This is a genomic window from Streptomyces glaucus (genome assembly GCF_039533365.1).
GTDB classification, from domain to species: Bacteria; Actinomycetota; Actinomycetes; order Streptomycetales; family Streptomycetaceae; genus Streptomyces; species Streptomyces glaucus.
In genome coordinates this window covers 55,342-111,031 of sequence record NZ_BAAATK010000023.1, presented here as the reverse complement: position 1 = coordinate 111,031, position 55,690 = coordinate 55,342, and the positions used below count along the sequence as shown (strand labels likewise).

The window sequence follows — 55,690 nt, the reverse complement described above, 5'->3', positions numbered from 1 at the left end:
CATCCGCTGGGAGATCCGCGACGACATCCACGAGGCGTTCCTCAAGCTCGCCTGCCCACTGATCTGCTGGCGCCGTCTGCGAGCCACATTCTGTTAGGAGTTCCTAGGCTGGAAGAAGCGGACTCAACGTCCCCTCAGGGGCTTGGCGACTGAGTCCTGATTCCCTCGGTCAGGGCCCGTCGGCCCTGACCGGTGCGCCGGGTGGGTGTGGTTGCCAGGACTGTCGCGGGGTCGGGCCTGCCGCCGTCACCAGGGGAGTGCGCCGGCGCGGTCGGTCACCGTGCCGGTGGGCGTGTCGGGCCCCAGGGTGGCGATACGCACCGCCGCCTCCGCGCCCTCCTCGACGCTGTGCCCGATGTGGCCGGTGAACTCGGTCGCGGTCTGGCCGGGGTCCACCGCGTTGAAGCGGACGTCGGGGATCGTCCTGGCGTACTGCATGGTCAGCATGGTGACCGCGCTCTTCGACGAGCCGTAGGCGGCGAGCGGATACTGCGACTCGACCCGCTCCGGGTCGTGGGTCAGCGTGAACGACCCCAGGCCGCTGGTGACGTTGACGACGGACGGGGCGGCCGCCTTCCGCAGCAGGGGCAGGAACGCGTGCGTGACGCGCACCAGGCCGAAGACGTTGGTTTCGTAGACGTGGCGGATCTGGTCGGCCGTCATGTCCTCGGGTGCGGTCACTTCGCCGAGGATCCCGGCGTTGTTGACGAGAACGTCCAGGTGGCCCGCCCGAGCGCGCAGCGTCTCGACCGCCGCGCCGACCGACGCGTCGTCGGTCACGTCCAGCTGGACGAAGCCGGCGCCGAGCCGGTCGGCGGCCTTGCGTCCGTTCCCGGCGTCCCGGGCGCCGACCCAGACCGTCTGGCCCGCCTGTACGAGTCGGCGCGCGATCTCGTGGCCGAGGCCCCTGTTGCCGCCGGTGATCAATGTGGTGGTCACGTCGTGTCTCTCCTGTGCGTGTCGTCGGAGCGGGTGCTCCCGGAAAGCGGTCACCGGGAGCACCCAAGGGATTGGTTCCGCGGCGGTGTGCTCCGTCGGCGTCGACCCCGATGTCGGCGGGCGTCCTGCTCTAGTGGGCGGGGCGGAACGGACGCAGCAGGCGGATGCCGTCCTCGATGGATCCGTCGATCAGTTCGAGCATCTGCGGGACAAGTTCCCGCATCCGGGGCGCGGCGAGGTGTGCGTCGAGGTGGGCGCGTGTCTCCCAGCGTTCGTAGATGACGAACTCGCCGGGCCGGCCCTCGACTTCGTGGGCCTCGTAGTCGATGTTGCCGGGGTCGTTGCGCGAGGGGGTGACGGCGGCGGTGATGAACGCCTTGAGGTCGGCCTCCCTGCCCGCCTTCGCCTTCGCGTCCCAGACGACGGTCACGTAGCCGGTGGGTGTTGCGGTCATGGTGATTCCTTCTCTGTTCCGTGTTGTGTTCCGTGCTGACGGGCTGTGTGTCGGTACCGAGCCGGGTCAGCTCTTGATGAAGTCGAGGAGGTCGGCGTTGACGGTGTCGGCGTTGACGGTGCACATGCCGTGCGACAGGCCCGGGTAGACCTTCAGGGTCACGTGCTCGACCAACGTGACCGCCGACCGGGCGGAGTTGGCGATCGGGACGATCTGGTCGTCGTCGCCGTGCAGGAGGAGCGTGGGCACGTCGATCGCCCGGAGGTCGTCGGTGAAGTCCGTCTCCGAGAACGCTCTGATCCCCTCGTGGTGCGCCTGCGCGCTGCCGGCCATCCCCTGGCGCCACCAGTTCTGGATGATGCCCTGGGAGACGTCCGCACCCGGACGGTTGAACCCGTAGAACGGCCCGGAGGCGATGTCGAGGTAGAACTGGGAGCGGTCGGTGGCCACGCCCTCGCGGAAGCCGTCGAAGACCTCCGCCGGCAGCCCTGCGGGGTTGGATTTCGTCTGGACCATGAGCGGCGGGACCGCTGCGATGAGGACGGCCTTGGCGACCCGGCCGGCACCGTGCCTGGCGACGTACCGGGCGACCTCTCCGCCACCGGCGCAGTGGCCGACGTGGACGACGTCGCGCAGGCCGAGGTGCGCCACCACGGCGGCGGCGTCCGCCGCGTAGCGGTCCATGTCGTGCCCGTGGCCGACCTGGGCGGAGCGCCCGTGCCCGCGGCGGTCGTGGGCGACGACGCGGTAGCCCCGCCGGACGAGGAACAGCAACTGGGCGTCCCAGTCGTCCGAGCTCAGCGGCCAGCCGTGGTGGAACATGACCGGCCGGCCCGAGCCCCAGTCCTTGTAGAAGATCTCGACTCCGTCGCCGGTGGTGACGAACGGCATGGTCCGCTCCTCGTGGTCTCGCCCGGGTACCGGGCGGATTCGATGTCTCCACGAGAATGGCTCGGCCACCGTGCCGACAGCCTCCGTCAGCTGACTGACATCCGGCCGCCGGCTCGCTTACGTCAGTACCGGGGCAGTGCCGGGACCCGGCCGGCAGCTCTCACAGCCGGGTGGCCGGAGGCTCGGGAGGCAGCGCCTCCAGAGCGTCGCGGAGCCCGGCCCGCGACGTGATCCCCAGCTTCGGGAACACACGGTAGAGATGCGACGACACGGTCCGCGGCGAAAGGAACAGACGCGACGCGATCTGCGGGTTCGACAGCCCCGTCGCCGCCAGCCTGGCGACCTCCAGCTCCTGCGGGGTGAGGGCCTCGCCGGCCTTGCCCCGGCCGGTCCGCGTCATCCCGGTGGCGCGGAGTTCCGTCGCGGCCCGGGCCTCCCACGAACGGGCCCCGAGCTCCTCGAAGCGGCCGCGGGCGGCGGCCAGCTGCACCCGGGCCTCGCGGTTGAGCCCCTGACGGCGCAGCCTCTCGCCGTACGCCAGATGAGCACGGCCGACCTCGAAGGGCCACTGCTCGACGCCCGGCAGCCCGAGTGCCTCCTCGAAGCACCGGACCATGTCCTCGGCAGCCGATGTCATCGCCGTGACCGTGGCCGCGCTCAGCGCGAACCGCGACGAGAGGTGACCGACACCGGCGTCGCGCAGCGCGTCCGCGTGCCGTCGCGCCTCCGCGTGCCGCCCGGAGCGCACGGCGGCCTCGACGAGGTCCGGCGCGGACCACACGGCCTCGGGGTTGAACGCCGGCAGCACACCCGGGGCGCAGATCGCCGTGGCGTGCCGGAACGCCGTCTCGAAGTCGGCGGCGCCGAGGGCCGCCCGGGCCGCCGCCTGGTGGGCGCAGTTCTCCAGCCGCCGCAGGCCCCTGGGACCCGACCATCCCCAGATGTCCTCGCAGTGCTCCCGGCACGCGTCGAGGGCGCCGCGCTGGGCCGCGGCCATTGCAGCGACGTAATGCCCCACCTGGGCGAACAGGTGGTACCCCGTCTCCTCGGACAGTGCGATGAGCTCGTCCGCGGCGCCGGCCGACGCCTGCCACCGGCCGGCGTACAGGTCGTCCAGGGCGACGAACATCAGGGCCGGCATGCTCGATCCCACCGCGCCGCCGTCGCGTATGACCCGGGACACGGCCTCGCGACAGCCCGGAAGCCGGTCGAGGTACGAGGCGGTCAGGGCGGTGCGGATGACCACGTCGGCGTCGCTCTGGTCCCTCAGCCGCGCGATCTCCTCGTCCAGGCGGCGCAGCATGCCGTCGGTGACGGAGCCGAGGTCGTGGTGGACGCGCCCCAGCGACGCCGCGGCGGCGGGCGCCGCCTCGGGGACCCGGGCGAGCACGTCGACCAGAGGTTGCCAGTGCTCGGGCCGGCCCGAGTACTGGCTGGCGAGGGTGAGGGTGAACAGCGCGGTCTCCAGCTCCTCGTGCGGCGGTCCGGGCATCACCGGGGCCTGCTCGACCGCCTCCATCAGGAGTGCATGGGCCGTATCGGCGTCGCCTTCCGTGACGAGCACCAGGAAGCCGGCCGTCGCGGCCGCCGAGAGCGACCGGGCCGCCGGATTGCCCTCGACCTCACGCATGATCTCGTGGCTGACCTCCAGATGGCCGGTGACCCAGGCGGCGGCATAGGCGGCCTGCGACAGGCGGCGCCTGCGGTCCGCTCGGTCGGTGCTCAGCTCGGCCGCGCGCCGCAATCTCGCGATCGCGCCGTCGGCGTCACCGCGCCGCAGGCTGCTCCGGGCCGCCGACTCCACCACGGCGGCGACCGCCTCGTCGGGCGCCGTCGTGGCTCTCGCGAGGTGATCACCGCGCCGCTCGGGCTGGCCGGCCAGCGCGTCGGCCAGCCGGCGGTGGGCGCCGCGCCGCTGTTCACCGGTGGAACCGTCGACCACCGCGGACCTGACCAGCGGATGCCTGAAGCGCACCGCGCGGCCGTTCTCCGTGACCATGACCAGGTGGTCACGCTCCGCGGGAGCGAGTTCCTCGAGGCTGCCCGGCCCGCCGGCCGCCTCGAGGACGCCGATGTCGCCGGAGCCCTCAAGAGCCGCGAGCAGCAATACCTCACGCGTTCCCCGCGGCAGTCGTCCGACGCGGGCGCCGTACAGAGCGCGGACATCCCGCCCCGGGCCGCTCGCCCGCCCCGTCCCTTGGCCGTGCCGGTCGCCGGACACCCCGGTGGACCCGGCGAACTCGAGCAGCGCCAGGGGATTTCCCTGCGCCTCGTGGGCCACGGTCGAAAGAACCCGGCGGGGAAGGTGAGCGAAGCGCCGGGACAGCAGCCGCAGGGCGTCCGCGTCACCCAGCGGTGCGACCTCGAGCTCCGGCAGACCGGGGGACCGGAAGGATTCGCCGGACTCCGCCCGCTGCGCTCCGAGCAGCCCGATGCGGCGGCCCCCCAGTCTTCTGGCGACGAAACCCACCGCGGCCCGGCTCGCCTGGTCGACGACATGAAGGTCATCGACCACGAGGAGCAACGGCCGCTCCTTCGCGGCCTCGTCGAACAGGGACAGTGCCGCGTTCAGGACGGCGATCCGGCTCGGCGCGGGACCGGCGCCGAGACCGAGGGCGACCTCGAGGGCCTCCCGCATGGAACGCGGCAGACGGCCGAGCTCGTCCGGCAGCGAGCCGACGAGCTGATGGAGCCCCGCGTAGCTGATGTCCGTCTCGTACTCGACACCGCTCCCGCGGACGACCCGCACTCCCCTCGCCACCGCCAGCTCGGCGGTCGCGTCCAGGAGTGCCGTCTTCCCCACGCCCGGATCACCGGTGAGCAGCAGAACAGCTCCGTCCGTCCCGGCCATGTCCAGGAACGCCGCAAGCTCGGCGAGCTCGCCCTCCCGGCCGACCAGCCCGGTCGGGCCGACGCCCGTGCCTGTCCCTGACTTCGCCCACATCCGCCGCGTCCCTCGTCCTGCCTCGCGAAGCAGTCGAAACACTAGCCACGCACCTGACCAGGAAGTATTGCACCCACCGGTAAACGGAGCCTGAAGCCATCTGCTTCGCCGACACCCGCAGCTCCCGGACGAAGATCATGCAGAACACCCGTCGGGCGCCGCAGCCCCACCGCAACGACAGCACCAAAAGCGCGCGGATCACCGTGCCGGTCCTCCTCCCGCCCGGCAAAGGCCGGCCGACACGGTCGCCTCCGCCGGCTACCGCCCCCTCGTCGCCGTCCTCAAGGTTCGGGATACGGACGCCGAGTCAGTCGAGCTACCGGTCTGTGGCCAGCTGCGTCCCCGACCGCGACGCGGACGGGGACGGGATCGACGTCTCGTTCGCCACGCAGAACTGGCGGAGGGCCATCCGTGTCGGCGAGGGCGTTCCGCCATCCCCCCGTCGAGGTGTCGCGCGATCGTCCGGCACGAGCAATGCGTGAACCGGAGTGCGCGCGCCGCGCCCGGTGCCTGGGCTCCGCTTCTCGCGTCCGCCATTCCCCGGCTCAGACACCACTTGCAGCCATGGACCCGATCCCCAGCTTGATGGCCTTGGCCCGAAGGCCCGGAGAAGCGTCGGAGATGCCGCCGCGCCCTTCCCTGGCCCACTACTGGGAGCTCGCGCAGACAGCCGGCGTGGAAAGCCTCGGCATCGAGGTGGGTACAAGGCCCCGGTGAATCAGAAGCTGCGACGCTCTGTGATCGCCGGCGAGACCTGTGCGCATCCTTCGTCTCGGGTTGTTTGCCTGGCTAGCCTGCGCAGGGCCCGCATGGCAGGTGATCCGGGGTCGGCCGTCATCAGGACGACCTCCTGGTCGTCCTCGGGCACGAGCAGGACGTCGCAGTTCAACCGCAGCGCGCCGACCTCCGGATGGTGCAGGGTCTTGGTGCGGTGCCCGGGAGCGTGGACCGGATGTGTCTGCCAGATCTGCCGGAACTCCTCACTGCCGTCGTGCAGTTCGGCCAGCAGGGCGGCCAGCTGCGGGTCGTGCGGGTAGCGGGCGGCGGCCCTGCGCAGCCGCGCCACCGCGATGTGTCCGAACTCCTCGGCGCTGGAGCTCTCGTACGTCCGCCCCCGGCCCAGGAAGTGGCGGCGGGCCAGGTTCGTCGTCCCGTCTCCGAGGTCGGCGCCGAGCAGTGCCTGGGCCAGGGGGTTCCAGGCGACGACGTGGTACGCCGCGTCAGTGACGATGGCACCGGTCTCCGGCAGCCGGTCCAGCATCCGGGCCACGTGCGGGCGCACCCGCCGCACGGCGCTGGTGCCGGGTGGCGCGCTCGAACCCGCCAGGCGGAACAGGTGGCTGCGCTCGGCCGGCGTGAGCCGCAGCGCGCGGGCCAATGCGTCCAGGATGCGGGCCGACGGCCGCGGTCCCCGGGCCTGCTCCAGCCGCGTGTAGTAGTCGACCGACATGTGGGCGAGCTCCGCCACCTCTTCGCGGCGCAGGCCCGGTGTGCGGCGGGCGGTGCCCGTCTCCGGCAGGCCGATCTCGTGCGGACGCAGGGCCGCCCGGCGGTCCCGCAGGTAGCGGGCCAGCTCCTGCCGTGCCATACCGCTTCCTGTCTCCTCCCACTGCCTGGTACAGACTGTCCCTGGCCGGGCGCCTGCGACCAGGGAAGCGTGGTTGCCATGAACGAACGCACAGCTCTGGTCACCGGTGCCAACAAGGGCATCGGCAAGCATATTGCCCGGCTGCTCGCCGCCGAGGGCGTCACCGTGTACGTGGGCTCCCGCGACCCCGGGCGCGGGCAGCGGGCCGTCGAGGAGATCGGTGCCGGGGCCCGCCTGCTGGTCCTCGACGTGAGTGATCCCGACGGCATCGCACAGGCCGCGGCTCAGGTGGACCGCTTGGACGTGCTGGTCAACAATGCCGGCATCTCGCTGTCGCTCGCCCCGCCGGCCGGCACCGGCGTCGAGGAGTTCCGGCGCACGTACGAGACCAATGTGTTCGGGGTGGTGGCGGTGACCAATGCCTTCCTGCCCGCCCTGCGCCGGTCGCCGCGCCCGCGCATCGTCAACATCTCCAGTGGCACCGCTTCGCTGACCTGGAGCACGAACCCCAACCCCCAGTTCACCCCGGGAAGCGGCGGCGCCGCTGCCTACCGCTCGTCCAAGGCCGCCCTCAACGCCCTCACCGTCTTGTACGCCCAGACGCTGGCCCACGACGGCTTCAAGGTCAACGCGCTCGCTCCTGGCCTGCGGGCCACCGATCTCACTCCCGGGGCCGCCGCTGCCGGCGGCGACCCGGCCGAGGCCGCCCAAGGCGCCCTCCGCCTGGCCCTGCTGCCGGACGACGGCCCCACCGGTGGCTTCTTCTCCTGGGACGGAACCCCCGTGCCCTGGTGACGAGTCAGGGGAGGCGTCGGGGACGGGTGCCCCGGCGGTGGGTGACCCGTGCCCGGCGAATCAGGCTGCGGAGGACCTGCTGCTCGGGTCCGAGCCGGCCGTAGGCGTACCGGAGAAAGTCGCCCTGGGCCTCGCCGTGCAGGCTGGTGCCCGGTTCGTCGAGCAGGCGTGGGCACCGGCTCGGCGGTGCCCACGGCGCGTACGGTCGCGTGGGTCACCGCGTCCGCGCCCCGCCGTGAGGACGTCGTCCAGGGCCGGCGGGTTCGCGGTGCCGAGCGGGTGCGTCCCCGTCGTCGGCGTGAACAACGTGCCGCCGTCGTTGAGCAGGTGCACCGGGCGCACGGCACGGGCGCCGTCGTACGCCGTGCCGGCCAGGTTCCCGCGGCGACGGGGGTTCCCTCACAGAATTGACACCGCGACGCCTTCCTCGCCCCTCCCGCGCTCCGGGCTCGCCCCGAGCGCCGTCAGCGTCACCCCGGCTGCCACCGCCAGCGCCGCCACCAGCCCCGCCGCGAGCACCGCCCAGTGCCCCAGGAACGTACAGACGACCACCAGCAGCGCCGTGGCCGGCAGCACCGACTGCTGGACGATCCCCACCTTGTAGAAGCGCGAGTGCAGCGCCCACACCGTGAGCAGGAACAGCGCTGTCGGCAGCGTCACCGCCGCCGACGCCGACAGCGCCGAAAGGTGCGTCTTGCCCACCGCCTGCTCCACCGCCGCCTCCAGGCCGGCCCCGATCGCGGCACCCGAGACGAAGATCAGGTAATGGCCGTAGCCCCAGAGGAAGGACTGCCGGTTGGACCGGAGGTGCCCGTGGATGGGGACCGCGAAGTAGACCCACCAGGCGGCGAAGATGATCAGCAGTCCGCCGGCGGCGATGGGCAGCAACTCACCCAGGGCCTCGTGCTCGTCGATCCCCGACTTCACGGCGACGGTGGCCGCCGCGATGGTCTCGCCGAGCACGATGAGCGTGAGCAGCCCGTACCGTTCGGCGATGTGGTGGGGGTGCCAGGGCGTGGGGTGGGCCCGCTCCGCATACAGCGGTGCGGCCATCTCCAGCAGCGCCATCACCAGGAAGACCCACGGGCGGCCGGCCTCCGGCAGGGCCAGTAGCCCCAGCCAGCCGATCTGACAGAGCCCGATGGCGTACCGCAGCGCCATCGTCCGCTCGGGGCCCTGGCTGGACCGCGCCACGCGCAGCCACTGCGCCGTCATGGCGAGCCGCATGATCACATAGCCCAGGACGACGACCAGGTACGCGTGTTCCTCGAACACCTGGGAGACGCCTGCCGTCAGGACGAGCACGCCGGCTATCTGGATCAGCGTGACGATCCGGTACAGCACGTCGTCGTTGTCGTAGGCCGAGGCGAACCACGTGAAGTTCATCCACGCCCACCAGATGGCGAAGAAGATCATCAAGTAGTCGAGGATCCCCTCGCCCGTGTGTCCCTCGACCATGGCGTGCACCAGCTGGGCGCCTGCCTGGGCTATGGCCACGATGAAGCACAGGTCGAAGAAGAGCTCCAGTGAGGAGACGCCGCGGCGGGTCTCGTCGCGGCCTCGCGCCGTGAGCCTGCGCAGTGGTCTGTGGTGTGCGGGCGCCGCGGAGCACACCGGCGGCGGAGCCGGGCTGCTTGTCATCTGGTGAGCCAAGCTCCGAAATGCCGCTGCAGTCGGGGATTGATCTGCCAGACCATCGCCGCTGCCGCCGCCGGGACGAGTACAGCGAGTCGCACCGGCAGGTACAGATCCTCCAGAACAGGATCCGTGGCCAGGCCCAGCAGGACGATGGTGGGGTAGATACCGCACACGGTGAGGAGCCACAGCTTCCAACGCCGGACGGCGGCCGGAGCGGTGGGGCCGGGCCGGGGTTCGGCGTTCGCGAACGCGTTCCGGCCCTGCGCCCGGAGCGTGTGCCGGATGTCTGTCGCTGCCGGTGGGCTCGGCAGTCCAGGATCGTCGGCACCGTAGGCATCAGGAACAGTTCTCTCGTTCATGGACCACTCCAAATCGAAAAGCTGCGTATCGTTTTGATTCCATCGGTTCCTGCGCGACCGAGGCGATGTCGGCGCTGCGTGATGGGCTGCCCGAGCGCAACAGCGGCAGCGGTTGCCGGGTGGGCAGCACAGGGCTCAGACGGCTCACCGCCGGCCGCTGCTGGTATCCGTCCGCTGACATGCCTTCGGATGGTGCCGTTCCAGGTGAAGCCCGCACCCGCGTTGTTGACCAGCACGTCGAGGCGACCGCGCCGTGCCGCCACTTCGGCCGCGGGTCGCTGGGTCCCGGCCGGAGCGGACAGGTCGGTGATGTATTGCCCGGCCCCGAAACGCTGCGCGATCGGCACCGGTCGCTGCGGGACACGACCGTGCAAGAGCAACTGGTGCACGGCTTCCGCAAGCTCCTCAGCCGGAGCGAGACCAGGACCGTTCGTCGCTCCGGTGATCAGAATCGACGCCTGGTGCAACTTTCCCGTGCAGGGGGACGGCCCGGCGCCCGGGTGGGCGCTGGGCCAGGTCATGGTCTGATCAGTGAGCGGACTGGGTGTGGTCCTGCTCCACGTACACCTTGAGGGCCTGGAACTCCTCGATCGCTCGCGGGCCGCACAGGTAGCCGTAACCGCTTCCCTTGACGCCGCCCTCCTCGAAGTCCTCGCTGATGGCTCCCCAGGTGTTGATCCATACCGTGCCGGTGCGGATGCGCCGGGCGATCCGGCGGGCCTTCATCGAGTCCGAGCTGAACACCGAGGCGGCCAGGCCGTAGATGGTGGCGTTCGCCTTGGCCACGGCGTCGTCCTCGTCGTCGAAGATCTCGAACGTCTGGACCGGACCGAAGACCTCCTCCTGCACGATCCGGACGTCGGTGCGGTCCACCTCGATCAGGCTCGGCCGGTAGAACGCGCCGGCGGCCAGCGGGCCGTCGGTGACCACACCGCCGCGCAGCAGCACCGTGCCGTACGAGGCGGCTTCCTCGACGATCGCGTCCACCCGCTGGGCGGACGCCCGGTCGATCACCGGGCCGAGCTGGGCCTTCTCGTCGTCGCCCGACCCGAGCCGCACCTGCGCGAGCGCGTCGGTGAGCCGAGTGCGCACCTGGTCGGCGATGTCCCGGTGAACCAGTACACGGGAGCCGGTGCAGCAGAACTGCCCGTTCATCAGCACCAGCGACTGCACAACAGTCGGGATCACCATGTCCAGATCGGCGTCGGGAAAGATCACCATGGGCGCCTTGCCGCCCAGTTCCAGACCGAGCCGCTTGAGCGTGGTGGAGGCCGCGGCCGCGATACGGCGCCCGACCGGCGTACTGCCGGTGTAGTTGATCACGGCGACCTTGTCCGAGGAGACCAGGAACGGGGCCCCGGTGTTGCCGGACTCGGTGAACACGCTGACCACACCCGCCGGGATCTCCGGGACCGAGGCCAGGACCTGCGCGAAAAGCTCATTGGTCAGCGCCGTCTGAGCCGGAAGCTTGACCACGACGGTGCAGCCGGCGGCCAGCGCCGGGCCCAGTGCCCGCACGGTCAGCATGATGGGAGAGTTCCAGGGAGAAATGATCCCGGCGACACCGAGCGGCTCGGGCACCGAGTGGGTGTACTGGCCGGGTGCCGTCTCGGCGGCGCGCCCGGCGGTCTGGGTGCGCGCCGAGGCCGCCGCGTACCGCAGCCACCCGACCGCACCGCTGACCTCCCACATGGTCTCACCCAGCAGCTTGCCGTTCTCCCGGGACAACATGGCCGCGACCTCGGGCACCCGGGCCTCGAGGGCGTCGGCCAGCCGGCTGAGCGCGGTCGCCCGGAGCGAGGGAGTGCGCGCCCATTCGGTGGTCTCGAACGCGGCGGCGGCGGCGTCCACGGCGGCCGAGGCCTCTGCCTCGCCACCGTCGTAGAACGAGCCGACCACGGTGCCGTCGGCCGGGTTGATCGATTCCAGGACCGAGCCGGAGCCGGTCCACTGTCCGTTGATCCAGTGCTGCGCGATGGTGCTCATGGTCCGCTCCTCGTGGTCTCACCCGGATACCGGGCGGTTTCGATGTCTCCACGAGAATGGCTCGGCAGCCGTGCCGACAGCCTCCGTCAGCTGACTGACATCCGGCCGACGGCTCGCTTACGTCAGTACCGGGGCAGTGCTGAGACCCGACCGGTGACTCTCGGTGGACGTCAAGTCCGCTTCTGGTAGCGGCCTCGTCCGGGTTGAGTGAGGAAGCCTTGGCGGGTGCGGTGTCCGAGGCGGCTGCGGGTGATGTCGACGGATGCCTCGTCGGTGGGCATGCCGAGGCGTTCGTGCAGTTCACGGGCTCGAAACTCTTGATCGGGATGCTGGTTGAAGGTGTTCACGATGGCCTGGTAGGCGGTGTTCGTCTCGGGCGGTGCGGGTTGGCCTGAAGCCGGTGCGAGTCCGGCGATGACCTTCCGGGTGGTGACCGGGTTCGCGAGTCGCGCTTCGGTCTTGGTCAGGGCGGCGGTCAAGTGCTGGATCCGATCACGCAGTTCGCCGGCACGGGCTGCGGTCCTGTCGTGCTGGGCCGGGAGGCCGGCCAGGAGCTCGATGACGTTCACGCGGCCAGTCCGAGGGTGTCGCGCCAGGCTGGACCCGGTGTGGTGAGGCGGCGGGTCATGTTCGCGATCGAGGCCCGGTGGACGCGCGAGGCGGACGTGTCGGACCGGTGTCCTCCGTGTTGAAATCGATGGCGTCGTCGATCTCAATCACGATCTGGTCTTCGGTGAGGCGGTGGCACGGAAACAGCGACACGGACTCCTCCGATGCATGCCTGGCTAGCGGGCCGCCGCTTCCTGACGCCGTATCCGTCGTACCCCTGTCCCGGCGGCTGACGCCAAAGATCGGCGTGGTCCTGCCCACCCGACCCCGCAGACTGGACGCGGGCACGGATTGCGGATCCGACGTACCCCTGCCCTGCCGGCCAGAATGTCTGCGGTGATGTCGGACAGCGTCCGACCCGACCCGAACGCTCCGGTGCGGAAAAGCGCCAGGGCATCCTCGGACACAGGTGCACTCCGCCGCGCCGACCCCTGGCTGAGATCACCGCGTGCGCCGACGTCCTCTCGCGCACGGACATGCAATGCCTCCTCGCGGCATAGCCGGCCCGCTGCGTGCCCCGGGGTTGCACCGAGCATTCCTTAAAAATCATCCGGCCACTGGGGACCGGCTCGCGTGCGGTCCGCGCGGATGCGACCGGGCGGAACTGGGGACCCGCAGGCTGCCGCCCTCCGAAGTCGGCCCCCGTCCGCCCGGTGCAGCGGCGGAGTGGACGGGGAGTATGTCAGCCCAGGGAATCAGTCAGGTCGTTGCACGCCTGTTCGCAGCGGCGGCAGGCCTCGGCGCACACGCGGCAGTGGTCGTGCTGGTCGGCGTGGCGCCCGCACTCGTCGGCACAGGCTTTGCAGACGGTGGCGCATGCCTGGAGGATCGCCCGGGTGATGTCGGCGCCGTAGCCGGTGTGGCGGGACAGTACCGCGGCGGTGGCGTTGCAGATGTCGGCACAGTCGGCGTTCGTGCGGATGCACTTGGTCAGTTCGGGCGCGGTCAGGTTTCGGAGCTGTGATCGGCTTCAGGCTTGGGGAAGGCGACGCTGATGCGTGTGCCGTGGTCCAGCCGGCTGTCGAGGTCGATGTGGGCGTGGTGGTGTTCGGCGATGGCGGCGGTGATGGCCAGGCCGAGGCCGGTGCCGCCGTGAGTGCGGCTGCGGCCTTTGTCGGCTCGGTAGAAGCGGTCGAAGACATGGTTGACGGCGTGGGCGGGGATGCCGGGTCCGTTGTCCCGGACGGTGAGGATGACCTGGCTGTCGCCGGTGCGCAGTTCGACGGTGCAGGGTGCGGCGGGTGGTGTGTGCATGCGGACGTTGCTCAGGAGGTTGGCGAGCAGGCTGCGTAGCTGCGCCTCGTCGCCGAGGACGGTGACGCTGTCTTGGATGTGCAGGGTGTAGGGGCGGGCGGGTTCGACGGCTGCGGCGTCGCGGACGGAGTCGGTGACGATGCGGCTGAGGTTGACGGGCTCCAGGGGCGCTTCGCTTTCCTCGTCGAGGCGGGCGAGCATCAGCAGGGCTTCGACGAGTTTGCCCATGCGCTGCACTTCCGCGTGCATGCGGTCGATGGCGTCGTCGACGGAGGCTTTGTCGGGCAGTGCTCCGTGCTGGTAGAGCTCGGTATAGCCGCGCAGGGACTGCAGCGGGGTGCGCAGTTCGTGGGAGGCGTCGGCGACGAAGCGGCGCATGCGTTCTTCGGATGCCTCGCGTGCGGCCATGGCGCTTTGGATCTGGTCGAGCATGGCGTTCAGCGCGTGGGCGAGGCGGCCGACCTCGGTGGTGGGGGCGGTGTCGGCCGCGGTGATCCGGCGGGTGAGATCACCGGAGGCGATGGTGTCCGCGGTATCGGCGGCGTGCTCCAAGGGCCGCAGTGCCCGACGGACCGCCAGGGTGCTGACCACGGCCACCATGCACAGGCCGGTCAGTTCGGTTGCCACGATCACGACCCCGTTGGCGGTGGCGAGCCAGGCCAAAGCGGTTGCGGCGAGAGCGAGTGCGCACAGGGCCGTGACGAGGGCGCCGATCCGGGTCCGCAGGGGCCGCTGTCGCAGAAGCCGCCTGCCTCGCCCCGCGGCCACAGTGGCACGCAGGCGCGCGATCAGCCTGTGAGGGGGAGTACGGGAGGGGCGGGCCGCAGGGGTCATCGGGGTTCCCGGATGCTGTAGCCGACTCCGCGCTGGGTGTGGATCAGGGCGGGGCCGAGACTGTCGATCTTGCGGCGCAGGTAGCTGATGTACGTGGCGACGACGGTGTCGTCGCCGTTGAAGTCGTAGGACCACACGTGGTCGAGGAGCTGGGCGCGGGGGACGACGCGCCCGCGGTGCAGCATGAGGTAGCGCAGCAGGCGGAACTCGGTCGGTGACAGGTCGATGGCGGTGCCGGCCCGGTGGACGGTGTAGGTGGCGGAGTCGAGTTCCAGGTCCGCGACGCGCAGGACCGGGTCGGTGCCGGACCGGGGGCGGGTGCGGCGCAGTACGGCTTGGATACGGGCGGCGACCTCGTCCAGGCCGAAGGGCTTGGTGATGTAGTCGTCGCCTCCTGATGTCAGGCCGCGGACCAGGTCCTTGCGTGTGTCGCGGGCGGTGAGGAAGACCACGGCCTGCGGCAGTCCGTCCTGGCGCAGACGGTGCATGACCTCGAAGCCGTCTCCGTCGGGCAGCATCACGTCCAGCAGGATCAGCTCGGGAAGGAAGTCACGCGCGGCGGCGAGGGCTTCGTGAGCGGTCGCGGCGGTGCGTACGTCGTAGCCGACGAAGCGCAGGAACCGGCTGAGCGTGTCGAGGATCGCCGGTTCGTCGTCGACCACGAGCAGCCTTCCTTCGACTGTCGGGCCGGGATTACGGCCGGTGTCGGTGTGTGCTGTGGCATCGCCTGGCATCGGGGGCTTCACTTCCTGCTGGTCATCGGTGTTCTGTTCGATCGTGGCCGATCTCCGGGCCGTCTTCCATGTGAGTTCCGTGGGAAGAGGGCCGCCCGGGCTCCGAACCAGCGCTGTCGCCCGAACCGCCGTTCTAGCGTGGATGACGCCTCGTAGCGGGCCTGGCCCGGCCGGTTCAGGGGATGAGCCGGCCGGGCCTCCCCGTCCTCCTCCTCGTCAGCACATCATCTGGGGGCTTTTGCGTGTCCACATTGCTCTACCGGCTCGGCCGTGGGTGCTTCCGGCATCGAAAGGCCGTCCTCGCCGCCTGGCTCGGTCTGCTCGCGGTGGTGGCGGTGACCGCGCTGAGCGTGATGAAGCCGTTCACCTCCGCTACCACCATCCCGGGCACCGAAGCCCAGCGCGCCCTCGACGTCATGGAGGAGGAGTTCCCCTCCACCGACGAGTCGCATGTCACCGGCAAGATCGTCATACAGGCGCCCGCCGGACAGAAGATCACCGCGAATGCCCCCGCGCAGGCGGTCGCCGACCTGTCCGAGAAGGCCGCTGACGCCCCCGGCGTGGTCTCGGTGACCGGCCCTGCCGCCCAGAGCGGCACCGTCTCACCTGACGGCCGCACCGGCATCATCGAGATCGTCTTCGACGCCGAAAAGGCCGACGGCATCCCCGGCGCGACCCTGCTCACCCTTCAGGAAGCAGCGCACCATGCTCGCAGTGCGGGACTTACCGTGGAGACGGGCGGGGACGCGTTCACGCCCCCGGTCGAGGTGATGGGCCCGGGAGAGATCATTGGCGTTCTGATCGCCCTGGCCGTGCTGATCCTCGTCTTCCGGTCCCTGCGCACCGCCGTCATCCCGATCGCGACCGCGCTGGTCGGCGTGGCCGTCGGCGTGCTGTCCCTCCTTGCGATGACCAGCGTGATCATCATGGACAGCACCTCCATCACCCTGTCGGTGATGCTGGGCCTGGCCGTGGGCATCGACTACGCCCTGTTCATCGTCTCCCGTCACCAGACCCAGGTCCGCGAGGGCATGGATCCGGAGGAGTCGGCCGCTCTCGCCACCGGCACCGCCGGCGGCGCGGTGGTCTTCGCCGGAGCCACCGTGGTCATCGCCCTGGCCGCCCTCGCCGTGGTGAACATCCCCTTCCTCACCGTCATGGGCCTGGGCGCCGCCGCCACCGTCGTCGTGTCCGTCCTGATCGCCACCACCCTGCTGCCCGCCCTCCTGGGTTTCATGGGCCTGCGTATCACCTCCAGCCGCATTCCGGCGCTGGCCCGCTCCGCCGCACGCGCCCAGCGGCGCCAGGCCGATCCCCGAAGGGCCCCCGCGGCCCGCCGCTGGGCCACCGCGACCACCCGTCGGTCCTGGCGGGTGCTGATCCTGTGCGTCCTGGGCCTGGGCATCCTCAGCGTCCCGGTCACCGACCTGCAACTCGGACTCGGCGGCGGCCCCGACCCGCGCAGCTCCGCCGGCCGCGCCCAGAAACTGATCGACGACAGCTTCGGGCCCGGCCACAGCGGCCCTCTGGTCGTCCTGGCCCAGGGGCCCGACAAGACCACCACGACCATCGCCGCACAGCAGGCAGCCGACCGGATCAAAACCCTTCCCGGCGTCGTCTCCGTCTCCCCGCCCATCGCATCCGACTCGGGCAACGCCGTCCTGCTCCAGGTCACCCCCTCCTCCGGCCCCGACACACAGGCCACCGCCACCGTCCTGTCCGAGATCCGCAGCGCACGCGACAGCATCGAGCAGCAAACGGGCACCCAGCTGAATGTCACCGGCAACACCGCAGTCAACATCGACGTCGCCGACAAGCTCTCCGCCGCCCTGCCCGTCTACTGCCTGCTGGTGATGGGCCTGGCCCTGCTGCTGCTCACCGTCGTCTTCCGGGCCATCGCCGTACCCCTGAAGGCCGCACTCGGCTTCCTGCTCTCCCTCGGGGCCTCCTTGGGCGTCCTCGTGGCGGTCTTCCAGTGGGGCTGGCTGGCCGGCCCCCTCGGCATCGCGGACACCGGGCCCGTCCTGAGCTTCCTGCCCATGCTGCTCGTGGGCATCCTGTTCGGCCTCGCCATGGACTACGAGGTCTTCCTCGTCTCCCGCATGCGCGAGGAATACACCCACGGCAAGCCCCCCACCGAAGCGGTCATCCGCGGCTTCGGCCACAGCTCCACGGTCGTCACCGCCGCAGCCCTCATCATGATCGCCGTCTTCGGCGGCTTCATCCTCGCCGAAATGCAGGTCATCAAGGGCATGGGCCTGGCCCTGGCCGTCGGCGTCCTCGTGGACGCCTTCATCGTCCGCATGACCCTCGTACCGGCCGTGATGGCCCTGCTCGGCCACAAAGCATGGTGGCTCCCGCGCTTCCTCCAACGCACCCTGCCCAACGTCGACGTGGAAGGCGAACAGCTCACGCGCCACGCCACCACCCCGCAGACCCTGCCCCACCACACCCCGCAGACCGTCTCCGCCCTGCCCGACAGGTACAACCAGTGAGGTAGCCCACGAGACCCGAGCACCGTGCCACGCTGACGTCGCATCCACACCCGAGCCACGTCAGCGCGGCCAGGTCCCCAAGCGAGCTGTCCCAGCGGGAGAAGAGTCAGGGCGTGCACGGTGCCAGCGCGTACGCATCGCCCCCGCTCACGCGACCCGTCTCCTGCACACCCTGTTCGTTCTGATGACCCCGAAGTCAACCACTGACAGATGATCTACTCCGCAGGCAACCGCTGACTGCCAGCGTGAGCACCCTGGAGGCCCGTCACACCAACCCTTTGATCTGGATCTTCAAGTTGGCGGAAGCTCACTGCAGTGGCCATGAAAGAACCCTCCATTCGATGAGGCGGATGACCACGCTGTCCTGACTGCCGTACAGCCCGACCCGGCCGCGGTACGTGCGCAGGGCGGGAGCGTCGTCGGTCCATTCGCCGGTGACGGCCGGGCCGCCCTCTTCGAACTGGAGGACCGCGAGGTACCGGGTGGGCTCCGGCTGGTCCGCCGTACGCGGGGCGGGAACGTCCCTGGCCTTCAGGGCGGCGAAGTCGGCGTGCGCGGCCTCGACGGCTTCGGGATACGCCTCGCGCTTGGCGTGTTCGGCGAGCGCCCGGTAAATGCTGGCCGCCGAGGGGTTCTGTCCCTCGCGCTTGCCGGTGGGGATGATCAGGTCGGGCTGGATCCGCTCGACGGACTCGCCGCCCGCGCGGCGGCGGAGCACGGTGTGGAGCATGTCGGCGGTGATGACCGGGGGCCGGCCGCCGTGCTTGCCCTTGCGGGCCGCGGCGTCGAGCCCCTCCAGCGTCGACTCCCGGATGTTCTCCCGTTCGGTCTCCGCCATCGCCGCGAAGAACGCGAACAGCAGCTTGCCGGGGCCGGCGGGGCCGTAGATGCCGGGCAGGGGCCCGGCGAGCATCTCCAGGACCAGGCCGTGGGCGGTGAGGTGGTCGGCGAGCGCGGTGAGTTCGGCGGCGTCGCGGCCGAGCCGCTTCATCTCGTGCACGGTAAAGATGACGCGGCTGTGCGGGGCTGGGCCTTGACCTCCCGCACCGTACGAGCGCCTCCTCGAACTGGGCCCTCCGCGGACGCGGGTGCTGATCTTCTCGCTGAAGGTCTTGTCCCTCGGGATGCCGTGGCCCGCAAGGCGTCGAGCTGGGAGTCGTCGTCCTGCCCGAGGGCGGAGCAAGGGGCGCGGGTGGTGCCGTCTCTTACGCCGGCCTCCGCGCCGGTTCTCGTGATCGTCACGGACTCATGGCAGGCCGAGCCCTCCACGGTCCGCGCACGCGTGGAACTCGTCCACGGTCAGCGTCGGATGCGCAGGGCTTGGCGGCATGGGGAAGGGCAGTCCGGCCCCGCGTACCTCGATGATCTTTGGGGTGGGGTCTCGTCGCAGCCGTGTGTCTCGTGGAGGCGGGCCCGGAGAACGTCACTCGATGAGTCGGCCTGCCGGGTCGTGTCGGCGGTTGGGTGCGAACAACAACTTTGTTCAAGAAGCAGCGCCGGGTATGCGGTCCGAAGAAGGGAGTGTCTTGTCGCATACTCGGCGCTGACCGGCAGAGTTACGCCGTCGTGGCTGCTGTCTCGGTGGCTTCGACTGCGGACTTGAAGTCAGGGTGGACCCCGATTTGTTCAAGCCACACGCTCATCGAGTTGTAGCAATTGAACCTTTCGACCTTTCCGTCACGGAGGTACCAGAGGTCCGCCGCCGGCACGTCGATCCGGTTCCCGGTCGGCGGGATCTCGCCGACCGGAGTCGGAAACCCTCCGAGATGCGTGCCCTGGATTCGCAACTCGACGGCGACGACATCACCGAACGCATGTACCTCGAGCAGCTCACGGTGTACATCGGGGAACGAGCGGGCGAGGCCCGCGATCACCTGAGGAATCTGCTCCCCGCGGAAACTCTGCGAGGTCGACATGTCGTTGAACGACCCGTCCTCGGTGAACAAGGCCAGGAAACCGTCACCGTCGAGAACGTTCCCTTCCGCGAGCCGGTAAGCCTCGCGAATGATCTTTTCGTTACTTTCCATTCCCGTTCTCCTTCAAGTTCACAACACGCTCACGATCCGCGCTTGTCTTTGATCGCCCCCGACTGTCGTAACTATAATCGTTACGACAGATTGTCGCAACCTTCACTGTTGCGACTGCGCTGTCGTAACATGGAGCGTTGCGACCGGAGGAGGGATCATGAGCGCCAACAGCAGGCTGACCATCGCCGCCCACGCGCTGGCCTGGATCGGCCTCTACCAGCGCCAGGGCCACGAGGTCGCCACCTCCGAGCAGATCGCGACCAGCGCGAACACCAACCCCGTGGTGATCAGGCGGCTGCTCGGCGAGCTGCGCAGGGCCGGGCTCGTGGAGTCCCGGCGGGGCGCGGGCGCGGGCTGGTCGCTGGCGCGCGAGCTGGAGTCGATGACCCTGCTCGACGTGTACGAGGCAGTGGAACCCGGCCCCCTGTTCGCGATGCACCGCACCACCCCGCACCAGGAGTGCGTGGTGGGTCACGGCATCCAGCCGGCATTGCAGAACATCTACGAGAACATCGAGGAGACCCTGCGACACGAACTGGCCCGCGTCACGCTCGAGAAGGTACTCGGGGACGTACTCGCGGCACCTCGCCGGCCCCTCTGATCAGCTGGGCGACCCCGTGCGAACCGTAGGGTTCGGCGTGGGTTCTGCCCACCGGGGCGGAGGGACATGAGCGTGGGGATGGAATCCCGCGCCGAACGCGTTGGATCCGTCGCCGGAAAAGACGGCGGGCGCAGGCCGAGCTCACCGCGGACCAGGCCGTGCTCGTCCAGCGGCTCTACGACGACGAGCGGGAGAAGACCGTCCAGCCACCGATGCAGGAGCGGATGCGGCAGCCTCTTCTGACGTACGTCACGAACCCGTCGTCGTCCGTGGGCGGTTCGTCATCGCGCAGCCCCGACACGATGACCAGATGGGTGCCGCCCTCGGCGTCGCCTTCTGCGGCGTCAGCCCGCCATTGCGCTCCTGCGACCACGCGGAGCCTCGGTCTGTCACCGGCCCTGTCACACGTCTGTCACCAACTACGCCGACGCCACCGGACCGCAAGACCCTGACCTACTACAACGCACACACCATGGACTGGCGTGGACGCCCCTGGACGGCCTCTGCAACCTGTGCCAGGTGGTGCCGAGGGACGGTCCCAGGATCAGGACAGGGGCGTCTTCCGGCCCGTCAAAGCGGTATTGCGGCGTTTCGATCCTGCCCTCGGTCGCGGGTTCACACCTTCGTCCGTCACGATCTGTCACACGCCCCCTGCGAGACCACACCCTGCCTCCGCCGCTGGAAGCAGGTCCGCCACGTCCGGCTTCACGTACCACTTCTTCGTCGTCGTCACGTTGGTGTGCCCGGCCCGCACGGCGAGCAGGTGATCCGGCACCCCGTTGTCGGCGAGGTACGTGAGGCAGGACGCCCGAGCATCGTACAGACGGACCCTGCGTGGGCCGTTTGCGTCCAGTGTTCTGCGGGCCCGCGTTCGGAGCTGCCGACCGTTCGGCGCGCCCCCGCGTTCGTCCACGAGCACGTACCCGCCGCCCTCGTGCCCCTCGCCCGCCGCCAGGCGTGGACAACCGCCTTCGCCCCGGTGCGGTTCCCGCGCGCCACCCGCTCGACACCGCGGAGGATCACCACGGACCCCATGTGCGCCGGCTCGCGGAACACGGGCTCCACCGATGTGCTGCGCCCCTCGGGAGTCGGCTGTAACCGTACTGACGGATCAGCTGCTCGACGCGGGCCCGGGTCTCGTCCGGGACCCGGGCCCGCCGTTGAGTGCCTTCGACACGGCCGGAACGGAGACGCCGCGGACTCGGCGATGTACGCGGCGGTCACCGGCCCGGGCCCGGCGCCGGGCTCACGGTGTTCGTCCGCCGGAGGTCTTCCCGGTCGGCCGGCCGGCACGGCCGCCTTCCCCGTCCCTCGGCTGCTGCGCCCGCCGTTCCGGCACCTTGCGTCAAGAGTGCGGTCGGAGCGCTCCGCCGACGGTCGCGGGCGGCTCGGCGACGCACTGCCTCACCGCGTCGGGAACCACGGTGACAGGCACGAGGTCCTGAGCCGGAACCGTGCCCGCCCGGAGATCTGCCGGGCGGGCACGGCGCTCAGCCGCAGGCGGTGCCGTGCAGGGTGCGGGTGCTCGACGGGAGGGTGGTGCCGGTGTGGGTGGCCGGCCTGGAAGCCGGTGTACCGACGCCCGGGGTCCCGCCGCGGCCGGAGCCGGGAGCGGCCGTGCCGGCGGATGCGGCAGCCGTGCGGGGGGCCGGGGCCGGGGTGTTGCCGCTCCGGCCATGACCCGGTGCCGTGTCGCTCACGCGCGGGTCCACTTCTGGTTGGCCTGGCCGTTGCAGGTCCACAGCACCAGCGGGGTCCCGTTGGCGGTGCCGGCCCCGTTGGCGTCGAGGCACAGTCCGGAGTGGACGTTGCGGATCGAGCCGTCGGAGCCGACGGTCCACTTCTGGTTGTTCTGGCCGTTGCAGGGCCAGGTGATGACACGGGTGCCGTTGGTGGTGCCCTGGTTGGAGGCGTCCAGGCACTTGTCGCCGTAGACGCGGATCTCGCCGCCCGCCCATGTGGTCCACAGCTGGTTGGCGGCCGTGTGGCAGTCCCACAGCAGAGTCGCGGCGCCGGCGGCCGTGGAGGCGTTGTCCACGTCCACGCAGCGGCCGGAGGCGTTGCCCCGCAGACGTGAGGTGGTGGCGGCCAGCGGGCTGCCGCCGCTCACCCGGTACGCGGCGACGCCGTGCGCGGGGACGCTCGCCGAGATCTGCCCGGACGTGCTCGACGTGGAGCCGGTCCACAGGTCGGTGAGGGTGAACGGTCCTCCGCTCAGGCCGATCTGGGCGGCCGTCGTGGTGACCGTCGCTGCGCTCTCGCCCCGGTTGAACAGCCCCACCGCGACCGAACCGTCCGCCAGGGGCTTGGCGAACACCTCGGTGTCGCCGTCATCGCGCACCCTGCGTCCGCCCGCGCCCTGGGAGTCCTGGTTCACCGCCAGCAGGCGCGGGTTGCGCAGGATCGCGCTGACGTCGGCGGACATCGTGCGGATGTCGTTGCCGGCCATCAGCGGGGCACTCATCAGCGCCCACAGGGCGAAGTGGGAGCGGGACTCGGTCAGCGACAGGCCGGGGCGGCCGACGACCAGCATGTCGGGGTCGTTCCAGTGCCCCGGGCCGGCCTGTGCGGCCAGCGGCGCATTGACGTCCAGGACGTTGCCGACGCCCATCGGGTAGCTGTTGGTGTTGCCGTTCTGCCAGATGTCGAGCAGGTCCTCGGTCGTCCGCCACAGGTCGGCGACCTCGCCCCAGTTGTACGTGGATCCCGTGATGGCGTGGAAGCTGTTGGGGTTGATGCTGTAGACGATCGGCCGACCGGTGGCGCGCAGGGCATCACGCATCAGCTTGAACCGCGCGACCTGCTCGTCACGCGTGCCGCTCGAGGAACACCAGTCGTACTTGAGGTAGTCGACCCCCCACGAGGCGAACGTGGCGGCGTCCTGGACCTCGTGGCCCCTGCTGCCCGTGGAGCCCGGGTAAGTGCCCACGGTCTGCGCGCAGGTGCGCTCGCCCGGCACCTGGTAGATGCCGAACTTCAGGCCCTTGCTGTGGATGTAGTCCCCGAGGGCCTTCATCCCGCTCGGGAACTTCGTCGGGTTGGCCCGCAGGTTGCCCTGCGCGTCACGCTGCGGGTCGAACCAGCAGTCGTCGACCACCACGTACCGGTAGCCGGCGTCCCGCATGCCCGAGGACACCATCGCGTCGGCGGCCTGGCGGACCTGGGCCTCGGTGATCCCGCACCCGAAGCTGTTCCAGCTGTTCCACCCCAGCGGTGGGGTGAGCGCCGGACTGCCCGGCGCGGCCGTGGCGGTGGACTGCGCTGAGGCCGTCACGGACGCGGCCACCGTCAGCGCGGCGGCCGTGAGGAGGCGGAACAGTCGCCCGCCTGATCGTCTGAGCACCGGGACTCCTTCGGCAGGGAGGAGAGAGGGAGGGGAGGGGAGGAGAGGAGAGGAGAGGGTTCGAAATTTCGATTGACGTTCGGAAACTTCAGACGCCCCACGGATACTAGAGAGGCGACCGGTCATGTCAACACCTCCTCAGGGAGCAGGATTTGGCGCGTGATCGGCAAAAGAACGAGGCCGAGGCGCACCGACTCCGCACCAGGCGCTTCGAACGTTTCGAAGCGACGCACGACTTGTGCGAGAAGGGTTGACGGGGTACGCCAACCTCCTATCCTCCAGAATGCTCGGCAAGTCGCACCACGTTCGATATTTCGAATGCGCCAGGGCCACTCCGACCGCTGAACTCGAGGTGAACACCTCCATGGATCTGTCATGGTCACATCAACCCCTCACTCGTCGCCGCACGCTCGCGGCCGCCACCGGCCTGGCCGCCGGCGCCCTCCTCCCCCCTGGGCCCGCCCTCGCGACCGCGGCGCAGTACACGAACCCGGTGATCTGGCAGGACTTCGCGGACCTCGACATCATCCGCGTCGGCGACACCTACTACGCCTCGGCCTCGACGATGCACTACTCGCCGGGCGCGCCCGTTCTGCGGTCGTACGACCTGGTGAACTGGGAGATCGCCGGCCATTCGGTACCCGTCCTCGACTTCGGCGCCAAGTACGACCTGAACGGCGCCCGCGGCTATGTCAGAGGAATCTGGGCATCGTCACTGGCCTACCGGCCCAGCAACAGGACCTTCTACTGGCTCGGCCAGATCGACTTCGCCCGGACGTACCTCTACACCGCCACCGCGGTGGAGGGGCCGTGGAACAGGCTGACGACGATCAGCACCCCCTACTACGACGCCGGCCTGCTCGTCGACACCGACGACACCCTCTACGTGGCGTACGGCAACACCACCATCAGCGTGGCCCAGCTCTCGCCCGACGGCCGCGACCAGGTCCGCACGCAGGAGGTGTTCAGGACGCCGTCCAGCGTCGGCACCCTGGAGGGCGCCCGGTTCTACAAGATCAACGGGCAGTACTACATCTTCCTGACCCGCCCCGCGAACGGCCAGTACATCCTCAAGTCCTCGAGCGGCCCCTTCGGCCCGTACACGATGCGGCAGGTCCTCCTCGACCTGCGCGGACCGATCCCCGGCGGCGGCGTCCCCCACCAGGGCGGGCTGGTGCGGACGCAGAGCGGCGCCTGGTACTACATGGCCTTCGTCGACGCCTACCCCGGCGGCCGCGTGCCCGCCCTGGCACCGGTCACCTGGACCGCGGACGGCTGGCCCGTCGTACAGCTCGTCAACGGCGCGTGGGGCACCACGTATCCCAGTCCGGCCGTACCCGCTCCGCCCCGCCAGGTCACCCCGATGACCGGCGTCGACACCTTCGACGGTACGACCCTGAAACCGGGATGGGAGTGGAACCACAACCCCGACAACACCAAGTGGTCGGTCGGCAACGGCCTGACGCTGCGGACCGCGACCGTCACCCACGACCTCTACTGGGCCCGCAACACCCTCACGCACCGCATCCAGGGCCCCACCTCCACCGCCACGGTCCAGCTCGACCACTCCGCGATGCGGGACGGCGACCGGGCCGGACTTGCGCTGCTGCGTGACTCCTCCGCCTGGATCGGCCTCAAGCGCGACGGCGGTACGACACGGGTGGTGATGGTCACCGGGCTGACCATGGACAGCAACTGGAACACCACCGGCACCGGCACCGAGATCGCGAGCGCGCCCGTCTCCGGCGGCCGCATCTGGCTGCGCGCGAACGCGGACATCCGCCCTGGCGCACCGCGCCCCGGGACCTTCTCCTACAGCACCGACGGCATCACGTTCACCCGTCTGGGACCCGCCTTCTCCATGGGCAACGACTGGCGGTTCTTCATGGGCTACCGGTTCGCCCTCTTCAACCACGCCACTCAGGCCCTCGGCGGCGCGGTCCGCGTCACGCGGTTCGAGGTGTCCACACCCTGAACCGGTCCATCGACCGCACCGCCCGGCCCCCGCCCCGACCAGGAGAACCATGAGCCCGCTGGAACAGCTCGGTCCTCGCCGGGCATCCGTCCCGAGCGTGCCGGCCGCGGCCGTCCCGATGAACCCGGCACCAGCAGAAGAAGAGGCAGGCTGCAACCAGTACCCGAGCCACCGGACCGGACGGCGGTCGCTGCTTCCGCTGCCGGACCTCGACCCTCCTGGCCGGCGCCCCGGACGCCCCGCGCCGCGTCCGGGAGCAGCCCGCTCGGACCGGGACCCGCCCCTCCCGGACGGTGAGGAGTCAGGCGCTGGCCCGGACGGCCAGGCGGGTGGGGAGGACCAGCGGGGTGGGGTCCTGCCCGTTGACGAGCGCGACGAGCATGCGCGCCATCTCCCGTCCGAGAGCCTCTACAGGCTGATGGACGGTGGTGAGCGGCGGATCGGCGATCTGGGCGACCGTCAGGTCGTCGAAGCCGACCACGGCGACGTCGGCGGGGACCCGTCGGCCGGCCTCCCGCACGGTGCGCAGCGCTCCCACCGCCATGTTGTCGTTGGCGGCGAACACTCCGTCCACGTCGGGGTGTTCCGCCAGCAGCGCGGCCATGGCGGCGGCTCCGCTGCGCTCCGTGAAGTCCCCCTCCAGCGGCGGGAACGGATCGAGACCGGCGCCCAGCATGGCGTCCCGGTAGCCGCGGTACCGGGCGCGCCCGGCCTCGGTGTCCAGACGCCCGCAGATCACGGCCACGCGCCTCCGGCCGAGCGAGACCAGATGCTCGGTCGCCTCGCGCGCTCCGCCGACGTTGTCCACATCCACGTACCACCGGGGAACCGAACCGACCGGGCGCCCGCCGAACACGACGGGCATCCGCGCCTCGTCGGCCATCCGGACCAGCGGATCGTCCTCGCGCAGCGCCATCAGCATCACACCGTCCGCGCCCCTGGACCGCAGGAGCTCCTCGACCCGCTTGCGGCCCCGGTCGGAAGCGGCCAGGCACAGCATCAGATGCAGGTCCGCCTCGTCCAGGGCGGCCGACGCTCCCACGATCACCCGGGCGAAGAACGGATCGGCGAAGATCGACGGATCCTCTCCGGAGACGACCAGGGCGGCCGCTCCCGTCTGACGGGTGGCCAGCGCGCGGGCGGTCGGATTGGGTACGTAACCGAGTTGCCGCACGGCCCGTTCGACAGCCTCGCGCTTGGCGCGGCTGACGTGCGGGGCGTTGTTGAGGGCGCGGGAGGCCACGGAGCGGGAAACACCGGCGCGTTCGGCCACCTCGTCGAGCGTCGGATGCCGACGCGGCGCTGCTTCTGCCATGGCTCGTGAGTCTTTCACAGGCGGGGAGCGCTCAGGGACGCATGAGATGGGAGCGCTTCCAGTGCAGTGGCCTACAGGACCTACGTCCTCTGTGAAAGTCGAATGCTGTGCCGACCATTGACAGCCCAACCACCCACCCACACGATTGGGACCGCTTCCAGTGGGAGCGCTCCCAAAGCGCACCTCCTCCGAAACCGAGGTACTGTCTTGAGCCGCAGACTCCGCACCCTGATGGCAGCGCTCTGTGCTCTGCCGCTGGCGTTCGCCGCCGCACCCTCCGCCCACGCGGCCGACCCCACCACCATGACCAACGGGTTCTACGTGGACCCCGACTCGAGCGCGAGGCGGTGGGTTGCCGCCAACCCCGGCGACGGCCGGGCCGCCGCGATCAACGCCTCCATCGCCAACACACCGATGGCCCGCTGGTTCGGCTCCTGGAGCGGCACCATCGGCACCGCAACAGGTGCCTACGTCGGAGCGGCGGACCAGCGGGACAAGCTGCCCATCCTCGTCGCCTACAACATCTACCACCGTGACTACTGCGGCGGGCACTCCGCCGGCGGAGCCGCCTCGCCGTCCGCCTACGCCAGCTGGATCTCTCAGTTCGCCGGAGGCATCGCGGCCCGCCCGGCCGTCGTCATCCTCGAACCGGACTCCCTCGGGGACTACGGCTGCATGACCCAGGCCCAGATCGACGAGCGCGAGGCCATGCTCACCGGTGCCCTCGCCGAGTTCAACCGCCAAGCCCCCAACACCTGGGTCTACATGGACGCCGGCAACCCGCGCTGGGCCGACGCGGCGACCATGGCCCGGCGCCTCCACGAAGCCGGCCTCCGACAGGCCCACGGCTTCTCGCTCAACGTCTCCAACTACATCACCACCGCCGAGAACACCGCCTACGGCAACGCCGTCAACAACGAACTGGCCGCCCGCTACGGCTACACCAAGCCGTTCGTCGTGGACACCAGCCGCAACGGCAACGGCTCCAACGGCCAGTGGTGCAACCCCTCCGGCCGCCGCATCGGCACGCCCACCCAGACGGGCGGAGGCGCCGAGATGCTCCTGTGGATCAAGACCCCGGGCGAGTCCGACGGCAACTGCGGTGTCGGAACCGGCTCCACGGCCGGCCAGTTCCTCCCCGAGGTCGCCTACAAGATGATCTACGGTTACTGATCCAGGACTCCCGCCGCCCGCACAGGCGACCGGCGGTCCGCCGGGGCGGCGGGCACTCCCCCGGCCACCTCATCGGAGAGGGGCCGACATGATCCCTCCTTTGAGGGCCCGGACGTGCGATCCGTCCATGGAGCAGTCGTCCAGTCCCAGCGGGTCGACGCGACGCATCTCGGTCAGCAGGGCTGAATGCAGGCGCGGCCGGACTCCGGCCACGGCACCGGTCACAGGGCGGGACCGCGCCGGATGCGCACCGGTTTCCTCGTTCCGCCGCCGCCCTGCCGCCGGTCTTCGTTCCGCCGGCCGCCCGCACCCGGGCGGCCGTGCCCGCGGGCCGTGCCCTGCGGGACCTTCCGGCTGCCGCGGATCACCCGGGCTCGGGGGCGTGCGGGCTCGTCGAGGGCGGTTCGGCCGGGCGTTCCCGGCCGCCGTCGTGGCCGGACGCCACCACGACGACCAGACCCACCACGACGGCCCCGGCGACCGCCCGGCCGGCCGCCCGCACCGCCCAGCCCGGCAGCGACACGCCCTCGCGCCGCCTCGGCGCGCCCAGTCGCTCGGCCCGCCGGGCGGGTCGCAGCAGGCGGGCCAGCAGCAGGACCGCGACCGGGAGTTGCAGCAGCCACAGCACGGTGCGCGGCCATTCGCCGTACCAGACGTTGGTCCCGTACAGCAGGGTGTGCCACACGCTCAGCACGTACACGACGATCACGAAACGGTGCAGGCGCCGCCAGGTGTTCGCCCCGATGCGGTGCCGGACGTAGAACAGCAGGCCGAGCGGGATCGCCAGGTACAGGGCGCCCTGGCCGATCGGGATGGCGATCCGGCCGGTACCCGAGTCGTACCAGCCGGGCACGAAGCTGTCCGCGAATCCCGCCCACAGGCGTTCGGCCCACGCCAGCCGGGCCTCGTAGCGGACGAGTTCGGCCGCGAACATCAGCGCGTGCGCGAACATCAGGGCCGTCGTGGTCAGGCTCGTGGTGCGGTGCCAGCGTTCCAGGACCTGCCGGGAGACCGGCAGCCGGGCGGGACGCGGCCCCGACAGCAGCAGACCGAGCATGACCGTGCCCCAGGCCCACAGCAGGCCCGACCAGCCGAACGCTTGGCTGAGCAGGTACATCCAGTACGTGCCGGGATCGTCCATGAACGGCATGACCGCGGTCGTCGCCGAGTCGCCCCACTCCATGCGCGCGTACAGGAACGCGAAGACGGCCGCCGTGACCACGACCGCCGCGCTCGCGTCGGGCAGCGCGGCCCGTAGGTCGGTGCGCAGGGCGACGCGATCGGCCGGACGCCTGTCACGGACGGGCGGGGCCGTGCCGTCGTCCTGCGGCGTCGTCTCTGGGAGCATCCTGGGCCTTCCGGGCGCGGGACACCGACGGGCGGTGTGCGCGGGCGGTGGGAGGAACCAGTGTGGCCGAAGTGGCCGGGAGCACCGAGGTCACATCCGGCCAGAGTTGGCTTCCGGGGCCGGCCGGCCGCCTCGGGGTTCCGACGCCCGCCCGCGAACCGCCCGAGGACCCGCCGCCGCGCCGCTCGGTGACGGCGCAGGCCGTTGACGCGGAGCGGAGCCCATGGCGACGATGGCCCGTGATGGCATGCGACGAGTCAGCCGTGGACGTGTCCGTGGAGATGACGATGCTGCAGTGGCACCACATCGACGGCGGCATGGACAACGAGGTCTCGACAGCGGCGGAGGACGGCCGCGACGACATCATCGAGATGGGCGACGCTGTTCGCGAAGCCGGCTGGAGCCAGGTGGCGGGCTGGACACCGGGTGTACCCGGATCCGGCAGATGGCCGCCGAACGACGAACGTGTCACCGTGACGTTGACCCGGAAGCAGTGGCGGTTCGTGGTCCGTGTCCTCGACTACTGGGAGGCCGTCAGTCGTCGGACTCATCCCGCTGCTGACAGGAGGTTCTGGCCGGTGCTCCGGGAGATCATCGTCGCAAGGGTGGGAGGCGAGTCGGCGTAGGGCGGTCTCCTCGCGGGTCGCGGGAACCCTTCGGGGGATGCCGCAGGTGCTGGTGGAGTCCCCTGCCCCCACCGGGGAAGACGTCCGGTGCACCCGGAGGTGCCGTAGGACGCCCTCCGCTCCGTGACGCCGTACGGGCGCCGGCCGCATCGGGACCGGGACGACCTCGGCGCTCCCGGAAAGGGGCCGCGGCACCCTCCGTCACCTGCTCCATCGCCTGGTCCAGGAGCTGAACCCCGAATCCCTGGCCCGGACACCAGGGCCGTCCGGCGGAGGAGCACGGCCCCGCTCGGGGAGGCCGGCGCGTCGGACTCCTAGGCGTGCCGGGCGTGCCGGGCCGGGCGGGCCGCGGTGGTGGCGCCGTGCAGCCGCCGGGCCGCGGCCAGCGCCAGCCCGCCGGAGAGCAGCGCGTAGACGCCGACGATCTGCGCGAGGATGATCGCGCCCACGTCCGGCCGGGCCCACAGGAGCGCCCCGGCGACGACCGAGGCGGCGCCGGCCAGGAACAGCGCCCACTCGTGGTGCAGTTCGCGGCGGAAACGCACCGCTGCCCAGATTTCCGCGACGCCGGTGGTCACGGCCCAGACGCCGACCAGGACGACCAGCGCCGGCGCGGTGATGCCCGGCCAGGCGACGGCGGTCACGCCGACCGCGACGCCCAGGGCGCCTCCGGCCGCGTGCGCCAGGCGGTGCGTCCTGTCCCCCTCCCGGTGGAAGGCGCTCACCAGCAGAGCCGCGCCGTCGACGAGTGCGTAGACGCCGAACAGCAGCGCCAGTGCCGACGCCGTCACTTCCGGCCACACCAGCGCCATCATCCCGAACGACACAGCCGCCGCCCCGCGCAGGACCAGCGTCCACCTCAGCTGCCGCCGCACACTCTCACCTTTCGTTCGACCGGACGGGTCCTCCCTCGTACCCCCGTGGGGCCGCCCGTATCGGCCGGAAACGCGCGCCCCCGGGCAGCCCGCCCCGCGCCGCGCGTCGCCGACCGGGCGGGACGGGGCCCGCTCCCCCGCCCCGCCCGGCCGGCGCGTCGCCCTCCGCCCACCGGACGGGCCGCTCGCCTCCCGCGCCCGGCAAGGCCGCTCCCCGTCCGGCGGGACCGGCGCTCCGGTCCCGGCACGGGCGGGTCCGGCCGGCCAGCCGGGCGCGGGATCGGCCGCGGGCGGACGGCGGTCATGGTCGCAAGCGGCGATTACGGGTAGCCGTGGCAGTGGACGCGGGTACGTCCGCCGGGGGCGTGCCCGGCTTCCGGCGGGAGAGTGACGTGGTGTCCTCCGGACTGGGCAGGGAAGCGGGCGGATGGCGGATGCTGTCGGGCCTGTTGGCGGACAGCCATCTGACGCCGGTGGAGCTGTTGCCGGCCAGAGCGTCCGAGAACGCCGCGGCGGCGGGTTTTCCCCGCGTGCTGATCTACCTGGCGGATCTGCAGCGGCAGGTGCTGCGGCTGCTGGCCGCGGAGGGCGCGGGCGCCGAGGAGGACGACAGGCAGCTGTCCGTCCAGGGCACCGTGGCCGGGCGGGCCTTCCAGCACGGGCAGATCCTGCCGGCCGGCCCCGCGGGGGAGGAGGGCCGTGACTGGTGGGTGCCGCTGCTGGACGGCACCGAGCGCCTGGGCGTGCTGCGGGTCAGCGCGGTCCACGACGACGAGCTCGCGCGGGAGGGCATGGAGCGGCTGGCCTCGCTGCTCGCGCTGATCCTCCACAGCAGGCGGGAGAGCAGCGACTTCCTGGCCCGGGTGGAGCGGGCCGAGCCGTTGAACGTGGCGGCGGAGATGCAGTGGCAGCTGATGCCGCCCCGGGTGTACGCCGACGGGCGGGTGGTGATCGCCGCGGCGATGGAACCGGCCTACCAGATCAGCGGGGACGCCTTCGACTACGCCACCGACGGCCCGCTGGTCCATCTGTCGGTCTTCGACGCGATGGGACACGACACCGCCGCCGGCCTGTCCGCCAACCTGGCCGTCGGCGCCTGCCGCAACGCCCGCCGGCATGGAGGCGACCTGGTCGCCTGCGGGGAGGCGGCGGAAGCGGCACTGATCGAGCAGTACGGCCAGCGGCGCTACGTCACCGGCATCCTGGCCACGCTGGACACCCGGGACGGGACGCTGTCGTGGGTCAACCGCGGCCACCACCCGCCGGTGATCATCCGGGGCAACCGGTGGACCACCCATCTGCGGTGCCCGCCCGCCCATCCGATGGGCACCGATCTGGGCCTGGACAGCCACCTGTGCCGCGAACAGCTGCAGCCCGGCGACCGCGTCGTGTTCTACACCGACGGCATCACCGAAGCCGGCGGCACGGGAGACGCCCAGTTCGGCCTCGAGCACTTCACCGACTTCCTCATCCGGCACCACGCCGACGGCCTGTCCGTCCCCGAGACCCTGCGCCGGGTGATCCGCGCGGTGCTGGAGCACCACGACGGCCGGCTCCAGGACGACGCCACCGTGCTGTTCTGCCAATGGCTCGGCCCCCGCCCCGATCCCACCGAGGAGGCGGCCGACCTGGGCGGGGTGCCCGAGCCCGGCCGCCCCGCACCGGCCGGCGCCGGCGGGAGGACCCCATGACGAGCAACGGCCTGCACCTGGACGTCGTCGAAACCCGCGGCCCGCTCGCCGTCGCCGCCGCGCGCGGGGAGATGGACCTGCACACCGTCGCCGGTTTCCACCCGCAAGCCGTCGCCCTGATCGACGACCACCCCTACGTGATCCTGGACCTGTCGGGCGTCACCTTCTGCGACTCCTCCGGACTCAACACCCTGCTGCGGCTGCGCCGCCACGCCGACGAGAACGGCGGCCGCCTCACCCTGGCCGCCCCCGCCGGCCGGATCATGCGCATGCTGCGCCTGACCGGTGCCGACACCGTCTTCCCGCTGTACGCCAGCGTCACCGAGGCCAAGGCGGCCCAGCCCCCGGACATCCGCTGACCGACGGGACCGGGCGGAGCGGAGCACCGGCACGTGCCGCTCCGCCCGGTCCCGTCGGTGCCCGGTGCCTATACGACGCCTGTGACGCCGAGGCCCGTCAGGGCGCCGACCGGGTCGGGGTCGGGGGTGCCCCGGGGCCACCAGTCGTCGCGGCCGGGCTCCGACTCGTAGACGTACCACAGGCCGTCGCGGCCCAGCCGGAGCTGGAGGTGGCCCTGGGGGTGGGTGAGGCGGTTGCGCCAGGGACGGAAGGCGGGCAGGCCGGCGGCGAGGAGGAGGGGCCGGGCGCGGTCGAAGCGGCCGGCCGGCGGGTCCCACGGTTCCTCGAGGACGGCGAGTCCCTCAGGGCCGCCCTGCCGCCAGGCGGCGACCGCGCGGGCCAGTTCGGCCGGGGTGCGGCCGGCGGCGGAGGCGAGGGAGGAGTACAGCGCCCGGGTGGCGGCGGTGAGTCCGGAGCCGGGGCGGGCCGCGGCGAGCCGGACGGCGTCCTGCCACAGCGTGAGCCCGCCGGCCGGGTCGCGGCCGGTGGTGAGCAGGGCGTGGGCGCGGGCGGCGGCGTCGGTGGCGAGCTGGTCGAGGGCCAGGGGATCCGGGCCGCCGGGGGCGGCCGGGTAGGCCGGGGGCTGCTCGGGGTGCGCGGGTGCGGGCAGCGGCGGCGGGAGGGGCGGAAGCGCGCGGGCGGCCAGGGCGTCGCCGGCCCGTACGCCGGGGAGCGGCTCGGGTTCCTTGTCCCGCGCGGCGCGGGCCGCGCGGGCGGCGCTCAGCCGGGACAGGGCGTCCAGCAGGTCGCGTTCGCCGCGGCCGCGCAGCAGGAGCAGCACGAACGGGTCGGCGTCGAGCAGGCGCGCGGTCTGGTAGCAGAGGGCGGCGGCGTGCTTGCAGGGGTGGCCCGGGTCGGGGCAGCTGCAGCGGGGGACGAGGTCGCCGGGGCCGGGCAGCAGGGGGACGCCGCAGTCGGCGAGGGACTGGGGCAGTTCCCCGTCGAGGAGGGCGGCGATGTGCCCGGGCCGTTCGGCGGCGGCGTCCAGGAACCGCTCCCAGCCGGCGTCGTCGAGCGTGCGCAGCCGCACCTGCACGCGGTACGGGCGCGGGCGGCTGCCGCGGACGTACGCGAGGACCAGCCCGGGCGTCACGGTGATGGCGTCGACGTGCCCCTGCTCGGCGTAACCGCGTCCCCGCGCCAGCCGCCCGGGGTCCAGGGCGCCCTCCTCCAGCGCGGTCACCCACGCGTTCCCCCACCACGTCCCGGCGAAGCCCTGCCCGGCCGACGCCCGGGGCGGGAAGGCCGGGAAGGTCCTGCGCAGCTCGCCGTCCCGCCCGGGGGCGGCCATGGAGGAGGGGACGCGCGCAGGCGTGGACGGGGCGGCGGGGGCGTCGGCGGACGGGGGTGCCGCGGGGGACCGGTGGGGGCGTGCCGGGTGGGCCCGGTCGGGGTGGTGCGGGGTGACGCGGCCGTCGCGGGGCAGGGCGGTGCCGGGGTCGTGGGTCGCCGTGCGGTGCCGGTCACGCGTGTCCGGGGCGCTCCGGTCCGGGGCCGCGTCGTCGGAGGATGCCCGGAAGGTGCCGGCGAGCAGTTCCCGCAGATCACGGGCGCGGCTCTCGGCATCCTGGACCCGCGGGGCGGCCGGGGCGGGACGGGCCGGGCGGCGCCCGGCCCCGGCGGCCCGGTCCCCGTCGTCGGCCCGGTCCCCGTCGTCGGTCCGGTCACTGTCGTCGGCCCGGTCCCCGTCGTCGGTCCGGTCCCGCCGGGCCGCGCGGCGGCCCGCCCGCAGTGCCTCCCGCGCCGCGTCCCCGGGGCGGGCGCCCGGTGTTCCGGCCGTGGCCGGCCGGGGCCGGGAGGCGGGGTCCGTCACGTCGTCGGCGCGGGCCACGTCCGCGGAGGCACGGGGGGTGTCCCCCGCGGTGCCGCCGGTTCCCCCGGAGGCGTCGGCGGCCGTGTCCCGGGCCGCGTCGGCGTCGCCCCCGGCCGAGGCGCGCCCGGCGGACACCGCGCGCCGCAGGGCCGCGCGGGCGGCGTCACCAGGGCGGGGCCCGGGGCGTCCGGGCGCGGCGGGTCCTCCCGGGGCCGCGGGCGTCTGCGGGACCCGGCCGTCGCGTGCGGCCGTCCCGGGGGCCGGCTCACCGCCACCGTACGCACGGCCGCCGGGTGCCCGCTCCCGGTCCGGGGCCGCCCGCGACACCCGCTCCCGGTCCCCGGCCACCGCCGGCGCCCGTCCCCCGTCCCCGGGCATTCCCGGCGTCCGCTCCCGGTCTTCGGGGGACGCCTCCGACGCCGCCTCCCGGCGTGCGCGTGCCTCCCGCAGGGCGCGGCGGGCCTCGTCGGCGGGGCGGGGGGTCATGACGTGCTCCGCAGGGAGACCAGATCGGACAGTTCGCGGTCGGTCAGTTCGGTGAGGGCCGACTCGCCGGAGCCGAGGACCGCGTCGGCCAGGGCGCGCTTGGACTGGAGCATCTCGGCGATGCGGTCCTCGACGGTGCCCTCGGCGATCAGGCGGTGGACCTGCACCGGCTGGGTCTGGCCGATGCGGTGGGCGCGGTCGGTGGCCTGTTCCTCGACGGCCGGGTTCCACCAGCGGTCGAAGTGGACGACGTGGCCCGCGCGGGTGAGGTTGAGGCCGGTGCCGGCGGCCTTGAGGGACAGCACCAGGACGGGGGTCGCGCCGCTCTGGAAGCGGTCCACCATGCGTTCGCGCTCCGGCACCGGCGTGCCGCCGTGCAGCAGGTCCACCGGGACGGCGCGGGTGGCCAGATGGGAGGTGATCAGGCGGGCCATCCCGACGTACTGCGTGAAGACGAGCGCCGAGCCGTCCTCCGTGAGCAGCGTGTCCAGCAGTTCGTCCAGCAGGGCGAGTTTCCCGGAGCGGGCGGCGAGCCGGTCGCCTCCCCGGCGGTGGTCCTCCTTGAGGTACAGCGCCGGGTGGTCGCAGATCTGCTTCAGCGAGGTCAGCAGCTTCAGCACCAGGCCGCGGCGGGCCATGCCCCGTGAGGCCTCGATGGCGAGCATCGACTCGCGCACCACCGCCTCGTACAGCGCGGCCTGTTCCCGGGTGAGCGGCACCGGGTGGTCCGTCTCCGTCTTGGGCGGCAGTTCGGGGACGATGCCGGGGTCGGACTTCCTGCGGCGCAGCAGGAACGGGCGGACCAGGCGGGCCAGGCGCCGCACCGCCTCCTCGTCCTCGCCGGTCTCCGCCGCGCGCGCGTGCCGGGCGCGGAAGGACTTCAGGGGGCCGAGGAGGCCCGGTGTCGTCCAGTCGAGCAGGGCCCACAGCTCCGAGAGGTTGTTCTCCACCGGCGTGCCGGTGAGCGCGACGCGCGCGGGGGACGGGATCGTGCGCAGCGCCTTCGCCGTGGCCGAGTACGGGTTCTTCACGTGCTGCGCCTCGTCGGCGACGACCAGGCCCCACCGCTGCCCGGCCAGCGCCGGCGCCGCCGACCGCATGGTGCCGTACGTGGTGAGGACGAAGCCGCCGGTCAGGTCGCCCAGGGCGCGGTCCGGGCCGTGGAAGCGGCGGACGGGGACGCCGGGCGCGAACCGGGCGATCTCCCGCTGCCAGTTGCCCAGCAGCGAGGCCGGGCAGACCACCAGGGTCGGCTCGCTGCGGGCCCGTTTCAGGTGCAGGGCGATGACGGTGATCGTCTTGCCGAGGCCCATGTCGTCGGCGAGGCAGCCGCCGAGGCCGAGGGAGGTCATGAGGTCGAGCCAGGCGAGGCCGCGCAGCTGGTAGTCGCGGAGCGTGGCGTGCAGGCCGGGCGGCGGCTCGGCCGGCCGTACCCCGGCGGTGAGCCGGTCGCGCAGGGCGGCGAGCGCGCCGGCCGGCACCGCCTGGACCGTCTCGCCGTCGACCTCGGCGCTGCCGGTGAGCGCGACGGACAGCGCGTCGACCGGGTCGAGCAGGCCGAGTTCGCGCTTGCGGGCCTTGCGGACGAGGGCGGGATCGACCGGCACCCAGCGGTCCCGGAGCCGTACGACCGGGCGGTGGGCCTCGGCGAGCGCGTCCATCTCGGCGTCGGTGAGCGGGTCGCCGCCGAGCGCCAGCTGCCAGTGGAAGCGGAGCAGCTCCCCGCTGTCCAGGAAGCCGGTGCCGTCGGTCGCCGAGCCGGGCGCGGGCCGCACGACCGCGGTCGCGGTGAGGTCCCGTGCCAGGTCCCGGGGCCAGTGCACGGCGACGCCGGCCGCGGCGAGCCGGGCGGCGGCGACGCCGAGCAGATCGCCGAGCTCGGCCTCGGACAGCGCCAAGGCGTCCGGCGCGTCCTGCTCGGCGAGCCGCTCCAGCGGCGGCCAGATCCGGGCCGCGCGCCGCACCGCGAGGGCCGCGTCCACGCGTGCGCGGGGGCCGAAGGCCGCGTCCGCCTCCCCCGCCCACAGGGCCGCCGCGTCGGCGACGAGGGTGGGGTCGGCGAGGCTGTGCACCTGCACGATCGCCGCGCCCGCGCTGCGGACGCCGCTGCCGTCGCCGTCGAAGACGTCGTACGCCGACAGGTCCAGGCGCAGCGAGATCCGCACGCCCGCGTCCATGCCGGCGGCGACCTCCGCGGCCCAGTCGCGGGCGTCCGGCAGGTGCTGCGGTCCGGGGGCCGCGAAGGGCCTGCCCGCCGCGTACGGCGCGGCCGGGGTGCGGGGCAGGGTGTCGGCGACCGCGTCCAGGAAGGAGCGCATCAGCGCCTCCGGTTCCGGCAGCCGGAGCGGGCCCGCGCCGGGCAGCGGGACCGCGTGGCCCTCGGGCGGCAGGGCGGCGGCCACCGCCCGCAGGTGCGCCACGTCGTCCGGGTCCAGGGGGCCGGCGCGCCAGGCGTCGTACCCGTCGGCCGTCAGGCCGGGCAGCAGCCGTCCGCGCGCGGCGAGCCGCAGGGCGTGCAGGGCGGCCGCGCCCCAGCAGGCGGTGGCGGGGTGGGCGGCCGGGTCGTGCCGGGCGCGCACCAGCAGGGGCAGCGCCTCGCCGAGCGGGAGCGTGAGCGCCGGGGTCGTCCTGCGCCGCGCTCCGGTGCCGTGCCGTCGTGCGACGGTGAGCTGTGTGTCCTCGGCGGGCAGCTCACCGCCCTCGGGGTCCCAGAAGGCGATCCGGCCCTCGCGCGGGAGGGGCGCGGGCAGGAAGACGGCCGCGAGCCGGACCGGAACGGCCGGCCCGGACTCCCCCGCCCCCCTCACGCGCTCGTCCACCGCGGCCGTGCCGCTCATACGCCTTGTCACCCCTCCCGCCCGTGTGCCGGATCAGACGTCTCCGACTGTACGGGCGGGGTCTGACAACCGGTCCCGGCGGTCCGGCGGAGGCGACCGGGCGGAGCCGGCCGGGTCCGGTCAGGGACCGGTCCCGGACCGGACCCGGTCAGGACCCGGTCAGGACATCGCGTGCGGGACGGTCAGGGCACCGTGCGCGAGACGACGTACACCATCGGATAGGCCGGGTCGGCCAGGTTGACCACGATGTCCCGCGTGGGCAGCGGGTTCTTCTGCCGGTGGACCAGGCCCCACCAGGGGCCGGGGCCCGTGAACCGCCAGCCGGTGACCCGCTGGTCGCGGTCGCCGATGGTGACGGCGCCCCGCTTCAGGTCCCCCCGGTCGACGCCGACGCCCGCCAGGAAGGCGTCCAGGCCGGCCGAGGTGGTCTCGAACTGGACGTAGAGACGGCTGGTCTTCCAGTTGTTCGTCTCGTAGTGGGCGACCTTGCCGGACGGGTGCGGCACCGGCACCTGGTACAGGCGGCGCTGCAGCTTCGACGGCCAGCCCGCGGTCAGCCCGGTCGCGGAGTACTTCTCCTCCTTGTCCTTGCCGCTGCTGCGGCTCTGGTTGGCGGAGATCACCAGGTAGCCCGCCGGGATGCCGATGAGCAGCACGATGATGAGCAGGGTGAGCGCCCTGCGGCGGATCATGTGCCGGCGTTCCTCGGCCGGCGGGTGCGGCTTCGGGGGGGCGGGCCGGGGCGGCAGGGGCTCCGTCACAGCGACTCCCGGATCGTACGGCGGGCCTTCGCGTACCGCTCGTAGCGCTCGTGGCGCTCCACCCGGCGGCGCTTGGCGCGGCGGAAGCGGCGAGCGACCAGGCGGGCCAGGTCGGCGGCGCCGACCATGCCGGCCTCGGGACCGAGCTGGGCGCGCACGAGGCGGGCCTCGGGGCGGTAGCCGCGGCCGGTGAGGTGGCGGCGGAAGGCGTCGCGGGCGGGGCCGATGAGCAGGTCGTCGGCGGCCGAGACGCCGCCGCCGATGACGAAGCAGGACGGGTCGAGCGCGGCGGCGAGGTTGGCGATGCCGACGCCGAGCCACTGGCCGATGTCCTGGAGCAGCTCGATGCACATGGCGTCGCCCTCGCGGGCCAGCTCGGTGATCATCGGGCCGGTGATGTCGGAGACGTTGCCCTTGACGTGCTCGATGATCCCGTACGCCACCGGGGAGTCGGCCGCGGCCAGCTCGCGCGCCTCCCGCACCAGGGCGTTGCCGGAGCTGTACTGCTCCCAGCAGCCGCGGTTGCCGCACGGGCAGCGGTGGCCGCCGGGCACCACCTGCATGTGCCCGAACTCGCCCGCGACGCCGTACTTGCCCCGCTTGACCTGGCCGTCCTCCAGGATGGCGCCGCCGATGCCGGTGCCCAGCGTGATCATGACGAGGTGGTCCTCGCCGCGGCCGGCGCCGAAGCGCCACTCGGCCCAGGCGGCGGTGTTGGCGTCGTTGTCGACGAGCACCGGCACCGACAGGCGGCTGGCGAGGCGGTCCCGCAGCGGCTCGTTGCGCCACGACAGGTGGGGGGCGAACAGGACGCGGTTGCGGTCGGCGTCCACCCAGCCGGCCGCGCCGATGCCGACCGCGTGCACGTCGTGCCGGTCGGACAGGTCCAGGACCAGCTCGACGATGGTGTCCTCGACGACCTTCGGGCTCTTGGACTTGTCCGGGGTCTCCGTGCGGAGCTTCTCCAGGATGTTGCCGTCGGCGTCGACGACGCCCGCCATCACCTTGGTGCCGCCGATGTCGATGCCCACGGTCGGCACGCGGGGCGCCGTCAGATGGGAGCGGCGTTCCCTCGTGCCGACCGTGCGCAGGACGGGGGCGCGGCGGGAGCCGATGGGGGCGGTGAGGTCGCGGTAGGTGCTCATCGGGGCCGATTCTGCCTCACCCTCGCGGCGGACACCGTGAGGGGCGGCGACGGGGACGTGTGATGTCCGCCGGTGCGGGCGCGCCGGGGCCGGTCGCGCCCGCGCCGGCGGAGCCGCGCCTCTACGGAGCGCGTTCCAGCTCGTGCCGCAGATCGTCCAGTTCGCTGCCGCCGGCCATCTGCCGGGTCAGCTCGTCCAGCGTGATGTCGTCCCGTGTGTGGTTGCCCACCATCGTGCCCCTCTTCAGGAGCACGAACCGGTCCCCCACCAGATACGCGTGATGCGGATTGTGGGTGATCAGCACGACGCCCAGGCCCCGCTCCCGGGCCGCCGTCACGTACTTCAGCACCACTCCCGACTGCTTCACGCCCAGGGCCGCGGTCGGCTCGTCCAGGACCAGGACCTTCGCGCCGAAGTGGACCGCCCGCGCGATCGCCACGCACTGGCGCTGGCCGCCCGAGAGGGTGCCGATGGGCCGGTCCACGTCCGGCAGGTCGATGCCCATGCGCAGCAGTTCGGCGCGGGTGGTCCGGCGCATCAGGCCGACGTCCAGGCGCCGGAAGGGGCCGACGCCCTTGCGGGGCTCGGAGCCGAGGAAGAAGTTCCGCCACACCGGCATCAGCGGTACGACGGCCAGGTCCTGGTGGACCGTGGCGATGCCGCGGTCCAGGGCCTCGCGCGGGGAGGACAGGTGCGTCTCCTCCCCCTCGATGCGCAGGACGCCGGCGTCGTGCCGGTGCAGACCGGCGATGATCTTGATGAGGGTGGACTTGCCCGCGCCGTTGTCGCCGAGGACGCAGGTGATCTCCCCCGCGTGGACCTCCAGCGACACCCCCTCCAGGGCCCGGACGGTGCCGTAGGACTTGCCGACGCCGGACAGCTCGACGAGCGCCGTACGCGGTGCGGTCTGTGTCACTTGGTGGCCTCCGCGCGCTTGCGGACCCAGGCGTTGAGCAGGGTCGCGAGGAGCAGCATCGCTCCGAGGAAGAACTTGAACCAGTCGGGGTTCCACTCGGCGAAGACGATGCCCTTGCTGGTCATGCCGAACAGGAGCGCGCCGACCGCCGAGCCGACGGCGCTGCCGTGGCCGCCGGTGATCAGGCAGCCGCCGATGACGGCCGCGATGATGTAGATCAGCTCGTTGCCGACGCCCTCGCCGGACTGGACGACGTCGTAGCTGAAGAGCAGGTGCTGGCCGGAGATCCAGGCGCCGAACGCCACGCCCATGTAGAGGCCGATCTTGGTCCTGCGCACGGGGACGCCGACCGCGCGGGCCGCGTCCTGGTTGCCGCCGACCGCGAAGATCCAGTTGCCGGCGCGGGTGCGCAGCAGGATCCAGCTGGCGACGGCGACGAGGGCGAGCCACCACACGATGGTGATCTTGAAGTCGACGCCGCCGACGGTGAGCGTGGCGGCGAAGACGTCGTGCGCGGAGGGGAAGCCCTCCATGTCGGCGATCGTCTTGGTGGAGACGGTGTCGTCGATCAGCTTGGTGAAGCCGAGGTTCATGCCGGTCAGCATCAGGAAGGTGCCGAGCGTGACGATGAAGCTCGGCAGCCTCGTGCGGGTGAGCATGACGCCGTTGAAGGCGCCGATCGCGAGGGTGACCAGCAGGGAGACGCCGACGCCGACCCAGACGTTCGCGGTCATCTGGTAGCTGAACATCGACGACACCAGGGCCGAGGAGGTGACCAGGACGCCCGCGGACAGGTCGAACTCGCCGCCGATCATCAGCAGCGCCACCGGGACGGCCATGATGCCGATCGTGGAGGAGGCGTACAGGACCGTGCTGATGCTGGAGGCGCGCAGGAAGCTGTCGGCGGCCAGGGCGAAGAACAGGAAGACCGCGATCGCGCCGACGACCGCGCCCAGTTCGGGGCGGCTGAGCAGCCGCCGCGGCAAAGGCGCGCGCAGGAACCTTTCTTCAGGGGTGGTGCCGGTCGTGGTGCTCATCGGGTGCCCCGCTTCGTGTACTCGGCCAGCGCGGCCGCGTCGTCCTTGGTGATGATCTGCGGCCCGGTCAGCACCGGCTTGCCGCCGCCGAGGACGTCGGCGTTGTACTTGTACAGCCACAACAGGTCGACCGCCTCGTAGCCCTGGAGGTAGGGCTGCTGGTCGACGGCGAAGGCGAGGGTGCCGTCCTGCAGGCCGGCGGCCACCTTGGCGTTGAGGTCGAAGGTGGCGACCTCGGCGTCGCTGCCCGCGTCCCGCCGGGCCCGTACGGCGGTGTCGGCGTACGGGGCGCCGAGCGTGACGACCGCGTCGACGCTCTTGTCGGCCTGGAGCTTGGCCTCGATGGCGGACTGCACGTCCGGCATGCTCGTGCCGTTGACGTACAGCCGGTCGACCGTGCCGTCGAAGGTCTTCGCCACGCCGTCGCAGCGCTGCTCGTGGCCGACGTTGCCCTGCTCGTGCAGGACGCAGAGCGCCTTCTTGCGGCCCCGCTCGTCCAGCTCCTCGCCGACCGCCTCGCCGGCGATCGTCTCGTCCTGGCCGATGTGCGTGAGCGCGCCGAACTCCCGGGACTCGGCCGAGCCGGAGTTCACGGTGACCACCGGGATGCCCGCCTTCCGGGCGCGGGCGACCGCGGCCCGCAGGGCGTCGGGCTTGGCGAGCGTGACGATGATCCCGTCGACCTTCTTGTCGACGGCCGCGTCCACCAGCTGCGCCTGCTGGTGCGCCTCGTCGTCGTGGGAGTAGAGGAAGTCGACGTTGTCCTTCACGGCGGCCTGCTCGGCGCCGCTCTGGACGATGTCCCAGAAGGTGTCGCCGTCGCCCGAGTGGGTGATCATCGCGAAGGTCCAGCGGGGCGTGTTCACCGCCGCCCTCCCCTGGGCCGCCGCGGCCTTGCGGGCGTCCTCGGCGCGCTTGCCGCCGGTGCTGCTGCACCCGGCGAGGGAGACGGTCAGCGCCCCCGCCACCGCGATGCCTACCCAGGTCCGAAACCGTGCCACGAGGCCGTGCCCTTCTTGCCGTGTCCTGCCGTGTTCTGACATGTGCGAGGGACTGATGACGGTGTTGACCTCACCAGTCCCAAACGCCCCATTGTCGGGCACGGGGGCCGGGCACCCGGCGGCCGGGGAGGAGCAGCCGGTCGCCTTGTCCGGACATTGCGACGAAGTCGGGGCGGCCCGGGGCCGTCCGGGACGGTGCCCGGGACGCCCGGGGCCGGGCTCAGGACCGCACGAGCAGCTGGAACTCGAAGGAGTAGCGGGACGGCCGGTAGGTGTGGGTGCCGAACTCGACCGCGCGGCCGGTGTCGTCGAAGGTGGTGCGCTGCATGGTGAGCAGCGGGGCGCCCTCCCGCTCGCCGAGCCGCTCGGCCTCGGCGGCGGTGGCGGGGCGGGCGCCGATGCACTGGCGGGCGCTGTGCAGGGTGATCCCGGCGGCGCGCATCAGCCGGTACAGGCCGGTGGCCTCCAGCTGGTCGGTGCCCAGGTCGATCAGGCCGAGCGGGAGGTAGTTGCACAGGTACGCCATCGGCTCCCCGTGCGCCAGCCGCAGCCGCTCGACCCGGTGCACGTCGTCGCCCTCCGCCACGCCGAGCGCGGCCGCGACCTCGGCGGCCGCCGGGACGACCGTGTTGACCAGCACCTTCGTGGCGGGGCGCTGGCCCGCCGCCTCCAGGTCGTCGTACAGGCTGCTGAGCTCCAGCGGACGCTTGACCTGGCTGTGCACGACCTGGGTGCCGACCCCGCGGCGGCGCACGAGCAGTCCCTTGTCGACCAGCGACTGGATGGCCTGGCGGACGGTGGGCCGGGACAGGCCGAGCCGGGCGGCGAGCTCGATCTCGTTGCCGAGCAGACTGCCGGGGGTCAGCACGCCGTGCTCGATCGCCGCCTCCAGCTGCTGCGCCAGCTGGAAGTACAGCGGCACGGGACTGCTGCGGTCCACACTCAGGTCGAGTGACACGATCGGGTCCACTTCTGGTTTCGGCACGGCCCGAGCGTAGCTCCGCGCGTTGTTGACGGGAAGTTGTATAGTCCGATTGTCCTGACATGTGGATTGACAGTGCGCGGGTCCGGCCCGCACCTTGTTTCCATGCGCATCGGGGTCATCGGCACGGGCCGCATCGGCACCCTGCACGCCCGCACGCTCAGCCGCCACCGGGACGTCGGCTCCCTGATCCTCACCGACGCGGACCCGGCGCGGGCGCAGGAGCTGGCGCACCGGCTGGGCGAGACGGCGGCGCCGGGAGTGGACGAGATCTTCCGCTGGGGCGTGGACGCCGTGGTGATCACGACGGCGACGTCGGCCCACGCCGAACTGATCGGCCGGGCGGCCCGCTCGGGGCTTCCGGTGTTCTGCGAGAAGCCCGTCGCGCTGGACCTGGCGGCCACGTTGCACGCCCTCGCCGAGGTGGAGGCGGCCGGGACGGTCCTGCAGACGGGATTCCAGCGCCGCTTCGACACCGGCTACACGGGGGCGCGCGAGGCGGTGCGGTCCGGGCGGCTCGGCCGGCTGCACACCGTGCGGGCGGTGACCGGCGAACGGGAGCCGCCGCCGGCCGCGCGGCTGTCGCAGGCCGGCGGGCTGTACCGGGACACGCTGATCCACGACTTCGACATCCTGCGCTGGGTGACGGGGCGCGAGGTGGTGGACGTGTACGCCGCCGGGTCCGACGCCGGGCCCGCGATGTTCCGCGCGGCGGGGGACGTCGACACGGGCGCGGCCCTGCTCACCCTGGACGACGGCACGCTCGCCGCGATCACCGCGACCCGCCTGAACGGCGCGGGCTACGACGTCCGCATGGAGCTGGCCGGGGAGCTGGACCAGATCGTCGTCGGGCTGGACGAGCGTACGCCGATCGCGTCCACCGAGCCGACCGGGCCGCCGGCCGCGGACAAGCCGTGGCCGGGGTTCCTGGAGCGCTTCGGCCCGGCGTACGCGGCGGAGCTGAACGCGTTCGTGGAGGTCGTCCGGGGCGAGCGGCCCAATCCCTGCGACGGGCGCGAGGCGCTGCAGGCCCTGCGGATCGCCGAGGCCTGCGAGCTGTCCAGGCGGGAGCGCAGGCCGGTGCGCCTGGCGGAGATCGCGGGGGCCGCCGAGTCCGTCGCCGGGTGAGGGGCGCGGGGGCGGGCGGTCCCGGGGACCGTCAGCGCCCGCCCCCTCGTGCAGCGGCTCGGCGTGCTCGACGGCTACGCGGTCCATGCGAGCGTCGCCCTGCTGGTGCTGGGCTTCGCCCTGTGCGCCGCCGCCGGGGGCCGGGGGTCCGGCTGAGCGGTGCCGCCCTGCCCGAAGCCGTCGCGCGCGTCCTCCCGAGGACCGCCCGGGGTCCGCGACACAAGCCGTCGGGGGTGACGAAGGCGGTGCGGACGGGCTCGCGGGGGATGCCTTCCTCCGGGCCCGGGTGAGGTCCGCCGTCATCGGTCCGGGACCAGTTCGGACCCCGCCGGCGTCGGCGCTCCCGGCGGGGCGGGCGGGGGCGGGGTGCCCGGCGGGCCGAGGTCGGCGTCCGTTCACCGCCGGTACTCGGGCGCGGCGGCGGGTGGGATGGACGCATGGCTTCTCAAGGAACTTCTCCGGTTTCTCAGGAAACGGCTCCGGCCCCGGGGGCCCTGCACGGCAAGGCGGCCCTCGTGACCGGCGGGAGCCGCGGCATCGGCGCGGCGACGGCCCTGCGGCTCGCCCGGGAGGGCGCGGACGTCGCCCTCACCTACGTCAGCGCCGCAGAGGCGGCCGAGGACGTCGTGCGGGCCGTCGAGGCGCTGGGGCGGCGGGCGGTGGCGCTGCGCGCGGACGCGGGGGACGCGGCGGAGGCGGCCGGGGCCGTGGAACGCGCGGCTGACGCGCTGGGCGGGCTGGACGTGCTGGTGAACAACGCGGGCGTGGGTATGCTGGGTCCCCTGGAGACCCTGTCCGACGCCGACGTCGACCGGGTCCTCGCGGTGAACGTGCGGGGCGTCTACCTGGCCTGCCGGGCGGCGGCGGCCCGGATGACGGACGGGGGCCGGATCATCACCGTCGGCAGCTGCCTGGCCCGGCGCGTGCCCGGCCCCGGCGGGACGCTGTACGCGATGAGCAAGGCGGCGCTGATCGGCCTGACGAAGGCTCTGGCCAGGGAGCTGGGCCCGCGCGGGGTCACCGCGAACATCGTCCACCCGGGCCCCGTCGACACCGACATGAACCCGGCGGACGGCCCGTACGCGGCCGGTCAGGCGGCCATGACCGCGCTGGGCCGCTTCGGGACGGCCGGGGAGGTGGCGTCGACGGTGGTCCACCTGGCCGCAGCGGCGTACGTGACGGGCGCGGAGTTCGCCGTGGACGGCGGCCACGCGGCGTGAGGCGGGCGGGGCGTGCCGGCGCCGCACGGCCGGGGCGCCCCGCGGGCCGAGGGCTCAGCCGCCCGCTTCCCGGTGGCGGGCGGCCAGCCGGTGCGCGCCCTCCTGCGTGAGGGAGCCGAACAGGCGCAGCCGGGAGACGCCCCCGTCCGGGAAGACGTCCAGGCGCGCGTGTGTGCCGGCGGCCGGGGCCGGCAGGACGAAGCGGTGGTCGGTGTCGGGCTGGAGACGGGTGCGGGGCAGGATCTCCGTCCAGTCGCCGTCCTCGCCGTCCCGGACGGACACCGCGGCCCAGCCGGCGGCGTTGCCCTTCAGGTACGCCGTGTCGATCCCGATCGCGCGGATCCGCGCCTGTGCGGCCAGCCGGTAGCGGATCCAGTCGTGGCCCCGGTCGCGGCGGCGCCGGGTCTCCCAGCCGTCGTCCATCCGCCGGGAGCGGCCCGGCCGGATGGTGTGGGCGGCGGGCGAGTAGAAGAAGTCGGAGGCGTCCTCCACCCGGCCGCCGTTCTCCAGGGCGACGACGTCGAAGGTGCCGAGCGCCGCCAGCCACCGCGGGTCGGGGACCACCTCGCCGTACACCCGCAGGCGGGCGATGCCGCCGTCGGGGTGCTGGTTGAGGCGCAGGTGAGTGAGGCGCCGTTCGAGGGACACGGCGAAGCCGTTCGCCGCGTGGCCGCCCACCGGCGTGCGCGGGACGAGCGTCGTCCACCGCACGTCGGCCGCGAGCAGTTCCTCCGGCGACGGGGTGCCCGGCACCGCGGCGCCCTCGACGGACACCGCCCGCGGGTGGTTGCCGCGGAAGTGGGCGGTGTCGACGACGACGCCCCGGACGATCCCCGGCGCGCCCAGGCGGATCAGCGCCCAGTCGTGGTCGTCGGCCGCGGGCCAGGGGTGGTCGGCCGAGGCGCCGCGGCGGCGCCGGGTCTCCCAGCCGTCCATGATCTTGCCTTTGGGTCCGAAGCGCTCCGGGTCGAACTCGGCGCGTCCGGGCAGCAGCAGGTTCTCCCGCGGGGCGAAGAACTCGTCGCCGGCGGCGACGACACCGGCGCCGAGCCCGCGGTCGGCGAGGTCGACGAGGTGGGTGAAGGGGAGGTCGGCGGTGCGGTAGTCCGCGTACGGGTCGCCGCCGCCGTAGGGGTTCGCGTCGCCGGTGAAGCGCTCGATCGCCGTCACGGTGGTCTGGTCCTGCCTTTCGGGAGCCGGCCGGTGGGGAACGGGGTCAGCGGGCGCGGGTGAGCAGGCGGCCCCTCGGCCCGGTGAACTCGCCGTCCGCGGCGATGCGCTGTCCGCGCAGCCAGGTGGACCGGACGACGCCGGTGAGGGTCCGGCCGGCGTAGGCGGTGACGCGGTTGCGGTGCTGGAGGGCCGCCGGATCGACGGTGAACGCCGCGTCGGGGTCGAGGACCGCGAAGTCGGCGTCGCGGCCGGGCGCGATGGCGCCCTTGCGTCCGTCGAGCCCCACCAGCCGTGCCGGGTGCGCCGACATCCAGCGGGCGACGTCCTCCAGCGAGTGGCCGCGCCCGCGCGCCTCGGTCCACACGGCCGCCAGGCTCAGCTGGAGGCCGGAGATGCCGCCCCAGGCGGTGGCGAAGTCGTCGGTCTTGAGGTCGGCCGTGGCCGGCGAGTGGTCGGTGACCACGCAGTCGATGGTGCCGTCGGCCAGCGCCCGCCACAGCAGGTCCCGGTTGGCGGCCTCCCGGATGGGCGGACAGCACTTGAACTCGCTGGCACCGTCGGGGACTTCCTCCGCGGTCAGGGTGAGGTAGTGCGGGCAGGTCTCCACGGTGACGCGCACGCCCTCGGCCCTGGCCTCGGCGAGCAGCGGCAGCGCGTCGCCGGAGGACAGGTGCAGCACGTGCACGCGCGCCCGCAGGCGCCTCGCCTGGGCGACGAGGTGGGCGACGGCGGCGTTCTCGGCGTCGCGCGGACGGCTGGCCAGGAAGCGGGCGTACTCCGGGCCGCCGGGCCGGGGGGCGGCGGCGAGGCGCTGCGGGTCCTCGGCGTGCACGACGAGCAGGCCGTCGAACGCGGCGATCCCGGCCATGGACCGGGCCAGCTGCTCCCGGTCGAGGTGCGGGAACTCCGCCACGCCCGACGGCGACAGGAAGGCCTTGAAGCCGAGGACGCCGGCCTCGTGCAGCGGGCGCAGGTCCCCGGTGTTGCCGGGCAGGGCGCCGCCCCAGAAGCCGACGTCGACGTGCGCCCTGCCGGCGGCCGCCTCCTGTTTGACGCGCAGGTTCTCGACGGTGGTGGTCGGCGGGAGGGAGTTGAGCGGCATGTCGACGAGGGTGGTGATGCCGCCGGCCGCCGCCGCGCGCGTGGCGGTCCAGAAGCCCTCCCACTCGGTGCGGCCGGGGTCGTTGACGTGCACGTGGGTGTCGACCAGGCCGGGCAGGACGACGTGGTCGCCGGCGTCCTCCAGGCGGGCTCCCCGCGGGACGGGGGCGTCGTACGGCAGGACGTCCGTGATGGTTCCGCCGGACACCGCGACGGAGGCGGCGCGCGTCCCCTCGGGGGTGATGACGCGCGTCGAGCGCAGCACCAGTTCAGCGTCGGACACCCGGACCTCTCCCTGCCGCCGTCGTCACCTCGCCGTAACGGGATTTACACCCACGTAACGGAATTCAACGTTCTGTTGAAGGAGTCTTCACTCCCGCCCCCACCCCGTCAAGGGCGCACCGCTTTCCCGTGCGCTCAGCAGCCCCACCCTGGGCGTTTTCACCAGGCGGAATTAGAATCCCCGACAGCGGAACACGGCTGCGCGCGAGCGGGGCGCCGACCGGCCGCCGGTAGGCTTCTGCCTCCCGCCAGCCCCGAAAGGAACGTGCCGTGCCGACGTCCAGCGCCAGCACCACCGGCTCCGCCAGGTCCGCCAGCGGCGGCGTCCAGTCCCTGGAGCGCGCCTTCGACCTGCTCGAACGGATGGCGGACGCGGGCGGCGAGGTCGGCCTGAGCGAGCTGTCCGCGAGCAGCGGGCTGCCGCTGCCCACCATCCACCGCCTGATGCGCACCCTGGTGACCTGCGGTTACGTACGCCAGCAGGCCAACCGCCGCTACGCCCTCGGCCCGCGCCTGATCCGTCTCGGCGAGTCCGCGTCCCGGCTGCTGGGCGCCTGGGCGCGCCCGCACCTGGCCCGCCTGGTCGAGGAGACCGGCGAGACGGCGAACATGGCACTGCTCGACGGGGACGAGGTCGTGTACGTGGCGCAGGTCCCCTCGAAGCACTCGATGCGGATGTTCACCGAGGTCGGCCGGCGCGTGCTGCCGCACTCCACGGGGGTCGGCAAGGCCCTGCTCGCGGCCTTTCCCGACGAGGAGGTGCGCGCCCTGCTCGCCCGCACCGGGATGCCCGCCGCCACGGAGAAGACGATCACCACGCCGGAGGGCTTCCTCGCGGCGCTCCGCGACGTGCGCCGGCAGGGCTACGCGATCGACGACAACGAGCAGGAGATCGGCGTCCGCTGCCTGGCCGTCCCCGTGCCCGGCTCCCCCACCGCGGCGGCCCTCTCCGTCTCCGGCCCGGCCGGCCGGGTCACGGAGGCGGCCACGGAGAGGATCGTGCCGGTGCTGCGGCAGGTCGCGGCGGACCTGTCGCAGACGCTGCTGAGCTCCGGCGGGCCGACGCCCTGAGCCCCTGGCCCGGACGCCCGGTCCCCGCCTCCGCGTCTCCCGGGCCCCGGCCGGCGGGCACGCCCCGGCCTCGGGACGCCCGGCCTCAGTCCCGCGGCGGCTCGCCGAACAGCTCCACTGCGCGCCGGACCTCCGACACCCCGCGCGACAAGGCGCTCACCGAGCCGATCGCACCGGCGATCAGCAGCAGCGAGCGGCGCAGCCGCGGCACCTCCACGGCGCCTCGGGTCACCATCGCCGCGAGGGCGGCGAGTTTGTCCTCGGCGATGGCGCGATCGGCGAACTCGGCCGGATGCGCGGCGAGTTCCCGGCGCAGCCGGGACACCGCGGTCCGCAGTTCCACCACCCTCGGATCCCCGTCGCTGCCGGTCACCGGCCGCTGTCCCACGCTCCGCAACACAGCTCTCCCCCTCCGCACGCCGTTGTGCGCCCCTTCGTCGTGGCCGCGCCGAGCGCCCCCTTCGGCACGGAACGTGCGCCGGGGGACGCGGGTAGTAAACGCCACCGCACGCGGGGCGCGCCACTGTCGGGACCGAAATTCAGCCCCCGGAAATCCGGCGCCCGCCCAAGCGTCGGGTATGCAGGACGCATGACGGACAACGATGACCGGGTCGCCGGGCTGCTCCTCGCGGCGGGGGGCGGGCGGCGGCTCGGCGGGCGGCCCAAGGCGCTGCTCGCCCACCGGGGACGCCCCCTCGTCGAGCACGCGGCCGGCGTCCTGCGCGCGGCCGGCTGCGCCCGCGTGCACATCGTGCTGGGGGCGCGCGCCGACACCGTGCGCGAGCGGGCGGCGCTCGACGGCTGCGTGCTGGTGGACAACCCCGACTGGGAGCGGGGCATGGGGACGTCGCTGCGGGCCGGGCTGGCCTCGCTCGCCGGAACGGGGGCGCGGGCCGCGCTGGTCTCGCTCGTCGACCAGCCCGGCATCGGGGCGGCGGCGACGGCCCGGGTGCGCGCGGCGTACCGGGACGAGACGTCCCTGGCCTCGGCCGCGTACGACGGCGTGCGCGGCCACCCCGTCCTGCTCGGCGCGGCCCACTGGGCCGGCGTCGCCGCGACCGCGGCCGGCGACCGGGGGGCGCGCGCCTATCTGCGGGAGCACGCGGCGGCGGTCGCGCTCGTCGAGTGCGGGGACGTGGCGCGGCCGTACGACATCGACACCGAGGCCGATCTCGCCCGCCTGGAGTGAGGGGACCGGCACCCGGCGCCGCCCGTCCCGAAGGCGCCGGAGGACCGCCGGGCCGGGATCCCCTGCCCCGCCGACCGCAAGACGACGGTCGACGCCCTCGGCCCGGGGGCGAAGGCCCGGCTCGCCGACTGCGCGGACGCCCTGGCGCCGACCTGGCAAAACGTCGTCCTCGGCAGGCCCGACCTGATCGACGCCCCCGCCCGGACCATCGACTTCACCGACGAGCGCACGGGCAGGTCCCACGCCCTGCGCCCGCACGGGGACCACGCCGGCTTCCCGACCCTGCCGCCGTACGGACAGCTCACGGGCCGAGGCTCACGCGGAGCTGTCCGAGTGGCCCAGGGACCTGCCCGGGGCCACCCGGTCGCGTACCGCCCGCTTCACCGCCGTGGGCTCCGGGAAGCCCTGCTCCCGGCGGTCCCACACCACCTCGTCGTCCACCCGCACCACGAAGACGCCGCCCGTGCCGGGTTTCAGCGACAGCTCCGTCAGCTCGGTCTCGAACGTCGTCAGCAGCTCCTGCGCCAGCCAGGCGGCGCGCGGCAGCCAGCGGCACTGCGTGCAGTACTCGATCTGCACGCGCCGGCTCCGGGCCGAAGGGGTGTCCGTCATCCCAGGTGCACCGACCAATCCTGTTCCGCCGTCGGCTTGCCGTGCAGGTCGGGGACCCGCTTGAGCCAGTCCGGACGGCCTCGCCGGGTCCGTTCCGCGCGGCGCGCCTCCTCGGCGGCCAGGTCCTCCCGGGTGGGGAAGTCGGTGGGCAGCCACGCCGCCGAGGCCCGCACACGCGCGTACAGGTAGTCCACGTACGCCTCCCGCAGCTCCCGGGGCGTGCCGAAGCCGGGCTCGCCGGACAGCCAGGCGTCCGGCACGGCGGCCGTGACCCGGCGCAGCAGTTCCTCGGTCACCTTCGGCGCGAGCTCGGCGTCGGCGGCCCGTACGTCGGGCCCGTAGGAGCCGAGGGCGTGGTGGCGGAAGTCGTACGCCTTGTCGGGGGCGGAGGTGTCCCAGCGGTGGTGGAAGACCAGGGCGGCGCCGTGGTCGATCAGCCACAGGCGCGGCGGTGCGACGCCGAGCGTGGGCCAGACCATGAGGTTGGAGCTGTGCACCGTGCGGTCGACGTTCGCGGTCAGCGCGTCCAGCCAGACGATCCGGCCCGCCTCCAGCGGATCGACCGGGAAGGCCTCCGCGAGCTCCGGGGTGAAGTCCCGGGCGCCCGGCAGGTAGTCCATGCCGAGGTTGACGCCCGCGCTGGCCGTGTGCAGGTCGCGCACCTCCTGGTGCGGTTCGTGACCGGCGATCGCCGGGTCGAAGTGCACCAGGACCAGCTCGGGGAAGCGCAGCCCGAGGGCACGGGCCAGCTCGCCGACGATCACCTCGGCGACCAGCGCCTTGCGGCCCTGCGCGGAGCCGGTGAACTTCACGACGTAGGTGCCCAGGTCGTCGGCCTCGACGACGCCGGGGACGGAACCGCCGGAGTGCAGGGGCTCGACGTAGCGGGTCGCACCGACCTCTCTCAGCATTTTTCCAGGTCACCCGCCTCTTCAGCCGTGAAGTCCCCGCTCGGCCGCAAAGGCGCGCACCAGCGGGGAGCGCCCCTCGTCAGCCCTGGGGAGGATCTTCCGGGGGTTTCGACCGGCATGTGGACCTCCCCGTCCTCCCGGCAGTCCGCCGGTGGCCGTCCGTCCTGCTTCCGGCCTCCGACGTGAAGTGTGCATAGTAACCGAGGGTGACCGCCGGCGGGGAGTGCCCGGCCCGCCGCGGGCCCCGCTTCCGGCGTGGCCGGGGCGCGGGCGCCGCGGCACGCGGCAGCCGTCCCCCGGCGCCGCCGGGCGCGCGGGGCGCGCGGTGAGGGGCCGGGACACTCGGCGCGGGCCCTCCTCGGCGGTGCGGGGACGGCCACGAGATGCCTCCCCCGGCCCGGGCGGGGGTCTCGTGGCCGGCCTCGTTCCGCGCGGCGGGGGCCGGGGGGCGCGGTGGCGCTCAGGCCGCCGGTTCGATGTTCTGGTTGCGGCGGAAGACGTTGTTCGGGTCGTAGACCGCCTTCAGCGCGGACAGCCTGGCCAGAACGGCGTCCTCGTAGAGCTCGGAGCGGAGGTCGCCGGCGGCCCGCATCCCGTACACGAAGTTCAGCGACCGTCCGATCGTCCACGGTTCGACGGCCTTGTCGATCCGTTCGTGCGCGGCCCGCACCTCGGACAGTCCGACGCCGTCGGGCGCGGACAGCACCCGCAGGATGTACTGCGCCTCGCGGAAGGAGACCGCGTTCGGCACCTCGGGCGGACGGGAGAGCGCGCCGCCGAGGTGGCGCAGGTCCACGATGCACGGCACCGGCGCGCCGGGCCCCGCCAGTTCCCGGACGGCCTCCAGCACCCGCGGGTGGAGTTCGCTCAGCAGCACGCTGTTGCCGTCGTAGGAGTGGGCGAAGTCCGGCTCCCGGTAGATGGAGCCCGACTCGCTGTACGGCAGTTCGCCGAGGTGCTCCCAGAGCGTGGGAGCGACCTCCGGCCACGGCCGTACGAGGTCCGGGCCGTTCTCCAGGTCGGTGGTGGCGAAGCGGACGTGCACCACGTGCCGGCCGCGCAGCGGCTCGGGGAACACCGGGATCGGCGGGTACTCGATCATGCCCACGGAGGAGGTCGTCGTCTCCGGCGCCCGGGACGTCCACTCCCGGAAGAAGCCGAGGACCTCCTCGGCGTGTGCGACGTCGAAGAACACCCCGCCTCCGTAGATGCGCCCGACGGGCTGCAGGGCGATCTCCAGGCTGGTGACCACTCCGAAGTTGTCCCGTCCGCCGCGCAGGGCCCAGAACAGGTCGGGGTCGCTGCCGGCCGTCACGTGGCGCAGCTCGCCGTCGGCGGTGACGACGTCGAGGGCCCGCACGTGGTCGGCCGCGTAACCGAACCGGCGCGCCAGCAGGCCCATGCCGCCCGCCAGGGTGTAGCCGGCCACGCCCACGTGTCCCGCGGAGCCGCTGGGCGGGACCAGTCCGTGCGGCTCGGCGGCCTCGACCACCTGCTGCCAGCGGGCCCCGGCCTGGACGCGCACGGACCGGCTCCCGGGGTCCACCACCACGTCCCGCATCCGCCTGGTGGAGATCAGCACACCGCCCTCGTCCCGCACCGTGACGCCGTGGCCGGTGGACTGGACGGCCACCGCCATGCCGCGGGCCGCGGCGAAGCGCACCGCCGCCTGCACGTCCTCGGCCGTCTCCGCGCCGACGACCACCGCCGGCGCGTGCCGGTATCCGGCCTGGAAGCCGCTGATCTCCTCCTGGTAGCCGTCCTGGTCCGGCAGGAGAACCGGGCCGCGGATCCTGCGCGCCAGCTCCGGGATGTCGTTTCGCACGTCGTCGGTCGTCTTCACGGGATCCTCTTGGTCGTCGCCGGGCCAGTGGGCCGTCCGGACCACGTGGCCGTCTCGTCCTGTCTCGTCCTGGGCACCGCCGGGTCCGGGTCCGGGATCGGGTTCTCGTCGCCCGTGAAGCGGTGGCCCGGGGCAGCTCGTGTCCGGGTCGGCGGCCGGGGTGCGCCGCCACCGGTCGCCCGGCACCTCGCGGAGCGGGGCCGGACGCTTTCGCCCGGGTGGTGCCGCGTCCGGTTCCCGCCGGAGCGGCGGGGCGCCCGGCTTGCCCGTTCCCCCGGTCAGCGCGGTGGACGGCGGAGCCGGTCGCTCCCGGCAGCGGCGGGCCTCACCGGGCCCGAGCTGTGTGATCGACTCTGGAGCAGTCCGGGGCGAAAGTCCAAGAGCGGGTCGTTCTGGCTCCCGGAAGCCGTGGTTATGCGGGAGCCGGCAGGGCGGCCCTCGCGTGCGTGACGAACGCGCGGCCCGCCGGGCCGACCGGGCCGTCCGACCGCCAGGCGAGCGCCATGCGGCCGCGGAACCGCGGACAGGTCACGGTCAGAGCGTGCAGTTCCCCCGGGTACGCGGCGGCGAGCGACTCCGGGACGATGGCCGGCCCGAGGCCCCGCATCGCCAGCTGGGCGAGCACGTCGGGGTCGCTCGCCTCGAAGGCGACGCGGGGTTCGAAGCCCGCGTCGGCGCAGGCGTCGTCCAGGCAGGCGCGCATACCGGTCCCGCGCGGGAGGCTGATCAGGGCCCGTTCGCGGAGCGCGTCGACGGCGATGGCGGCGTGCTCGGCCAGCGGGTCGCCGGGGTTCACCACGACGACCAGTGGCTCGTCGGCGACGACGTGGAGGTCGATCCCCGGGGGTGTGACCGTCGTCAGGGCGACCACCGCCGCGTCGAGCGCGCCGCTTCGAACGTCTTCCAGCAGGCGGTCCGTGTTCTCCTCGACGAGGGTGATCTCCACCGCCGGGTGGTCCTTGTGGAAGTCGGCGAGCAGTCGGGGGAGGTCGAGCGACGCGCAGGAGCGCACCATCCCCACGGAGACGCGGCCCCGCATCAGCCCGGTGAAATCGTCGACCACGAGGCGCATTCCCGCGACCCCTTCGAGCGCCCTGCGGGCGTAGGACAGGACGGCGGCGCCCACCTCCGTCAGCTGGACCGTGCGTCCCGTGCGGTCCAGCAGCTGCTGCCCCAGCTCCTGCTCCAGACGCCGGATCTGCGCGCTCACCCCGGGCTGGGTCACGTACAGCCGGGCGGCGGCCTTGGTGAAGCTCGCTTCCTCGGCCACCGCGACGAAGTATTCGAGC

The 55,690-nt window shown here is 72.8% G+C and carries 47 protein-coding genes and 2 pseudogenes (1 of these 49 cut by a window edge); 13 read left to right on the top strand and 36 right to left on the bottom strand.

All coding sequences use genetic code 11. The features are described from left to right. A pseudogene (locus ABD363_RS18775) lies at positions 1 to 97 on the top strand (IS5/IS1182 family transposase); the annotation flags it as partial. A 149-nt stretch (positions 98 to 246) separates the two neighbouring features. On the opposite strand, the gene ABD363_RS18770 reads toward ABD363_RS18775, so the two are convergent. From ABD363_RS18770 to ABD363_RS18750, 5 genes are all read right to left on the bottom strand, one after another. Beyond that, positions 247 to 939 (bottom strand): SDR family NAD(P)-dependent oxidoreductase, encoded by a 693-nt coding sequence (locus tag ABD363_RS18770; RefSeq protein ID WP_344604965.1) that lies wholly within the window; start codon positions 937 to 939, stop codon positions 247 to 249. 130 nt (positions 940 to 1,069) lie between these two features. Next, positions 1,070 to 1,393 (bottom strand): putative quinol monooxygenase, encoded by a 324-nt coding sequence (locus ABD363_RS18765; protein ID WP_159528653.1) that lies wholly within the window; start codon positions 1,391 to 1,393, stop codon positions 1,070 to 1,072. A gap of 66 nt (positions 1,394 to 1,459) precedes the next feature. Beyond that, positions 1,460 to 2,284: an alpha/beta fold hydrolase gene (locus ABD363_RS18760; RefSeq protein ID WP_344604957.1), complete on the bottom strand. Its 825-nt coding sequence runs from the start codon at positions 2,282 to 2,284 to the stop codon at positions 1,460 to 1,462. Between the two features lie 160 nt (positions 2,285 to 2,444). Then, entirely contained in the window at positions 2,445 to 5,228 is a 2,784-nt protein-coding gene (locus ABD363_RS18755) for an ATP-binding protein (protein WP_344604955.1), read from the bottom strand. A gap of 718 nt (positions 5,229 to 5,946) precedes the next feature. Continuing rightward, positions 5,947 to 6,816, bottom strand: coding sequence for a helix-turn-helix transcriptional regulator (locus ABD363_RS18750; protein ID WP_344604953.1), 870 nt, complete (start codon positions 6,814 to 6,816; stop codon positions 5,947 to 5,949). A gap of 78 nt (positions 6,817 to 6,894) precedes the next feature. On the opposite strand from ABD363_RS18750, the gene ABD363_RS18745 reads away from it, so the two are divergent. After that, the gene (locus tag ABD363_RS18745; RefSeq protein WP_344604951.1) at positions 6,895 to 7,611 is read left to right on the top strand and encodes an SDR family oxidoreductase; all 717 of its coding nucleotides are present in this window, start codon (positions 6,895 to 6,897) and stop codon (positions 7,609 to 7,611) included. Positions 7,612 to 8,010: 399 nt separating this feature from the next. On the opposite strand, the gene ABD363_RS18735 is transcribed toward ABD363_RS18745, so the two are convergent. From ABD363_RS18735 to ABD363_RS18700, 8 genes and pseudogenes are all read right to left on the bottom strand, one after another. Then, positions 8,011 to 9,252 (bottom strand): low temperature requirement protein A, encoded by a 1,242-nt coding sequence (locus ABD363_RS18735; protein ID WP_344604949.1) that lies wholly within the window; start codon positions 9,250 to 9,252, stop codon positions 8,011 to 8,013. Beyond that, on the bottom strand, positions 9,249 to 9,608 hold the full coding sequence (locus tag ABD363_RS18730) for a putative antibiotic biosynthesis monooxygenase (protein WP_344604948.1): 360 nt from the start codon (positions 9,606 to 9,608) through the stop codon (positions 9,249 to 9,251). The genes ABD363_RS18735 and ABD363_RS18730 overlap by 4 nt, the downstream gene beginning before the upstream one ends. Continuing rightward, entirely contained in the window at positions 9,605 to 10,129 is a 525-nt protein-coding gene (locus ABD363_RS18725; protein ID WP_344604946.1) for an SDR family NAD(P)-dependent oxidoreductase, read from the bottom strand. The genes ABD363_RS18730 and ABD363_RS18725 overlap by 4 nt, the downstream gene beginning before the upstream one ends. A 7-nt stretch (positions 10,130 to 10,136) precedes the next feature. Then, complete coding sequence (locus ABD363_RS18720; RefSeq protein ID WP_344604944.1) at positions 10,137 to 11,594, bottom strand: aldehyde dehydrogenase family protein; 1,458 nt, start codon at positions 11,592 to 11,594, stop codon at positions 10,137 to 10,139. Positions 11,595 to 11,764: 170 nt separating this feature from the next. Then, positions 11,765 to 12,163 carry a hypothetical protein gene (locus ABD363_RS18715; RefSeq protein WP_344604942.1) on the bottom strand — a complete coding sequence of 133 codons (399 nt, stop codon included), beginning with the start codon at positions 12,161 to 12,163 and terminating at the stop codon, positions 11,765 to 11,767. A 722-nt stretch (positions 12,164 to 12,885) separates the two neighbouring features. Then, a pseudogene (locus ABD363_RS18710) lies at positions 12,886 to 13,140 on the bottom strand (four-helix bundle copper-binding protein); the annotation flags it as partial. An 8-nt stretch (positions 13,141 to 13,148) separates the two neighbouring features. Next, complete coding sequence (locus tag ABD363_RS18705; protein ID WP_344604940.1) at positions 13,149 to 14,084, bottom strand: sensor histidine kinase; 936 nt, start codon at positions 14,082 to 14,084, stop codon at positions 13,149 to 13,151. A gap of 203 nt (positions 14,085 to 14,287) precedes the next feature. Next, on the bottom strand, positions 14,288 to 15,025 hold the full coding sequence (locus ABD363_RS18700) for a response regulator transcription factor (protein ID WP_344604938.1): 738 nt from the start codon (positions 15,023 to 15,025) through the stop codon (positions 14,288 to 14,290). Between the two features lie 242 nt (positions 15,026 to 15,267). On the opposite strand from ABD363_RS18700, the gene ABD363_RS18695 reads away from it, so the two are divergent. Then, on the top strand, positions 15,268 to 17,520 hold the full coding sequence (locus tag ABD363_RS18695; protein WP_344604936.1) for an MMPL family transporter: 2,253 nt from the start codon (positions 15,268 to 15,270) through the stop codon (positions 17,518 to 17,520). 307 nt (positions 17,521 to 17,827) lie between these two features. On the opposite strand, the gene ABD363_RS18690 is transcribed toward ABD363_RS18695, so the two are convergent. Next, complete coding sequence (locus ABD363_RS18690) at positions 17,828 to 18,511, bottom strand: recombinase family protein (protein ID WP_344604934.1); 684 nt, start codon at positions 18,509 to 18,511, stop codon at positions 17,828 to 17,830. A 565-nt stretch (positions 18,512 to 19,076) separates the two neighbouring features. After that, positions 19,077 to 19,547, bottom strand: a complete 471-nt coding sequence (locus tag ABD363_RS18685) for a nuclear transport factor 2 family protein (protein WP_344604932.1) — start codon at positions 19,545 to 19,547, stop codon at positions 19,077 to 19,079. A gap of 157 nt (positions 19,548 to 19,704) precedes the next feature. On the opposite strand from ABD363_RS18685, the gene ABD363_RS18680 reads away from it, so the two are divergent. Further along, on the top strand, positions 19,705 to 20,148 hold the full coding sequence (locus tag ABD363_RS18680; RefSeq protein ID WP_344604930.1) for an Rrf2 family transcriptional regulator: 444 nt from the start codon (positions 19,705 to 19,707) through the stop codon (positions 20,146 to 20,148). Between the two features lie 175 nt (positions 20,149 to 20,323). On the opposite strand, the gene ABD363_RS18675 is transcribed toward ABD363_RS18680, so the two are convergent. The 3 genes from ABD363_RS18675 to ABD363_RS18665 all read right to left on the bottom strand — a co-directional run bounded on the left by ABD363_RS18675 (position 20,324) and on the right by ABD363_RS18665 (position 23,491). After that, positions 20,324 to 20,521: a hypothetical protein gene (locus ABD363_RS18675; RefSeq protein WP_344604928.1), complete on the bottom strand. Its 198-nt coding sequence runs from the start codon at positions 20,519 to 20,521 to the stop codon at positions 20,324 to 20,326. A 267-nt stretch (positions 20,522 to 20,788) separates the two neighbouring features. After that, the gene (locus tag ABD363_RS18670; protein WP_344604969.1) at positions 20,789 to 21,103 is read right to left on the bottom strand and encodes a tyrosine-type recombinase/integrase; all 315 of its coding nucleotides are present in this window, start codon (positions 21,101 to 21,103) and stop codon (positions 20,789 to 20,791) included. Between the two features lie 741 nt (positions 21,104 to 21,844). Then, positions 21,845 to 23,491, bottom strand: a complete 1,647-nt coding sequence (locus tag ABD363_RS18665) for a glycoside hydrolase family 27 protein (protein WP_344604926.1) — start codon at positions 23,489 to 23,491, stop codon at positions 21,845 to 21,847. 364 nt (positions 23,492 to 23,855) lie between these two features. Between ABD363_RS18665 and ABD363_RS18660 the strand changes: the two genes are divergently transcribed. Further along, positions 23,856 to 25,466 carry a glycoside hydrolase family 43 protein gene (locus tag ABD363_RS18660; protein WP_344604924.1) on the top strand — a complete coding sequence of 537 codons (1,611 nt, stop codon included), beginning with the start codon at positions 23,856 to 23,858 and terminating at the stop codon, positions 25,464 to 25,466. A gap of 301 nt (positions 25,467 to 25,767) precedes the next feature. Here the strand turns inward: ABD363_RS18660 and ABD363_RS18655 are convergent, their stop codons facing one another. Beyond that, entirely contained in the window at positions 25,768 to 26,781 is a 1,014-nt protein-coding gene (locus tag ABD363_RS18655) for a LacI family DNA-binding transcriptional regulator (protein WP_344604922.1), read from the bottom strand. 207 nt (positions 26,782 to 26,988) lie between these two features. On the opposite strand from ABD363_RS18655, the gene ABD363_RS18650 reads away from it, so the two are divergent. Beyond that, positions 26,989 to 27,954: a glycoside hydrolase family 6 protein gene (locus ABD363_RS18650; protein ID WP_344604920.1), complete on the top strand. Its 966-nt coding sequence runs from the start codon at positions 26,989 to 26,991 to the stop codon at positions 27,952 to 27,954. A 364-nt stretch (positions 27,955 to 28,318) separates the two neighbouring features. Here ABD363_RS18650 and ABD363_RS18640 read toward each other — a convergent pair whose 3' ends face one another. Next, positions 28,319 to 29,302: a ferric reductase-like transmembrane domain-containing protein gene (locus ABD363_RS18640; RefSeq protein WP_344604918.1), complete on the bottom strand. Its 984-nt coding sequence runs from the start codon at positions 29,300 to 29,302 to the stop codon at positions 28,319 to 28,321. 242 nt (positions 29,303 to 29,544) lie between these two features. On the opposite strand from ABD363_RS18640, the gene ABD363_RS18635 reads away from it, so the two are divergent. After that, positions 29,545 to 29,928 carry a hypothetical protein gene (locus ABD363_RS18635; protein ID WP_344604916.1) on the top strand — a complete coding sequence of 128 codons (384 nt, stop codon included), beginning with the start codon at positions 29,545 to 29,547 and terminating at the stop codon, positions 29,926 to 29,928. Positions 29,929 to 30,242: 314 nt separating this feature from the next. Here the strand turns inward: ABD363_RS18635 and ABD363_RS18630 are convergent, their stop codons facing one another. Beyond that, the gene (locus ABD363_RS18630; protein ID WP_344604914.1) at positions 30,243 to 30,803 is read right to left on the bottom strand and encodes an HdeD family acid-resistance protein; all 561 of its coding nucleotides are present in this window, start codon (positions 30,801 to 30,803) and stop codon (positions 30,243 to 30,245) included. Between the two features lie 395 nt (positions 30,804 to 31,198). Here ABD363_RS18630 and ABD363_RS18625 point away from each other — a divergent pair, with 395 nt between their 5' ends. Both ABD363_RS18625 and ABD363_RS18620 read left to right on the top strand, forming a co-directional pair. Continuing rightward, entirely contained in the window at positions 31,199 to 32,494 is a 1,296-nt protein-coding gene (locus ABD363_RS18625; RefSeq protein WP_344604912.1) for a PP2C family protein-serine/threonine phosphatase, read from the top strand. Further along, a complete protein-coding gene (locus tag ABD363_RS18620) occupies positions 32,491 to 32,853 on the top strand; it encodes an STAS domain-containing protein (protein ID WP_344604910.1) in 363 nt (120 codons plus the stop codon). Before ABD363_RS18625 ends, ABD363_RS18620 begins: the two co-directional genes overlap by 4 nt. A 68-nt stretch (positions 32,854 to 32,921) precedes the next feature. Here ABD363_RS18620 and ABD363_RS18615 read toward each other — a convergent pair whose 3' ends face one another. From ABD363_RS18615 to ABD363_RS18580, 8 genes are all read right to left on the bottom strand, one after another. After that, positions 32,922 to 35,192, bottom strand: coding sequence for an SWIM zinc finger family protein (locus ABD363_RS18615; RefSeq protein WP_344604908.1), 2,271 nt, complete (start codon positions 35,190 to 35,192; stop codon positions 32,922 to 32,924). Then, on the bottom strand, positions 35,189 to 38,029 hold the full coding sequence (locus ABD363_RS18610; RefSeq protein ID WP_344604906.1) for a DEAD/DEAH box helicase: 2,841 nt from the start codon (positions 38,027 to 38,029) through the stop codon (positions 35,189 to 35,191). The genes ABD363_RS18615 and ABD363_RS18610 overlap by 4 nt, the downstream gene beginning before the upstream one ends. Before the next feature lie 182 nt (positions 38,030 to 38,211). Further along, positions 38,212 to 38,790 carry a sugar kinase gene (locus tag ABD363_RS18605; protein ID WP_344604904.1) on the bottom strand — a complete coding sequence of 193 codons (579 nt, stop codon included), beginning with the start codon at positions 38,788 to 38,790 and terminating at the stop codon, positions 38,212 to 38,214. Beyond that, positions 38,787 to 39,935 carry an ROK family glucokinase gene (locus ABD363_RS18600; protein WP_344604902.1) on the bottom strand — a complete coding sequence of 383 codons (1,149 nt, stop codon included), beginning with the start codon at positions 39,933 to 39,935 and terminating at the stop codon, positions 38,787 to 38,789. Before ABD363_RS18600 ends, ABD363_RS18605 begins: the two co-directional genes overlap by 4 nt. Before the next feature lie 121 nt (positions 39,936 to 40,056). Further along, positions 40,057 to 40,851, bottom strand: a complete 795-nt coding sequence (locus ABD363_RS18595; RefSeq protein ID WP_344604900.1) for an ATP-binding cassette domain-containing protein — start codon at positions 40,849 to 40,851, stop codon at positions 40,057 to 40,059. After that, positions 40,848 to 41,888, bottom strand: a complete 1,041-nt coding sequence (locus ABD363_RS18590) for an ABC transporter permease (protein ID WP_344604898.1) — start codon at positions 41,886 to 41,888, stop codon at positions 40,848 to 40,850. The genes ABD363_RS18595 and ABD363_RS18590 overlap by 4 nt, the downstream gene beginning before the upstream one ends. Further along, positions 41,885 to 42,889, bottom strand: coding sequence for a sugar ABC transporter substrate-binding protein (locus ABD363_RS18585; protein ID WP_344604896.1), 1,005 nt, complete (start codon positions 42,887 to 42,889; stop codon positions 41,885 to 41,887). Before ABD363_RS18585 ends, ABD363_RS18590 begins: the two co-directional genes overlap by 4 nt. Before the next feature lie 220 nt (positions 42,890 to 43,109). Continuing rightward, positions 43,110 to 43,847 carry a GntR family transcriptional regulator gene (locus tag ABD363_RS18580; RefSeq protein WP_344604967.1) on the bottom strand — a complete coding sequence of 246 codons (738 nt, stop codon included), beginning with the start codon at positions 43,845 to 43,847 and terminating at the stop codon, positions 43,110 to 43,112. 129 nt (positions 43,848 to 43,976) lie between these two features. Between ABD363_RS18580 and ABD363_RS18575 the strand changes: the two genes are divergently transcribed. Together ABD363_RS18575 and ABD363_RS18570 are read left to right on the top strand one after the other, a co-directional pair. Then, the gene (locus tag ABD363_RS18575; RefSeq protein ID WP_344604894.1) at positions 43,977 to 44,999 is read left to right on the top strand and encodes a Gfo/Idh/MocA family protein; all 1,023 of its coding nucleotides are present in this window, start codon (positions 43,977 to 43,979) and stop codon (positions 44,997 to 44,999) included. Between the two features lie 437 nt (positions 45,000 to 45,436). Next, entirely contained in the window at positions 45,437 to 46,219 is a 783-nt protein-coding gene (locus ABD363_RS18570) for an SDR family oxidoreductase (RefSeq protein WP_344604892.1), read from the top strand. 54 nt (positions 46,220 to 46,273) lie between these two features. Here ABD363_RS18570 and alc read toward each other — a convergent pair whose 3' ends face one another. Together alc and allB are read right to left on the bottom strand one after the other, a co-directional pair. Continuing rightward, positions 46,274 to 47,389, bottom strand: coding sequence for an allantoicase (gene alc / locus ABD363_RS18565; RefSeq protein ID WP_344604890.1), 1,116 nt, complete (start codon positions 47,387 to 47,389; stop codon positions 46,274 to 46,276). 46 nt (positions 47,390 to 47,435) lie between these two features. Beyond that, the gene (allB, locus tag ABD363_RS18560) at positions 47,436 to 48,776 is read right to left on the bottom strand and encodes an allantoinase AllB (RefSeq protein ID WP_344604888.1); all 1,341 of its coding nucleotides are present in this window, start codon (positions 48,774 to 48,776) and stop codon (positions 47,436 to 47,438) included. A 269-nt stretch (positions 48,777 to 49,045) separates the two neighbouring features. Between allB and ABD363_RS18555 the strand changes: the two genes are divergently transcribed. Continuing rightward, positions 49,046 to 49,846, top strand: coding sequence for an IclR family transcriptional regulator (locus tag ABD363_RS18555; RefSeq protein WP_344604886.1), 801 nt, complete (start codon positions 49,046 to 49,048; stop codon positions 49,844 to 49,846). Positions 49,847 to 49,931: 85 nt separating this feature from the next. Here the strand turns inward: ABD363_RS18555 and ABD363_RS18550 are convergent, their stop codons facing one another. After that, positions 49,932 to 50,246 carry a DUF5955 family protein gene (locus tag ABD363_RS18550; protein ID WP_344604884.1) on the bottom strand — a complete coding sequence of 105 codons (315 nt, stop codon included), beginning with the start codon at positions 50,244 to 50,246 and terminating at the stop codon, positions 49,932 to 49,934. A 189-nt stretch (positions 50,247 to 50,435) separates the two neighbouring features. Between ABD363_RS18550 and ABD363_RS18545 the strand changes: the two genes are divergently transcribed. Then, a complete protein-coding gene (locus ABD363_RS18545; RefSeq protein ID WP_344604882.1) occupies positions 50,436 to 51,035 on the top strand; it encodes a nucleotidyltransferase family protein in 600 nt (199 codons plus the stop codon). 315 nt (positions 51,036 to 51,350) lie between these two features. On the opposite strand, the gene ABD363_RS18535 is transcribed toward ABD363_RS18545, so the two are convergent. The 4 genes from ABD363_RS18535 to ABD363_RS18520 all read right to left on the bottom strand — a co-directional run. Further along, on the bottom strand, positions 51,351 to 51,647 hold the full coding sequence (locus tag ABD363_RS18535) for an Rdx family protein (RefSeq protein ID WP_344604880.1): 297 nt from the start codon (positions 51,645 to 51,647) through the stop codon (positions 51,351 to 51,353). Further along, positions 51,644 to 52,558, bottom strand: coding sequence for a HipA family kinase (locus tag ABD363_RS18530; RefSeq protein WP_344604878.1), 915 nt, complete (start codon positions 52,556 to 52,558; stop codon positions 51,644 to 51,646). Before ABD363_RS18530 ends, ABD363_RS18535 begins: the two co-directional genes overlap by 4 nt. 460 nt (positions 52,559 to 53,018) lie before the next feature. Continuing rightward, positions 53,019 to 54,401: an FAD-binding oxidoreductase gene (locus ABD363_RS18525; protein WP_344604876.1), complete on the bottom strand. Its 1,383-nt coding sequence runs from the start codon at positions 54,399 to 54,401 to the stop codon at positions 53,019 to 53,021. 412 nt (positions 54,402 to 54,813) lie between these two features. Continuing rightward, positions 54,814 to 55,690, bottom strand: the 3' portion of a protein-coding gene (locus tag ABD363_RS18520) for a LysR family transcriptional regulator (RefSeq protein WP_344604874.1). It continues 14 nt past the right edge of the window; 877 of the gene's 891 nt are visible here — the last part of the coding sequence; the start codon falls outside the window, past its right edge — the gene reads right to left on this strand; the stop codon is at positions 54,814 to 54,816.

Coding starts and splice junctions, on each gene's coding strand:
- ABD363_RS18765 (WP_159528653.1), bottom strand. CDS start 1,393: ATGACCGCAACACCCACCGGCTACGTGACCGTCGTCTGGGACGCGAAG.
- ABD363_RS18760 (WP_344604957.1), bottom strand. CDS start 2,284: ATGCCGTTCGTCACCACCGGCGACGGAGTCGAGATCTTCTACAAGGAC.
- ABD363_RS18755 (WP_344604955.1), bottom strand. CDS start 5,228: ATGTGGGCGAAGTCAGGGACAGGCACGGGCGTCGGCCCGACCGGGCTG.
- ABD363_RS18750 (WP_344604953.1), bottom strand. CDS start 6,816: ATGGCACGGCAGGAGCTGGCCCGCTACCTGCGGGACCGCCGGGCGGCC.
- ABD363_RS18745 (WP_344604951.1), top strand. CDS start 6,895: ATGAACGAACGCACAGCTCTGGTCACCGGTGCCAACAAGGGCATCGGC.
- ABD363_RS18735 (WP_344604949.1), bottom strand. CDS start 9,252: ATGACAAGCAGCCCGGCTCCGCCGCCGGTGTGCTCCGCGGCGCCCGCA.
- ABD363_RS18730 (WP_344604948.1), bottom strand. CDS start 9,608: ATGAACGAGAGAACTGTTCCTGATGCCTACGGTGCCGACGATCCTGGA.
- ABD363_RS18725 (WP_344604946.1), bottom strand. CDS start 10,129: ATGACCTGGCCCAGCGCCCACCCGGGCGCCGGGCCGTCCCCCTGCACG.
- ABD363_RS18720 (WP_344604944.1), bottom strand. CDS start 11,594: ATGAGCACCATCGCGCAGCACTGGATCAACGGACAGTGGACCGGCTCC.
- ABD363_RS18700 (WP_344604938.1), bottom strand. CDS start 15,025: ATGCCAGGCGATGCCACAGCACACACCGACACCGGCCGTAATCCCGGC.
- ABD363_RS18690 (WP_344604934.1), bottom strand. CDS start 18,511: ATGAAGCGGCTCGGCCGCGACGCCGCCGAACTCACCGCGCTCGCCGAC.
- ABD363_RS18685 (WP_344604932.1), bottom strand. CDS start 19,547: ATGGAAAGTAACGAAAAGATCATTCGCGAGGCTTACCGGCTCGCGGAA.
- ABD363_RS18680 (WP_344604930.1), top strand. CDS start 19,705: ATGAGCGCCAACAGCAGGCTGACCATCGCCGCCCACGCGCTGGCCTGG.
- ABD363_RS18660 (WP_344604924.1), top strand. CDS start 23,856: ATGGATCTGTCATGGTCACATCAACCCCTCACTCGTCGCCGCACGCTC.
- ABD363_RS18655 (WP_344604922.1), bottom strand. CDS start 26,781: ATGGCAGAAGCAGCGCCGCGTCGGCATCCGACGCTCGACGAGGTGGCC.
- ABD363_RS18640 (WP_344604918.1), bottom strand. CDS start 29,302: ATGCTCCCAGAGACGACGCCGCAGGACGACGGCACGGCCCCGCCCGTC.
- ABD363_RS18635 (WP_344604916.1), top strand. CDS start 29,545: ATGGCATGCGACGAGTCAGCCGTGGACGTGTCCGTGGAGATGACGATG.
- ABD363_RS18620 (WP_344604910.1), top strand. CDS start 32,491: ATGACGAGCAACGGCCTGCACCTGGACGTCGTCGAAACCCGCGGCCCG.
- ABD363_RS18615 (WP_344604908.1), bottom strand. CDS start 35,192: ATGACCCCCCGCCCCGCCGACGAGGCCCGCCGCGCCCTGCGGGAGGCA.
- ABD363_RS18610 (WP_344604906.1), bottom strand. CDS start 38,029: ATGAGCGGCACGGCCGCGGTGGACGAGCGCGTGAGGGGGGCGGGGGAG.
- ABD363_RS18600 (WP_344604902.1), bottom strand. CDS start 39,935: ATGAGCACCTACCGCGACCTCACCGCCCCCATCGGCTCCCGCCGCGCC.
- ABD363_RS18590 (WP_344604898.1), bottom strand. CDS start 41,888: ATGAGCACCACGACCGGCACCACCCCTGAAGAAAGGTTCCTGCGCGCG.
- ABD363_RS18575 (WP_344604894.1), top strand. CDS start 43,977: ATGCGCATCGGGGTCATCGGCACGGGCCGCATCGGCACCCTGCACGCC.
- ABD363_RS18570 (WP_344604892.1), top strand. CDS start 45,437: ATGGCTTCTCAAGGAACTTCTCCGGTTTCTCAGGAAACGGCTCCGGCC.
- ABD363_RS18545 (WP_344604882.1), top strand. CDS start 50,436: ATGACGGACAACGATGACCGGGTCGCCGGGCTGCTCCTCGCGGCGGGG.
- ABD363_RS18535 (WP_344604880.1), bottom strand. CDS start 51,647: ATGACGGACACCCCTTCGGCCCGGAGCCGGCGCGTGCAGATCGAGTAC.
- ABD363_RS18530 (WP_344604878.1), bottom strand. CDS start 52,558: ATGCTGAGAGAGGTCGGTGCGACCCGCTACGTCGAGCCCCTGCACTCC.